Consider the following 57,671-nt stretch of genomic DNA (forward strand, 5'->3'; position numbering starts at 1 on the left):
CTAAGATTACGTTGTTTAACCCTTCCTTTTGCTTAATAATTCTTATTTTTTCCTCTAACATTTTAATACCATCTATGGTATTATTAATCTTGAAAGGGCTAATCAAATCAATTCCACGATAATCAGTCATCCTAACCCAATGATTTCTTTTAGCAACATCAATACCGACAATTAGAGTGTCTTGAGAAATTCTTGAAACTTTTGGATTAACATACTTTTGTTCCATGGTATCGCCTCCTGATTTTAGTGTGATGGGGTAATTATATATTATCAGGAGGCGATACTTTTTTCAAAATCTATTTTTCCTTACAGGAATGCTTATTTAGATTGTTTTTCTAAAGCTTCTTGGTAATTCTCAGTCAAGTACCTTGCAGCGTCTTCAGGCGGTACTGGGTTGATATAAAATCCAGAACCCCATTCGAAACCTGCTACACGTGTTAAGCGTGGAATGATCTCAACATGCCAGTGATAGTAAGTCTTGCCTTCCTCAAAAACTGGTGCTGTATGTATTAAGAAATTGTATGGCGGATTGTTGAGAACAACATAAATTCTGTGAAGAACGTCCTTCATTATCCTTGCAAAAGATCTTACCTCATCTTCAGTTATGCTGCCAAAATCATGTGAATGCCTCTTTGGAAGAACCCACGTTTCAAATGGAAACCGAGCTGCGTAAGGTTCAAAAGCTATGAAGTGTTCGTTTTCTTCGATCAATCTTCTGTTTTCTATCTTTTCTTGGTTTATCATATCGCAGAAGACACATCTCTCTTTGTACGAATAGTAATCCTTGGCACCGTCAAGTTCCTCTTGGACAGTCTTTGGAACAACCGGCGTTGCAATAATTTGGCTGTGCGGGTGTGCCAAAGATGCCCCGCCTTCCTTTCCGTGATTTCTGAAGACGAGAATATATTTGACTCGTTCATCTTTTGCCATCGTTCTGAACCTTGTTACGTATGCCCAGACTACTTCCTCAGCTTGCTTGTAATCATACAGAGCAAATGTTGATTCATGATCTGGAGTTTCAACGATAACTTCGTGGTATCCAAAACCGGTCATAGCATCGTACATTCCATGACCGTACCTATCTACTGGTAACTCTGGATCAACAGCTGGAAATTTGTTTGACACAACTCGTACCCACCAGCCTGGCGTGTTTGGTTGGGTATCAGCTGGCCTGAAAGCCAAAATTTCTGGCGGTGTTGTATGCTCATTACCGTAGTCGAAAGGACAGAACGCAACTTTAACTTCTTCTGGCTGCACCTGAAAATCATGCGGTCTTTTAGCTCGTTCCGTTGAGATGATGACCCATCTTTTTACCACGGGATCTTTTCGGTATTCTGGCATATGAATTCCTCCCAAGTTTTCATTTCTTGCATTCTATTGGTTTTACTGAACTTTAGATTTCGCACGTTGGTAGAGTTTTACATATTCCTTTGCCGAACTGTCCCAGGTTAAATCTGTAGACATTGCGTTCCTTATCAGAGTACCCCAGTGTTCCTTATCGTTGTAGAAGTATACGGCCTTCGCTATGGCTTCAAACAGATGAGCTGGATCAAAGCCTTCAAAGCCAAATCCAGTTCCTTCTTTCGTAATCGGATCATATTCTTTCACTGTATCTGCAAGTCCACCAGTGTACCTAACGATAGGTATTGTGCCGTATCTCAGGCTGTACATCTGCCCTAAACCGCAAGGCTCATATCTCGATGGCATTAAGAACATGTCACTACCTGCGTATATCTTTTGCGCAAGAACCACATCGAATTTCAAGTTTATCGAATACTTATCAGGATATTTTTCACCAAGTTTCTTAAACATTTCTTCGTATTCTTCATCTCCTGTACCGAGAAGAACAAACTGAATGTCAAGCAAAGACACGTAGTCCATTATTTCAGCCATAATGTCCAAACCCTTCTGAACTACAAGTCTGTTTATCATACCTATGACAGGTACATCTCTTTCAGGAAGACCGAGCTCTTTTTGAAGCATCCTTTTATTTTCCTTTTTCTTTTCTATGGTATTTAAATCATAATTGACGTAAATTCGCTTGTCTGTTGCTGGGTTGTACTCTTCGTAATCTATACCATTTAAAATACCATATAAGTCTGAGGATCTCATTCGCAGCACGCCATCCAATTTTTCACCGTACTCCTTAGTTTGTATTTCCCTGGCGTAAGTTGGGCTTACAGTGTTGATAATGTCTGAAAATATTATGCCGCCCTTAAGGAAGTTCATTTTTCCATAAAATTCAAGACCGTCTATGTTGAAGAGATAATCAGGTAGCCCAGCAAATCTCATGTACGATGGTTCATAAATTCCTTGGTATCCTAAATTGTGAATCGTAATCATGGAAGCTGCTCTGGATATTAAATCATCGTTTCTGTAAACAGTTTTCATGTACACTGGGATCAAAGCGGTCTGCCAATCATTAACATGAACCACATCGTAAGTGAAATTCAGCTTTTTTACCGCTTCAAGAACAGCGTTAGAGAAAAATATCGCTTGCTCTGCCAAATCAGGTCCAGCGTATACCTCATCTGCACTGAAATAATATTCGTTCGCTATAAGAAAGACATTGACATCTTTCGTTCCTGGCAATTTTGTTTTGTATATATCAAATTTCTCAGTTGTTGATAGTACTGGAAGTTCAATTCCTTCAGAGAGTTTCTCGATGGTATAACCAAATTTCGCAGCATTTTCGTCTACCTTTTTGTGATATGGCATGTAGATATCAACCGTAACGCCTTGTCTTTCAAGATATTTCGGAAGCGCTCCAACTACGTCAGCTAAACCACCAACTTTTGCAAACAGATAAACTTCATACGACACCATTGCTATCCTCATTTCTTTCACCTCCTAAAATAATCACTTGCTCTAATAAATTCATCATGAGTAAATACTATGTAGTCACACTTCGAGCCTATTTTGTTTATGAAGCGTGCACAGTCATCTTTTCTTAACCACCTTATTATATCATAAAACTCTACTTTATTCATTACGATATCTCCCGTGTAAAGCACACGGCCCATATTGTAAGTTTCAATAACAAAAGACAGATGTTCCTTTGCATGCCAAGGGGTGTGAAAGACAGTTACCTTACCATCGAAAAGTTTACTTCCAGCATCTATTTCAATTACGCGCTTCCATGAATTAATTATTTCCAAATACAATTTGCTTTTAATTATTCCAAATTTACTGTAAGGCTTATTCTTATAAGCTGGGTGGATATAAACTGTAGCATTTGAAAAAAGACGTGTAGCGTATGCGTGGTCTAAGTGCAAATGAGTAAGTAATATATCGGTTATATCCTCGAGCTTGATGCTTCTTTTTTCAAATTCTTCTTCCAAGAAATGAAAAGACACATAGTCTCCCGGGTCGATAAGCACCTTACGTTCGTTGTATTCTAATAGTACAGGTGTGGAGTAAGCAACTTCTACTGTTTTAGGCACCCTTATGCTACCACCGTAGGATAGTATGTGTATTCTCATGCGTTCATTCCTCCTTGTACATCGTGTATTCAACCCATATTCTATATGATACCACACCACTTTGTAGATTCTCAAGAAACTTGTTGAAAATGTCTAAAAGTATATGATATAATAAATGTACCTTAGTACCTAATGGAGGTGGAAATATGAAGTACAGATGCACTGTTTGCGGTTACATTTATGATCCTGAAGTTGGAGATCCAGATTCCGGCATCAATCCAGGCACACCGTTTGAAAATCTTCCAGACGATTGGACATGCCCAGTTTGCGGAGTAAGTAAGGATATGTTCGAACCTCTTGAATAATTTCAAACCTATTCAAGATTTAATTTCAGAAAGACAAAGTCAATTCGGGGGGCATGCCCCCCGATTTATCCATAAATAATATTATTGAAATATTTGAGAAGGAGTTGATTATATTATGGTAAGAGTTAGGTTTGCTCCAAGCCCAACAGGTTATTTACACGTAGGTGGGGCAAGAACGGCTTTATTCAATTACTTGTTTGCAAGAAAGATGGGCGGAAAGTTTATACTGAGGATAGAAGATACGGACATCGAAAGATCCGAAAAAGTCTTCGAGGAACAACTGATAAGTGCGTTGAAATGGTTGGGACTCGATTGGGACGAAGGACCAGACATCGGTGGTGATTATGGGCCATACAGACAGAGTGAGCGCACAGAACTTTATCATAAATATGCACAAGAGCTTGTCAAGCAGGGAAAAGCTTACGAAGTCTATGCATACCCTGAAGAAATAGAGGCCATGAGAGAGCAGCTTTTGGCAGAGGGTAAGCCACCTCACTATACAAGAGAGATGCTTGAACCTTATAACACAGAAGAAAGAAAAAGAGAGTACGAAGAAAAAGGATTAAGACCTGCAATTTACTTCTCAATGCCGAGAAAGGATTACATAATAAACGATGTTGTAAAAGGTGAGGTCGTTTTTAAAGCTGGTAGCGTTGGTGACTTCGCACTCCTTAGAAGCAATGGCATGCCAACATACAATTACGCTTGTGTTATCGATGATGGACTGATGAAGATAACTCATGTTTTGCGTGGTGATGACCACCTTTCAAATACAGTTAAGCAAGTTGCACTCTACGAAGCATTCGGTTGGGATACACCTGTTTTTGGACATGTCTCAATGATACTCGGTCCTGATGGAAGTAAACTGAGTAAGAGGCATGGTGCAACTTCTGTAGAAGAATTTAAGTCGAGAGGCTACTTACCAGAATCATTGGTGAACTTCTTAGCATTGCTTGGATGGTCACACCCAGAAGGAAAGGAAATCTTGACAAAGCAAGAATTAGTAGAAAGTTTCTCATTGGAAAGATTAGTAAAGAATCCGGCAATTTTCAACCCAGAGAAATTGCGCTGGATGAATTCAGAACACATAAGGATGAAACCGGTTAGGGAAATCGTGTTGTTAGCGAAAGAATTCATGAGTAAAGATATTGATGAAAGCTACTTGGAAAAGATAATCCCAGCAGTTAAGGACAGAATAGAAGAACTTTCGCAATTGCCAGAACTGACAGAGTTCTTCTTCAAAAGACCAGAAAATTTGCCAGAGAAAACACCAGAAGCGCATGAAACGTACGAAAACTTGTTAAACGAATTGAAGAACATAGAAAATTGGAACAAGGAAAGTATATATGCAGCGTTTAAAAATGTGATGAAAGGTGCAAAGCTTAAAGGTAAAGATTTCTACATGACGCTAAGACTTGTACTCACTGGAAAACACGAAGGTCCTGAGCTAATTGATATATTGGAGATACTCGGCAAAGAAGAAGTGCTTGCAAGGATAGAGCAATTCCTAAGTAAGTGATAAAGAAATAACATTTGGAGCGTGAGTGGAATGAGCCATAAGGTACATATAACGGACACGCTAACAAAGAATAAAGTACCGCTTGAAACAATCGAGCCAGGAATAGTTAAGATGTACGTCTGTGGACCTACCGTGTACAACTACATACACATTGGAAATGCCCGTCCAATGGTTGTTTTTGATGCATTTAGGAGGTTTCTCGAATTTGTTGGTTATAAGGTGATAATGGTTCAGAATTTTACAGACATCGACGACAAGATAATTAACGAGGCTAATGAATGGGGAGTTGACTGGAAAACAGTTGCAGATACATTTATTGCAGAATATTTCCACGATGCGCATTTACTTGGTGTAAGGGCGGCAAACTATCATCCCAGGACAACCGATTTTGTTGAAGATATAGTAGAGGCTGTTAAGAGAATTATTGAAAATGGATACGCATATCCTGTTGAGAATGGTGATGTATATTTTAGCGTTAGGAAATTGCCAGGCTACGGTAAATTATCAGGGAAAAATCCGGACGATTTACGTGCCGGGGCACGTGTGGATATAAGCGATGCAAAGAAAGACCCTCTTGATTTCGTTTTGTGGAAATCGGCCAAGCCCGGCGAGCCAAAGTGGGAAAGTCCATGGTGTGCAGGAAGACCAGGATGGCACATTGAATGTTCAGTAATGTCTCAAAAGCTCCTCGGTGATATGTTCGATATCCATGGTGGCGGTGAGGACTTAATCTTTCCGCACCACGAAGATGAGATAGCACAGGGTGAGGCTTTGACCGGTAAGCCACCTGCAAAATACTGGATGCACAACGGAATGATCATCGTGCGTGGGGACAAGATGAGCAAATCTCTGGGAAATACATTCATGGTTAGAGAAGCCGTTAGAAAATACGGTAAAGATGGCGTCAAAATTTTCCTTCTGTCCAAACACTACAGGTCACCTATGGAATTCTCAGATGAAATCTTGAGCGATAACATGAAAGCCGCAACGAGAGTTCATAATACTTTGAAGAGGTTTACAGAAAAATACAAGTACCCGTTGGTTCCAAAAGAAGATACTGAAATGAAAGAATACATAGACAAGTTTGTTGAAGCCCTCTCTGACGACTTTAATACACCAATAGCACTTTCGATAATCTTCGACGTGTCAAAAGAATTGAACAAAGCTATGGACAGTGGAGATGATCAGAGGGCCCTTAAAATGTATCACTTGATTAAGCGTGTTTTCGGACCTGTATTGGGGATATTTGACGCAGAAATTGTCACAACTGAGATTTCATCAGACATAGTCGACAATGTAATTCAAAAGGTTATAGATCTGAGAACTGAATTCAGAAAACAAAAGCAATACGATTTAGCCGACAAGGTGAGAAATACACTGTTAGAAGCAGGTGTGAAGTTACTCGACACACCAGAAGGAACGAAATATGAGATAGTGGAGGGAGAAAAATGAGATATACGCAGTTTTACGCGCCAACTTTGAAAGAAGCCCCGGCAGATTCCGAAGTTCCAAGCCAAGAATTACTCATCAGAGCTGGGTTCATAAGAAAAATAGCCGCAGGTGTTTACACTTACCTACCACTGGGTAGAAGAGTTCTTTTAAAGATTGAAAACATAGTTAGGGAAGAAATGAACAAAATAGGTGCAAATGAGATTTTGATGCCAATAATTCAACCTGCTGAACTGTGGAAACAATCGGGCAGGTGGGAAGATTACGGTCCTGAGATGATGAAGTTGAAAGACCGCCATGGACGAGATTTTACATTGGGACCAACTCACGAAGAACTCGTCACTTTCCTCGTTCAAAACGAATTGAATAGCTATAGACAGCTTCCAATAACACTTTACCAGATGGCAAATAAATACAGAGATGAAATCCGTCCAAGGTTCGGAGTCCTGCGCGCAAGGGAATTTATAATGAAAGATGGCTACAGTTTCCACGACAGCTGGGAGTCTTTGGATGAGACTTATCAAGCTCATAGAAGAGCTTATTCAAACATCATGGAGCGCATAGGTCTGAAATATGCCGTTGTTGAAGCGTCGTCCGGTGCGATAGGCGGTAGCGAAAGTCACGAATTCGTGGCTTTTGCCGACACAGGGGAAAGCAATATACTCTATTGTGAGTGCGGTTACGCCGGTAATGACGAGAGAGTACCATATGTTGGTGATATCGTGTACGACAATGAAGATGAAAAGACCATTGAAAAAGTCTACACTCCAAACGTAAAAACAGCACAAGATGTTGCTGATTTTCTTGGTGTTCCGGTAAGAAAAATCGTTAAAACGTTAATCTACAAAGGGCGAAATGGCTATTTCATGGCATTAGTACCTGGCGATAGGGAACTAAACGAAGAAAAACTTAAAGCTTTCATTAATGACCAATCATTAACATTTGCAACACCTGACGATATATATAGAGATTTTGGAGTTCCTATCGGATTTTTAGGACCCGTTGGAGTCAAGGGTATAAAGATAATAGCGGATAATCAAGTAAAAGGCATGAAAAACTTTGTTGTTGGTGGAATGGAGAAAGATTACCACTTCGTGAATGTAAACGTTGGGCGAGATTTTGTGCCAAGTGAATGGACAGACTTGGTTGTCACGACAGCAGGTGACCCGTGCCCACATTGTGGAAAGCCCATGAACATGAAAAAGGGTATCGAGCTTGGGCATATATTCAAGCTTGGCACAAAGTATTCAGAAGCTATGGGAACAAAATACATGGATAGAGATGGGCAGCTCAAACCATTCATCATGGGTTGCTATGGTTGGGGTATATCACGAACGATGGGTGCGATCGTTGAACAACTTTACGACGAAAAAGGTATCATATGGCCGCTATCTGTTGCACCGTTTACCGTTGTAATTACACCAGTGAGCAGTAACGAGAATTTGATGAGTTTTGCAGAAAAAGTGTACAAATTCTTGTCAGAAAAAGGCGAAGAGGTTCTCTTCGATGACAGAAATGTCTCTCCTGGCGTAAAATTCAGCGATGCTGATCTAATAGGTATACCATTCAGAATGACTATAGGTAAGGCATTAAATGAGGGCTTCGTAGAAATTAAACGGAGAACTGGGAAACAATTGAGAGTCGAAGCCGACTTGGAGAAAATATACGAGGTCTTACAGAAATCAAAAGAAGAATACAGTCCGCACGAAAGGTATTAGTTTTGAGAGCTCACCACCCTTAGCGTTTCAAGGCTTAGGGTGGTTTTTTTAATGCACCAGAAAGGAGGTGTTTTTTATGGCACTTTCGAATATTGAAAAGGAAAGTAAATACATCTACCGAATTAGAAAAACGGGAAGCATGAAGGTGGATGCTGTTGTTCTTTCTGACTATGAGACGATAGATGAAGACGCTGTAGAACAAATTAAGAACGTTGCCACTTTACCAGGGATTGTTCATTACGCCTTAGCGATGCCAGATATACATTGGGGATACGGTTTCCCAATAGGTGGAGTAGCTGCCTTTGATATAGAAGACGGTGTTATAAGTCCTGGTGGAGTCGGATTTGATATAAATTGCGGTGTCAGAATGCTTGTAGTTGAAGGACATAGTAATCTGGTAAAAGATAATTTAGAAGTGATTATTCAACGGTTGTATGAAGCAATTCCTGTGGGGGTTGGAGAGAGAAGCGAGAAGAAATTTTCAAGAAAGGAATTTAAGGAAATTGTCGAAAAAGGTGCTAAGAAGGTTATCGAATTAGGTTACGGCTACCAAGATGATTTGGAAAGAATTGAGGACTTTGGCTGTATAAGAGAGTGCGACTTTTCAAACGTCAGCGAAGAAGCTTTTGAAAGGGGTAAAGACGAGCTCGGAACACTTGGAGCCGGGAATCATTTCTTAGAGGTTCAGGAAGTTGCGGAAGTTTACGATGAAGAGGTAGCAAAGATATTAGGAGTAGAAAAGGGAATGATAACTGTACTGATCCACACAGGGAGCAGAGGATTTGGACATCAAATAGCAACGGACTACATAAAGCTGATGAGGGACAACTTAAAAGAACACAACAAAAATCTCCCTGATAAGCAATTAATAAACGCACCATTTAAAAGTGATTGGGGACAGAAATACTACAGTGCGATGAATTGTGCAGCGAATTACGCTTTTGCAAATAGGCAGATAATAACACATCTTATCAGGAAGGTTTTCAAAACTGTCTTAGGAGTAAATGTAAGGGTTATATATGACATAGCACACAACATCGCTAAAGTTGAAGAGCATGTTGTAGATGGAAAAAAGAGAAAACTGGTTGTACATAGAAAAGGAGCGACGAGAGCTTTTGGACCTGGCAATGACGTACTCCCGGAAATCTTCAAAAGAACTGGCCAGCCAGTCATAATACCTGGAAGTATGGGGACAGCTTCATACTTGCTTGTCGGTACAAAAAAGGCCGAAGAGATGACATTTGGGTCAACAGCACATGGTGCGGGTAGAGCCCTTGGAAGGAGAGAAGCAACAAGGGAACTTTCAACCGAGAGAGTCCTTAACGAGCTCAAATCCAAAGGCATAAAAATAATGGCAAAATCTAAAAAAGGTATCGTTGAGGAAGCTCCCGAAGCTTACAAAGACGTCGATAAAGTTGTTCAGATAGTCGATGAACTTGGAATATCACTCAAAGTGGCAAAATGCATCCCACTCGGAGTGATGAAGGGATGAGAAATTTTCTGAGATTTCACAAAGACAAGAATGAGTTTTACTTAACAGTTGAAGGGGTATTTTCGACTCCTTATATAGTCTTAACGCAGACAGCTATATTTACAGCAATTGCAATATACTTCGGTCTGAATGAAGTATCACTTGGATTAGCAGCCTCATTCCCGATGGCGTTTCAGATATTCCAAATTTTTGCACCATCAATAATAGAAAGGATTCCAAGCAAGAAAATCCTTCTTGGTTTTTTTAACTCGGGTAGATTTCTCTGGCTCATACTGATACCCTATCTTTTCGCAGAGCATAAGCCCCCGGAAATATTCATAACCGTTTTCGCGATAAGTCAGATATTCGCCGCTCTTGCTGGTAACGTCTGGATAAGCATTGTTTACGATACAATAAGTCCCGAGAGAAGAGGTAAGTACCTTGGTTTGAGAAATTTCTTTGTCTCATTTATGACTTTACTAACGTTTTACTCTTTCTCTTTAATAAACGACTCAGTAAAGAAACCTTACAGTTTCTTGTTAATAATACTAGCGACAGAAATAACTACCATTATATCTCTGATGGCGATAGCACCTATCGAAGAAAAGAGGTCAAAACGGGCAGGTACATTCAACGATCTAAAGATAGTGCTTTCAGACAAGAACTTTATCAAGCTCTCAAAGGCATACTTTTTTTGGAATTTTGTTGTACTCATGGCAGCACCATTTTTTCCATACCACCAATTAAATAATTTAAAATTACCAATGACATATATAAGCTACACATCTATAACGGCTTCCCTGCTCTCTATGTTATTTTATACGCTATGGGGCAAACTTGCAGATGAGTTCGGGCACAAAAGTGTGCTTATAACTGGTTTGGCAATAGTATCCATGACACCAGCGATTTGGATTTTGATGAATGAACGTGATTGGATATTGGCTCTTACGCTCGATGCTATACTGTCTGGGGTTGGATGGGCTGCTGTTAACCTTTCAATTATCACTTTACCGATGGAAACAGCTTCGACTAGCTCACCGATGTACTTTGCTGTTTTCTCGGCACTTGGTGGATTAGGTGGTATGCTTGGGTCAATGATTGGTGGGCCTATTGCGAGAATGTTCAACCATTTTGATTTTTACATTGGAGAGTTTCATATTTTCGGACTACAGATATTCTTTATCATTGAAAGTATACTCAGATATCTAACTATACCACTCTTTGCAAAGATAACGACTAAAAAGTATGTCACACCTTCAACTTTGTTCATGAACGCTATATCGATTCTCTCAGGACGCCAAGCAATAAGGATACATGAAGGAACAAGATCAGAGGTTGTTATTGGAAGGAAAAGGGTCAACAGATGGTGGTGAATGGACAAAACAAAAGCTGGGATTGATCCCAGCTTTTTTGATATTTCTTATTACTGTTTTTATTCCTTTTCAACCTTCACTGATTCAGCATATTGTTCCACTTCTGAGATTACTCCATTCTCAAAAACTATCTTTGGTGAAGGAATACCGTTGAAGTTTGTGGCATATTCTGAAGTGTATGCGCCTGTCGCATGGAAGTAAACAAGATCATCTATTGTGGTGCTTTTCGGCAACTGAGCGTCATAGTACATAACATCAACACTATCACATGTCGGACCTGCTAAAACAAATGTTTCCAATTCCTCGTCTTCTTTGCCATCAACTGTTATTCTGTATCTGATGTTTTGAATAGTTTCTGTCAAGCCATGGAATACACCTGCGTCAAGATAAAGCCATTTTTCCTCACTTTTTTGGCTTCTGAGTATAACTCTTGTAATCATTATACCCGCATTTCCAACCATCGATCTTCCAGGCTCAACTATTACTGTTATATTATCTCCAAGATACTCTTCAACTGCCTCGTTTATAACCTTTGCAATATCTTTCACCGCCGGAATACTTCTTACGTACTTGACTGGCATTCCACCACCAGTATTTATCATTGTCATCTTCACACCAAACTCTTTTGCTTCCTCAAAAACGATCGCCGCTTCCCTAATAGCCGTGCGCCAGTTTTCTGGGTTGTAGTTTTGCGAACCAACGTGGAAACTCAAACCGATAGGATTTAAGCCATTTTCCTTTGCATATTTAACAAGTTCAATGGCATGGCTTACGCTTGTACCAAATTTCCTTGTTAATGGCCAATCGGCGTCGTCTTCCATTCCATTTGTGCTGATTCTCACGTAAATATTCGATCCCGGTGCAACAGCTGCAATTTTCTCTATCTCCATTTCGGCATCTACAGCGAACATCCTAATTCCATTTTCATAAGCGAACTTTATATCTTCTGTTTTCTTTATTGTATTTCCAAAGCTCATTCTATAGGGTTCAACTCCAAGTGATAGAAGTTTTTCAATCTCGCCTCTTGATGCAACGTCGAAATAACTACCTAAATCCCTTAGAAGTTTCAGAATCTCAACGTGAGAATTCGCTTTTACTGCGTAATATACTTTACAGTTCTTAATATTCTCCACTAAGTTTAAGTAGTTCTGTCTAACTACTTCTAAATCCATTACTAAGACTGGTGTTCCGTAATTGCTTGCTATTGTTCTGAGTTTTTCCATCTCTTTTGTCCCTCCTTGTATAAATTATCGAACTTATGATAGAATATATATGCCAAAATATACATAAACATGAGTTTAAAATATTGTGGTATTATGTTACAATTCATATAACGTAACATTGGGGGGAAGGATGTGTCTAAAAAAGAACTCTTTTTTGTTATTTCGTTATTTCTTATAGGAGGTTTGTTCTTTTTTCTTTCGAGACCTTTGATTGTAAGCTATGATTTAAGACTTTTGATACTCGGTTTCTTAATAATGGTTTTTGCCCAGTATGTGCAGATACCGATTGCCGGTGTGATATTTAATATGAAGGCATTCGCTGCGCTTTTTTTGCTTCTGTTTTTATCACCTGAAACCACAGCCCTTTTATCTATTGGTTCAATTCTTGTACAAAGGAAAATCAATTTAAAAAGTTTTGTACTGAGAAGCTCTTTTGAATTAGCGCAATATGGTTTAGCTACATTCCTTTTTAAGTTATCATCGACGGATTATTATAGGATACCGTTATTTTCAATATCTTATTTTTCTTTAAACTCGATTCTTACAGTAATTTATGTAAAGTCATTTGCAAAGGTCTCTGTGAAAAAGTTTTTTCGGGTTACAGCCGTTGTGTTCTTACTTGGCATTTATAGTTCGGCAATACTTACAACCGCGTACCTCTTTTTAGAATCAAAATTCACAAATTTATCTTTCACATTGCTGCTCTATGCTGGTTTTTTGATCCAGCTGTATTACACTGTGAACGCTCAGGTGTGGTATCAGGAATTACAATATGAGAAGGAACAGATATCAAGGGAAACAGAAAATCTACTTAAGATGCCCAAGATACTTGAGAGCTTTGGAACAGAGGATGTAGATACTATATTGTCAAAGCTGTTAGAAGTAACTTGCAAAATGACAGGATTTTCCGTCTCTTTAATGAGTCTTTTCGACAATAGGACTGGAAAGGTAGTAAGAATATCTAAGTATGGTATTACAGACGAGGATTTTGCTATTATAAAGCAAAAGCAACCAGACATAAAAGACACAATTCTCTTAATGCAGAGCCGGTTTGATATAGGAGGTGCTTTCTTCATACCTAAGGGAAGCTTAGCGCTTGATGAAGAATATACATTTAAACCTTTAGATTATGCCAAACTCGATGCAGAAAACGCATGGGATCCCGACGATTTATTTTTAGTTCCTATAGTATACAGTAACAGGATCATAGGTTATATAAGCTTTGATAAACCTTCCAACAAACTTAGACCAACAAAAAGAGAAGTTGAATTGGCAAAATTTTTTGCCTGGCAGATATTGCAGATACTGAAAGATAGCCATTACAGTATTCTTTTTACAAGCCCTTACGGTAAAGAGATAAGTTTATCTTCTTTGATGGAGGAAATATCAAAGGCTATAATGTCAAATAGATCATTTACTTTGGTTTACCTTGATATCGATAGTTTCGAAAAAATCAATCTGGAAAAGGGTTTTAGATTTGGAGATGAACTCATCAGACATGTACAACATACATTAGAGCAAGAGGTGAAAACATTCGGCGTTTATTCTCATCTTGGTGACGAATTTATGGTACTCCTTTGGACGAAAAGCAAGTCAGACGGAATGCTCGTTGCAGAAAAGGTTGTCGAAAGTGTTAAGGAAAGATACCCCGGTATAACGTTCACGGGAGCCATTGTAAAGTACCCAGCTGATGCAACTGACTTAAATGGTATATTGTCCAAAATCAGGACCGCACTAATTGCTGGAAAAAAATCTGGTGGAGGAAGGATAGTAAATATATGAAACGCGTTGCGATAGAATTTTCGTACGATGGGACAGATTTCTTTGGCTATCAAAGACAAAACGATGTGAGAACAGTTCAGGGCGAATTGGAAAAGGCACTCGAACGTGTTTTCAAGACTTCAATTCAAACATATGCAGCCGGTAGAACTGACACAGGGGTACATGCAAGCGGTCAAGTAGCATCGTTCGATATCCCTTCAGAAAGACTTAGTGAACTAGATATTAGAAACGCCATCAATGCAAACTTACCAAGAGATATCTATGTGAAGAAAGCTTGGTTTGTACATGAGAATTTTAACCCAAGGTACGAAGCGAAAAAGAGGATATACCACTATTTCATTTTGAATTCCAAAAGTAACGACATATTTTTAAGACGATATACTTGGTGGTTTCCATATAAATTGAATGTAGAGGCTATGCGTGAAGCTGCTACTTACTTAGTTGGAGAGCATGATTTTACAGCGTTCAGCAAGAGGGGAGAAGATGATACAAATCCTATCCGAACCATCAGTGCTTTGCGTATACTACGTTTAAAAAAAGATCTTATACTGATAAGAGTCGAAGGAATCTCGTATTTAAGAGGCATGGTTAGAAGTTTAGTGGCTAATTTAATAAAAGTAGGAACAAATCAATGGAAACCAGAACATATTCTGGAGGTGTTAGAATCGAAAGATCGATCAAAATCCGCTGGATTGGCACCTGCGCATGGATTGTTCTTATACAAAGTGTTATTTTAGCTTTCAATTTTCTCGGCATATATTTGCCAGACAGAATTTTAAATGAACAATCCAAAGAAATGATTGAAAAGTGGTACTCGCTTCCACGTGTAGGTATTAAATCAAGGAATATTTCAGTTCAAATTAGAACCTTAGTATCTACAAATCTCGTAAAATTTGGTATAGCACCGGATTATTCAATAAATTTTGAAAGTACAACTACTGAATACTTATTTGAGCAAGAAGATGCAAGTTCTACTAATGTAAAATACCTTGGGGTGCTTGAGGTAACCGAGAACGTTGATGAGATAGCACTAAATTTTGGTGAAAAATCTTACGTGCTTCCAAAAGAAATTTTTGTAGAGAATGCAAGTGCGATACTGAAATCCATTTTTAATGTTGATATTCATCGAGAGAAAGCAGAAGACTTGAAAACAATTGTTTTTATACCTAATTCTGAGATATTATATGTGTCGTCGTACGGAAAGATCCCAATAATAGTGGTTGAAGACAAGCTGAATTTTTACGAACACTATATAACTATTGATGGTAGCACTTACCGAAGTGGTGTTCTGACAACTACAAACAGCAGGCAAATTCAGGTGGAAGAAATCCCGATTCTATTATCAACTAATTTTTTGATGACAAAGTCTTATACAATATCATTGGGAACTAAAAAGTATAGTTATAATCAATCCGTTCCTGTCTTTGGCTGGAATAAAATAATCTTGTATTCAGACGGAAGCATTACCGACACGACATTGAGTTGGAGACTAAAAGTATCGAACACTCCGTTGGATTTCTTACTCAATGAAGACAGATTTTATGTACTCGATATTTCTGGAAATGTTTATTCAGTGAACTTAAAAACCAGAAAAGTCAACCATCTGGGTGGTGTTGAAGGAGCTTTCAAGTTTTCTAAACACGGAAGCGACGTATTTCTATGTAGTCAAAACTTATGCTATCATGTAAGAGAAACCTCTTTGGAGAAGGTAGATCAACACCATATCGAAGAAAGTGAAGCACATTTCTTTTATCCGAGCATAAGTAGCTTACAAAATACTGGTTTCGGCGTATTTCTTGGAAAGACTTTCTTAGGCAATGAACTAATCTTCATTTATGTTTTGAACGACAAACTAAGAATTCTTACGGATGTGGGAACATGGGAAGTATTTCTGAAAGAGTGAGACTCGATATAGCATTACTGCACAAAGGCTTCGCAGAGAGCAGGACAAAAGCACGTCAGATCATCGAGACGGGCAATGTTGTAGTAAACGGTAAAGTATGTACCGACCCGTCAAAATTAATAAAAAAAGACGACTCAATCTATCTATTGAAAGAGCTTAAATATGTTAGTCGAGCTGGATATAAACTTGAAGGATTATTTAACGAATATAACATAGAATTAAAAGACAGGATCGCGTGTGACATAGGTAGTTCAACGGGCGGATTTGTTGACTTTTTGCTCCAACATGGTGTCAAGAAAGTATATGCTGTGGATGTTAACACAAAACAATTACATCCAAAAGTAGCCACGGATCCAAGAGTATGCAAGATCGAAAAAAATGCGAGAGAACTGCACTTTGAAGATATTGGGGAAAAGGTGGACGTAGTAACTGTAGATGTGTCTTTCATCTCTGTAACCAAGTTACTTAAACCAATTAAAAGTCTTTTAAATTCGAACGGGCATGCTATAATTTTAATAAAACCACAGTTTGAAGTTGGGCACAAGCACTCTGGAGTGGTAAGGAAGAGAGAACTCCATGTAACGATCTTGGAAAATCTTCTCGATGAATTTATTCATGAAGAATTTATCCCAGATTATTTAACGTATTCAAAGATTCTTGGAGGAGATGGGAATATAGAATTCTTCCTTGTAGTCAGATATTATGGAGAAGCGTATTCTGAACCTGAAACGATTAAACAGAATATAATGAAGGTTGTTAACAACGCCTGGGAGGAACACCACAAATGATCACAGCATACGCCAGAAGAATCATAATACTTTTGATTACATTTTCATTCATTACATTATCGTTCGCCGATAACGACATATTGGACTTAGTACACAAAGATTATGACTTTGTGTTAAGAATATCTCAAGCAGGTTCCTGGTACGATGAGATCAAAAAAGTCCCTTTCTTCTCGTTTATATTTGGAAGAAAGGGTCTCGGATTTGAAGATGCATTCATGAGGATTTTGGAAGACATGCGGTACAAGACAGGTGTGTTACCATCGGTAGTGCAAGACGCTATCTCTAAAGATATTATCTTTGCTTCCAAGGGTGCAGAAATAAACTTTACCGAGATAATATCGTTCGACTTGAATTTTTACTTTGATTTCGTTAAGTCAATTGCTACAAATAGTTTCTTAGCTTTCCAAACAAACAGTCCAGCGCAATTTGTAAAGGCTTTGTCGTTCTTACTATCTGTTAGCTACAAGACTCTTGGAAATAATCAATACATACTTGGAGACTCTTTATATTGTGGATTTACTGGAAAATATTTCATAATAGCTGGAAGTAAAACCACTTTGGAGCTTGCTTTGAAGACCTCAAAAACCCAGGAAATGCAGTTATCAAAGATAACGAAAGTATTTGACCGATTAAGGTCAGGAACATTCTTTATAAGTGGATATGCAAAACCGAATGTAATCAAGTTGAATTTACCAGGTGTATCCCAGATAGATGCTGAAGATTCGGAGTATATTCTTTTCTATTCTACAGTATCCGCAGGTAGTTTTTACGCGACTTTTGAACAAAAAAACAAGAAAGAGGCAGTTAGCAAAAAGGTAACCGAAAATCTTGGGAACATTCCATTTGCTTGGAACTACTACTTGTCAACACCAGCTGGTAATACAGACGAAGTAATCAATTCTATCAACCAATGGTTTCAAGGTACATCAAGTGATATGAACAGATTTCTATATTTTGCATCGACTCTTTCAAAATCTTCAACGAACGTGCACACTGTTGGGCGCATAGATACTGGAGATTTCCTGTTTATCTTTGATAATTACACAGGCAAAAACCTTGAAACAAGTGTATCAAAAATAGGAGGTATCTATGACAGCCAAAAACAAGAATGGATCCTGAACCTTCAGGGTAATATAAAGCTTTATATTTACAGTATTTCGAACAGAGTTTTTATTGGAACTTTGGAAAGATCTAAGTACGAGCTGTACGACAAAACTCGCACGAGATTTAAAGATGTTCCGACTTATTTTGATTTTTCTAAAATTTCAGCATACGAATTTAAACTTTTTATCGATATTAGTGATATAATTAAGTCGACAATAGGGTTTAATGTACCATCCAAGTTGCTTATGTGGAAATATAACTCAGGGTATTTTAGTTATTATAAGATAGTAATATCCTAAAGCCCGAAAAAGGAGGGATACTCATATGGGTGAATACAATGAATATCTGAGTGTTTTTATCGATGAATCAAAAGAATATATTCAGCTTCTAAATGACTCGCTTCTCGAGTTAGAAAAAAATCCATCAGACATGGAACAAATCAATAGAGCTTTTCGGGCACTTCACACACTAAAGGGCATGGCCGGAACCATGGGATTTGAGAAACTTGCCAAACTGTGTCACAGAATGGAAAACTATCTTGAGGCTGTGCGTGGAGGAAAGGTAGAAATATCAAGCAATGAGCTTGATTTCTTATTCGCTGGTCTTGATATGATTGAAAAGATGATTGCAGAAATTATGAGCAGTGGCACAGACAATATAAGCGAAGATATCAACGGACTTGTTGAAATCTTCGAAAGGATAGCCAAAGGCGAAACAGTTTCTAAGGAAGTTCAAAAGGCAGAAAAGAATGTGCGTGAAGAAGAAAAAGTTATGGAGTCAAAAGATGTAGCAGATACATTCGCGCAAGAAGTAGTGAAGGACGTACTTGAAGAAGCAGCGAAGAAAAATATACCTGCATATCATATTGTTGTTACGCTTCAAGAAGGGACCCAGCTAAAATCTGCCAGAATGTACATGGTTTTCCACTCGCTGGAAGAACTTGGCGTAGAAATAATCCACTCAATTCCTTCTGTGGAGGATATAGAAAATGAGAAGTTTGACCTATCTGTTGAACTGATTGGTGTTGGTAATGTACCGCAAGAAAAAATCTATGAAAAGCTTATGAACGTCTCCGAAGTCAAGAATGTAGTTGTTAAGCCACTTAAGCAGGTGGCAGCGAAGTCTGAGCAAACTGGTAAAAAAGATGAGAGAGTAACCGAAGAACAAACAAAAGAGCAGAAAAAAGTCAAAGTAACACAGACTGTGAGGGTAGATACTGAAAAACTTGATACTCTCATGAACTTAATGGGAGAACTTGTGATAGCGCGAAGTCGAATTGCAGATATACTCAAGAAATACAATATCAAAGAAGTCGATGAATCCTTGGCACAGCTTAGCAGGATTACTTTGGACTTGCAAAACGTCGTTATGAAGGTCAGAATGGTTCCTATCGAATTTGTGTTTAACAGATTCCCAAGAATGGTAAGAGATCTGTCAAGATCGTTGAACAAAGAGATAAATTTTGTCATGGAAGGTGAAGAGACAGAACTCGACAGAACTTTCGTGGAAGTTATAGGTGATCCATTAGTACATCTCATAAGAAACGCTATAGACCATGGAATCGAAACGAAAGAAGAAAGAATAGCCCTTGGAAAACCACCGATCGGCACGGTAAAACTATCTGCTCGCCATGAAGGAAACAACGTAGTTATAGAAGTTGAAGACGATGGAAGAGGAATGAGTAGAGAAAAGATACTTAAAAAAGCTGTTGAAAGAGGATTAATAACTGAAGAAAAGGCCGCAGGAATGCCTGATGAGAAGATATTTGACTTTATATTCCTACCCGGATTCTCAACCAAGGAACAAGTGAGTGAACTTTCTGGCCGAGGAGTAGGGATGGATGTTGTAAAAAACACTGTGGATTCGCTAAATGGCTCGATCTCAATTGAGAGTAAAATAGGAAAAGGTACGAAGGTAACTATAAGATTACCTTTAACACTTGCTATCATCCAGGCGTTGCTTGTCAAAGTAAATGAATACGTCTATGCCATTCCTATATCGATAATTGACAGCACGTTAATTATAAGTTCTGAAGACATAAAAGTGGTTCAAAACGAAGAAGTTATAGTCATACGCGGTGAGGTTATACCTTTGATTAAACTGTGGCACGTGTTTGAAATGAAACACGAAGAAACACCCAAGGAAATGAACGTTGTTGTCGTAAAGTCAGGTACGAGGAAGTACGGTCTTACAGTTGATACATTAATAGGACAAGAGGATATAGTTATTAAATCACTTGGAAAGATATTCAGCGACGTCAGAATATTCAGTGGCGGTGCCACACTCGGTGATGGTAGTATCGCACTAATATTAGACGTAGCAAATATTGTTGAAAATATTTAGAAAAGAGAGGTGACAGAAATGAGCGATAAGATCATGGAATTCGAAGTGCTTGTTTTCAAAGCTCTCAATCAGGAAATGGCAATTGACGTTGAAATGGTGGAAATTGTAATAGAAAAAACAGAAATAACACCAGTACCAAGAGCAAGAAAAGTAATAGAAGGTGTGATTAACCTTAGAGGAAAGATAGTCCCGGTAATAAGCTTGCCATTGTTATTGTCGAGCAATGCAGAAAGTAACTATAAAAAGATCATAATCGTAAAAATTGAGGATGTTGAATTCGGACTAATGGTTGACGAGGTTATAGGCGTTCTTAGAACCAGTAGCAATGAACTTGAGACAAATTTAGGAAAAATGAATACATACGGCAAAAAAGCGAAAGGTCTTATAAAGAAAGATATGAGATTGATAGTTTATCTTAACCTGGAAGAAATATTAAAAGAGATTATAGGTTCGGAGGTGGCATAAGATGGCACGTGTTTTAGTTGTTGATGATGCAGCTTTCATGAGGATGATGCTCAAAGATATACTTACAAAATCAGGACATGAAGTTGTGGGAGAGGCTGCTAATGGCATCGAAGCGGTTGAGAAATACAAAGAACTAAAACCAGATGTAGTAACTATGGATATTACAATGCCCGAAATGAACGGAATCGATGCAATAAAAGAAATTAAGAAAATTGATCCGAACGCGACAGTGATAGTGTGTAGTGCTATGGGTCAACAAGCAATGGTTATAGAAGCAATACAAGCTGGTGCAAAAGATTTCATAGTTAAACCTTTCCAAGCAGCAAGGGTAATAGAAGCTGTTCAAAAAGTCTTGAAATAATATCTTTGAAATTTTGAATTCGAGGAGAGATAAGAAATCGAGAATTTAATAAGTTTCTTTATAGGACTTATTCTAATAATCTTGGTTTTGGTATTCACATATTGGTTCTTGAGAAGGAAGCTCCCCACAACTGTTGGGGGGCGTTTTGCTAAAGTACTAAGCAAAATCTACATAGACCGAACAACATACTTGGTTTTGGTAAGAATACTGAAAGAATATTACGTGATATTAGTCAGTCCAAACTACGCACAGGTACTGAAAAAACTAGACATGATAGATGAAGGAGAGATAGAAAAGTTAGAATCCGGAAAAAGTTTTGAGGATATTCTTAGTAAACTCGTTGGTGGTAAGAAATGAAAAAGTTCCTTACAATATTCTTCTTAATCCTTCTTTTTACATCGTCCTTTCCTCAGGATGAAGTTCCATTACCTGGAATAAGTATTCAAGTCAATCCCAATCAATCACCAAGAGACTTAGTCGCTACTTTGGAAATACTTTTGGTGCTAACTGTTCTTACGTTAGCACCCAGTATTTTGATGCTGTTTACTTCATTTACAAGGATAATAATTGTATTTTCTTTTGTCAGAAACGCACTCGGAACTCGTCAAGTTCCACCAAACCAGGTTCTTATTGGTTTAGCATTGATTTTAACATTTTTTATCATGCAACCTGTGTGGAACGATATAAACAATTCTGCGCTTCAACCTTATATGGACGGAAAGATAACATATCAAGAATTCTTCTCAAGGACTATGGGCATTGTAAGAACATTTATGATTAAAGAACTTGTCAACCATCACAACGAAGACAATGTTTTTGTACTTTCACGAGCTTTGAATCAAAACGTGGATAGAGTAGAGGATGCGTCTGATTCGCTATTGACTTCAGCATTCATTTTGGGTGAAATAGAAATCGGTTTCAAAATGGGAATTTTAATCTACATACCTTTCATAATCATAGACATGGTTGTAGCAAGTATTTTGCTTTCCTTAGGTATGATAATGATTCCACCGGTTTTAGTCTCTCTACCTTTCAAGATATTAGTATTTGTCCTTGCTAATGGGTGGGAATCTGTAATAGTTAGCTTGGTAAAGAGTTTTGCTGGTTAGAAAAGCGCTCGAATAAAAAGAAAAGGGGACGTATGTCCCCTTTTTGTTCTTCGTATCCACATCATCTACCTAAGACTTTCATCATAGGCATGTTAAGAGTAAAGAGTGGTTGAGGATTACTAATAACAGATATATCGTATATTATCAAGCCATTATCAGTTGATGCATAAAGGTACTTACCATCAGAACTAACACTAAAGGCATACGTCATGCCTGAAAACCTTACATCTGCGATGACGCTCTTTGAGAAAACGTCGATTATCTTGTAACCGTAACTACCACATGCTACAAAAATCTTGTCGGCATACCAAGTGATATCTCTTGCTGGCGCACTTTCAAACAGCGGGGTTGATGTCAAATTATCTTCAGAGCCACCTATAAGATTTACGCCGTTTTTATCCAAAATCCATACCCCATTGTACTCACCATCTGCCACGAACAGCCTGTCGAAATATTTATCTGAAATTATTTTTAAATCATTCCCTGGGTTATACTTTTTCAAAGTATAACCCCCGCTTTGTGACTCTGTAACTAAGTAGTACCTTGTTAGTATTGTTTTTTGTTCACTCAGGTCGGCTGATAGCCTCATACTTCCCGCGCTTCCGAGAGCAACTAAGACAGAAATAACATCTTTGCTCTTTGAAAGAGTGTCTATTACAAGTTCTATTGAATATGGTTCAACAAATTCCGTAATTCCAGAAAAGTATGGTATATCCTGATCTATTGTATTTGGAAGAGTTATAGTTTTGTCCAATGATGGTGAAATACCATGCATATACCGTGCAACTATATTGTTCGTCCCATTATTTGCAAGAACATACACATTATTGTTGGCATCTACCACAAAATCATATACTTTTGCATATGAACTTAGATCAAGAGACGTAAGAGTGGAAAAATTGAGCGTACTCATACTAAATGAATAAAGAGTTATTGTTTTATTACTTAGAACGCCTACAGTTGGATTCGATACATATGGATTAATTTTCAGTTTTGAAAAATTACCAATTATCTTATCGCGAACAACTGGATTTTTTGGTTCTCTAACATCAACGACATATAGCCCTTCACTATCAATACCATCATGAACAAATCCATCACCAATTAAAAAGATGAATTTATTATGGTACTGATGGATAACTGAACGGTAAACCTTATTCGGTTCATGAAGCTTGTAACTTCCTCCTTCTAATCTGAATGTCCACAGTCCCTTTGATTCATCAAATACAAAACAATAACCCTGTGAAAAGTAAAAATCCCTGAGGTTGCTGCTTGGCATATACTTAATCAAACGTACAGTAGAACCATCCCATACGTAGAATTTGTCCATTGTTAAAATGTACATCTTCTCATCATGAATTTTAACCTTCCTGACAGGTGTATCAAAATCAAAATTCACAGGAGTTACAACCGAGGAAGATAATATTGGAATATTTACTATTCCAACCGTATATCCTGAGCCATATGCCAAAGTATACTTTCCGTCAAAAATACCTATATCCAAAGTACTATAGTCACCAGGTATAACATTCTTGATGTCTCTGATTGTCAAATTTGGAATTGAACTCAAATCCAACTCGAATATTCCACCTAAATCTGCAGCTATGTATGCCTTGTCTGCGAACAAGACTATATCGTTTATCCTTCCTTGAGTTATGTCAATAGAGTTCTTCATCTTTAAGCTGTTAGTTGATTCTATTTGCGTTTTCAGAATGGGTAGCTTGTATGAAAATATTTTTTCGCCAAATTTATAACTGTCATATGTTGGTGAGGAGGGAACCGTTAGATTAAGAACTTCAATCTTATCATAACCAACCCCCACTACTGCATAATTCTTGTAAACCCTAATAACGGAAAGATTAGAATCAAAAGAAATTTCATTGCTATTGACTGGTTCTGATTTATCACGAGCATTAACAACAATTAATTTCTTTCCACTGATAGCATAAATGTAATCTTCAACAACATCAAAATCAGTTATCTCAGAATCATAAACAAAACTTCCAACGGTATTTAAGGAATCTAAAGTCGTTGCTTTCAAAATTGCTATCATTCCCTTTCCCGAAAAATCCCTACCCAGTGAGTATAGATATCTTTCTCTTAAGTTTGTCGTAAAAATAACCCAGTCAGTTGCTGAAGCTCTCGCAGTATCGTAAGCCGTTACAGTAGCAACGTATGTTGTACTATTTTTCAAGTTTGGAACGATAATTTCTGTTGATTTTGTGTTCTGTAGTTTAAGAATTTCTTCAGAGCTTCCGTATTCCGCAACAGCAACATCGTAAGTTAAAACATCTCCAGCATTTTCGTCCTTACCCTGGAATCTCAATATAAGGCTTGATGGTGTTATCTCATTCATGAATGGCTGTAAAATTGTAATTTTAGGAGGTGTGTTTTCTTCTTGGATGCCACCACTTCCCTGAATCTCAAATGAATATTCCGTTTGAGAAACTTCGTCAAATTCATCAGTAGCTTGCGCCACTATTCTATACACACCCTGCGTAAATCCGGTAACGCTTATTATTCCCTCGGCAACATTACCGACTTCTTTGCCATCTTTGTACAACTTCACATTTTTGAATTTAATTTGGTCACCATCTGGTTCAACAATAGATATAGAAATCTCTGTATCACTTTTTTTCTTTATTTCAATTACAGGCTTTTGATTTTGAATTTTTATTGGAACTTCCAGTGTAGCACTTCTTCCTGACGCAGCCACAGTCATTGTCAAAACATGTTGATTAATGAAAAATTCCTTTGTAAGGTTCAACTTAGCGTTGTAATTCTTAAGTGTTATAAAATTAGTTGTTGTAGCACTTTCAAGAGAAATCCCGTCAAGTTTATATGAGTACGCATAAGTTCCTTGCGTTTTCATATTTACTGTTATTTGTTTTGAACGAACTACCTCGATTGGAGTCGTAAACTCAGTATACGTTCTACCATCATAACTAATACTGGCAAATTCTGGTTTTGGTGAATACGTACAGGATGCTAATAATAAGACAAATAGAAAGAGAAGAATTTTCAAAAGCTTAGAATCTCTCATAGATATCCCCCCGATTTTACAGTGTTTGAAAAATTATATTGTTTTGTTATAATTTAATCGTGTTGATCTAACTGTTTCAGCAAGGAGGTTATGCTATGACTTTAGAAGTCTTCTTAGATGTTGTCAAGCATGGTATACAACTCTTGTTAACTTTAATCACACCTCCATTGCTTATAAGCCTTATTGTTGGAATCCTTATAAGCATTTTTCAAGCTGCTACACAAATCCATGAACAGACATTAACCTTTGCTCCAAGGATACTTGTTGTGTTCTTAACGTTGATGTTTCTCTTTGGTTGGATGATCGAGAGTATGCTTGATTTTTTCAGAGACATAATAGAAAAGTATATGTCAATGATTTAAACTCTTGGTTCTCAGTTCAAAATGCTCTACGATTCTCCTATGGATTTCGTTAATATCATCATTACCATCTATTATAACAAAATTCTTATTGTTTTTTGCTAACTTCAAGTATGTTTCTCTGACGATTTCGAAAAACTTTGCCCCTTCTTTTTCAATGCGGTCCTTTTGGTTTTTTTCAAGTCTTTGAATAGCAATTTCAACAGGAATATCGATGAAGAAGATTAAATTTGGATATACGTTGTCTGTTGCAAAGTCGTTGAGCCGCTGGACAATTTCAACACCAAGCCCTCTTGCTCCGCCTTGGTAAGCCACACTTGAGTCAGCAAATCTATCTGCTATGACTATTTCTCCTCTCTTCAGAGCTGGTTTTATAACTTCTTCAACAAGCTGTGCTCTTGAAGCTAAGAAGAGTAAAAGCTCGCTCCTTGAATTCATGTCTTCATTTATAAGAATTTCCCGTATTTTTTCACCTAACTTTGTGCCACCCGGTTCTCGAACAGTAGTATACTTAAATCCCCTCTTCTTAATATACTCGGCAAAAAGTTGTATTTGTGTGCTCTTTCCACAAGCATCAATGCCTTCGAAAGCAATAAACATTGGCATTCCTCCTTCTGTTAAGCAAGTTTCAAAAATATTCTATCATATGGTAGAATTAAATTGAATGATTATCAAACATGTTGGGGGTAGAAATATGAGAATAGGAATTGTCGGTGCGGGCGTTGTCGGAAGCCTTATAGCAAGGGAATTATGCCGGTACGATGTTGAGGTTATCATTTTCGAAAAAGCTTCTGATGTAGGAATGGGAGTCACGAAAGCTAATTCAGCCATTGTGCATGCCGGTTATGATGATGAGCCAGGTACTGTTCGCTCCAAGTTCTGTGTTCCAGGAAATGCGATCTATTCGGAACTTTCTAAAGAATTACAATTTGACCTCAAAAGAATAGGTTCCTTGGTGCTTGCTTTCAAAGACGAAGAGCTTAAGACGCTTGAAGAGCTATACAAGCGTGGCGAGCAAAATAATGTACCTGGAATAGAGATTTGGGATAGAGATAAGATACTGGCATATGAACCAAACGTAAATCCGGAAGTTATAGCAGCACTCTGGGCACCTACAGCTGGTATTACCGAACCATGGATGGTTGCAATGGCAGCGGTAGAAAATGCCATTCAGAATGGTGCAAAGCTTTATTTGAATACAGAAATACTTGACATATCTACTGTAGACGGAAAAATAAAGAAAGTGATTACAAACATTGGAGAATTTGAAGTAGACGCTTTGGTCAATGCAGCCGGTATGTATGCGGATGAAATTGCGAAAAAAGCGGGCGCAGAATACGTGCCACTTCATCCACGTAAAGGAGAATACATTCTCTTAGACAAGCAAGAATTCGGAGGTTTTGTAAAAAGTGTACTCTTCCCGACGCCTTCAATTCTCGGAAAAGGTACACTCGTGACCCCAACCGTTGATGGTGGAATATTAGTTGGCCCAACTGCCGTGGATTTGCCACCTGAAAAAGAGTTTAGGGAAGATACCTCAACAACCTTCGAAGGCTTCGAAGCCCTAATGTCAAAAGCTTTGAGAATGACCCCTCTCATCGATTTCAGAGCCTCGATAAAAACGTTTGCTGGTTTAAGGCCAGAAAGTCCGCAAAAGGACTTTTTCATTGGTAGAACGAGCGTTTTCGGATTTTTCAACGTCATGGCTATGCGTTCTCCGGGCTTGACTGCAGCACCAGCTATAGCCAAGTACATTGTTGAGGAAATCCAAGAAGCTATGGGAGAAAATTTCACAACTAAGAAAGACTTTAACCCTTTAAGGGAAAGAATTAAGAAATACGCAGAACTTCCACCTGCTTTGTGGGACGAGGAAATACGGAAAGATCCTCTTGCTGGAAAGATGATATGTTTTTGCAATAAAGTGACTGAAAAAGAAATTCTTGAAGCTATAAAGAAAGGTGCCAAAACAATCGATGGAATAAAGTTCCGTACAAGAGCCATGTTTGGAAGTTGCCAAGGCGGATTTTGCATGCACAGAATAATGAAGATATTAGCGCGTGAATTGAATATAGATATATCAGAAATAAAACTGAGAAGTGAAAAAAGTCAAATTCTCAACGGGCGGGTGAGGGAAATATGACCGAGAAAAATATAGATGTTTTAGTCATCGGTGCAGGTGCAGCAGGTCTTGGCGCTGCGATTGGCGCAGCCCGGGAAGGAGTTAACAATGTTGTTATAGTAGAACGAGATGATAGAAGTGGTGGAATTTTAAATCAATGTATCCATAACGGGTTCGGATTGCACTATTTTAGGGAAGAGTTGACAGGACCTGAATATGCCGAGCGCATAAAAAGTATAGTCGCACAGTATCCAAATATCGATGTAAAAGTCGAACAATATGTCCATCAGATCGATCACAGAAGGAAAGAAGTCATCGTGGCTTCAACCGAAGGTATAACAATTTACAGGCCAAAGTCTTTGGTAGTTGCCACTGGTGCAAGAGAAAGACCTATGGGCGGCGTTTTGGTGCCAGGTACAAGACCTGCCGGTGTATTCACAGCTGGTGTTGCGCAAAGGTTCGTAAACTTAGAAAACAGGTTACCAGGTAAACGAGCTCTTATAGTAGGTTCTGGAGATATAGGACTGATTATGGCAAGAAGGTTGACTTTGGAAGGTGTTGAGGTTGTTGCGGTAGTAGAACGTATGCCATATCCTGGCGGTCTGGAAAGAAACATACGACAGTGCCTGAAAGATTTTGATATCCCACTTTACCTTAGCCATACAGTCGTTGGTATTTACGGCAAAGAGAGGTTAGAGGAAGTTGTGATAGCACAGTTAGACGAAAGTTTTAAGCCTATACCGGGAACTGAGAAAAAGTTTAAAGTTGATACATTAGTTCTCTCGGTTGGTCTCATTCCACAATCGACACTTTTCAAAGATTTCTTAAAAATAGACTCCTGGACTAAGGGTATAGTTACATCGAGTAGTGGAAGGTCATCTTTGAATTGGGTATTTGCAGCAGGTAATTGTACTGTCATATATGATTTAGTTGACTGGGTCACAGATGAGGGAACAATCGCTGGAAAATTTGCTGCTATGTATGCTAAGAACAATTGGGAACCAGCAAGATTTTTTGTTGAGAAAGGTACAAACGTTGGGATATTATTCCCTTCATGGTATGAAGAAGGAACGAACCTTAACCTGTATCTGAGAGTTAAAAAGCCGATTGCAGAGGGAACAATAAGAGTTAAGCAAAGAAACAACTTGCTTTACAGTAAGAAACATCTCAACCTACTCCCGAGTGAGATGGTGAGTATAAAGATTCCGGAATCCAAACTTGGTAGCGGTGACATACTCGTGGAGGTGTTAGAATGATAACTGAAGAAATGGTGTGCATAATGTGTCCACTTGGCTGTAGACTAATTGTGACAAAAGAAGACACTGGAGAAATTAAAGTAACGGGTAATAAATGTCCAAGAGGTGTTGAATACGGAAAGCAAGAAATGACAGAACCGTTGCGAATTCTAACCTCAAGTGTACTTGTTATAAACGGCGAGATTCCATTAGTTTCAGTAAAAACAACCAAACCTGTTCCAAGAAGACTGATAAATGATATTATGAAAATACTTAAACAAACGAAAGTCCAAGCACCTATCAAAGCTGGTGAAGTAATTATAGAAAACATACTTAACACGGGAGTTGATATAGTTGCAACAAGAAATGTCGAAAGAATTTGAAGAATCAGAAAGGAGTTTCCTGGATTTTCTTCCAAAACCTAATGTAAATCCAATAGAGCTCTCAACAGATACACTCGCCTACCTTGGTGATGCAATTTTTAATCTATTCATAAAAATATATACATTAAAAGACTGGAAAGTTAGAGAATTACACAAAGCAGCGAGTAAATACGTTTCAAGAGAAGGACAGAGCAGATTTCTTAAAACACTCTTGCCTTTGCTTACTGAAGAAGAACTCGATATAGTAAGAAGGGGCGTGAACAGTAAGGGAGCAAGAAAGCATGGTAATGACCGCTTTTATATGGAAAGCACAGGATTTGAAGCTCTAATTGGTTATCTTTATTTAGTTGACCAAAAGAGACTAGCCTTTCTTTTGAAGGAGGGAATAAGATGGGTAGAAGTGTGATTATCGACGGTTCAATCGTATATACGGATTCTAGTGAAATACTTAGTAACCCAGGTTTTGAAGCACTTCTGAGAGAGTATATAGACGTTTTAAAAGAAAGGAATTCTCCGCTATTAAGAACTTTAGAAGCCTTTCGAATTGGCGAAGATTATGACATTAGGCATATAGTTGAATACCTTCATTTACTCACCTTACGGAATATCCGCGAGATAACTACTATTATAAATTACGTTAATCCTGAGGATTTAGCAAAATTCGTTGAGTCTTTTTACTCTTTTTGGAGAAATAAACACAGATTTATGATGAAAAGAGAAAGCTATACGTTAGATAGTGCAAGAAAAACGAGCATTGTGTTTACTGCAGCAATGGTTGCTGAAGAATTTAAGAATTTAGTCAGAAATCTCTACAGGACAATAATGAAAAATATAATTTCAGATAATACAAATATAATACGTCAGTTGCCGAGCGGCGCACAGGTTACTTTCCTTGTAGACACATTCGAGTGCACCCAAGAAAAATTGAGACACTTTGATAACGTTCCTGTCATCTGGGGTGCTATTTTTGATCCGCCTGTTATATTCTATACTAAATCAAACAAGAGAAAAGGAACACTTCCTGTCGTTGAGAATAGAGTATTAGATAGGATAAAGTTGCCAAATAAAGAACGTGATTGGTACTTGGTGCCAATTTTAGCTGCAGAATTATTAATCTATATTTATGTCCACAAGGAATTCTTGTCACATGCCGCAGGTCTTGGAAATCTCTTTCAGTTTGCAGAGCTTATAGACATGAAGAGCAAGCAAGTTTCAGGTGTTCTAATATTCGGGTTACAACCAGAATTGATACCAGACTATAAACCAGAATGGAAAAACGGTGTGATATTCAAGGAAGAAAACACATACATTGGTGTGATTCCAGCCCTTGATGAGAATGATTATTTTGGATACATGAAAAAAACAATACTTACGCTTCACAATTTGATAAGGGTTGATCAAGGAAAACTTCCAATCCATGGTTCAATGGCGAGGATAGTTTTGAAAAATGGCAAGAGTGCAGTCGCGATGTTCGTAGGTGACAGCGGAGCTGGTAAGAGTGAAACATTAGATGCATTGAACAGATTAGAAGAAGTGGCTTATGTTGACGTTATAATCGATGACATGGGCTCTTTAGACATCGTAAATGGTAGAGTTGTAGCCTACGGAACGGAAACTGGAGCGTTCGTAAGGCTTGATGATTTACCGCCAGGATACGCTTACTACACAATGGACAGAAGTATATTTATGAATCCAGATAAGATAAATGCACGAGTTATAGTACCATTCAACAATTATAAAGAAGTGATAACGCCAACGCCAATTGATTTTTTCTTCTATGCGAACAATTACACAGAAACCGATAACGATGAGGATAGGATCGTCTTCTTTGACGATGTAGAAAAGGCACTTGAAGTATTCTCGGCTGGGCGTCGTATGTCGAAAGGTACAACTTCAGAGGAAGGAATGACAGAAAGTTACTTTGCTAATCCATTTGGCGCCGTACAAAGAAAAGAGGCACACCACAAAATTGCACAGGTATTCATGAAAAAGATGTTCGAAACCGGGGTGAAGGTTGGAGAGATTAGAACGATGCTTGGCGTTGAGGGATACGAAAAAGAAGGAACCTATCTGGCGGCTAAGAGATTGTATAAGATAATCGAGCAGATGTAGAAAGAAGACGGCGGTGAGTGACCTCACCGCCGATTTTTCAATTATCATTGTTCATTATTAGTGTTTTGATTAAAGTAATGTAGCTATCATTATCGCTTTAATTGTGTGCTTTCTGTTCTCTGCTTCATCCCAAACTCTTGATTGTTTGCCTTCTATAACTTCAAATGTTACTTCTTCGCCTTTAACAGCTGGTAAGCAGTGCATAAATATCGTTTCAGGCTTTCCTGTTTTCTTCATAAGTTCTTCGTTAACTTGATATGGCTGGAGCAATTTTCTTCTTTCTGCAGCTTTGTCTTCTTCACCCATTGAGGCCCAGACGTCCGTATAAATGACATCCGCACCTTTGACAGCCTCTTCCGGATTATCTGTAAATTCTATCTTTGCCCCACTCTCTTGAGCAAATTTCAAACATTCGTCAACCAACCACTTTTCCGGTCTGAGTGATTCCGGTGAGCAGATAACGTAGTGCATCCCCATTTTTGCTGCCCCAACCATCAAGGAATTGGCCATATTATTTCTACCATCACCCATAAAGACCATCTTGATACCCTTCAGCCTTCCGAATTCTTCCTCTACCGTCTGTAAGTCAGCTAAGACCTGTGTTGGGTGGAAAAGATCAGTCAAACCATTGTAAACCGGAACACCGGAATACTTTGCAAGAATCTCAACAGTTTCTTGTTTGAATCCTCTGAATTCAATAGCATCAACCATTCTTCCAAGGACCCTTGCTGTATCTTCAACAGACTCTTTTGCACCAAGTTGAATGTCTTGAATGGAAAGGAATATTGGATGTCCGCCTTCCTCAGCGAAAGCAGTCTCAAAAGCTAATCTTGTTCTTGTTGACCTTTTTTCAAAAATCAGAGCAAGCGTTTTTCCAACAAATCTCTGGTGTCTTATACCTGCACGGCTCTCTGCTTTGACCTGTTTGGCAATATCAAGCAAGTACCTTATTTCCTCAGGCGTGTTGTCCATTAAGGAAAGAATAGACTTGCCCTTCATATTTACTGCCATAAAATATACCTCCTTCAATTAGAAATGTTTACACCATAGGTTATGATATTATAAAAAGACATTTTTTCAACCTCAATATAACCTCGCATACTAAAGTAAAACTGTGCATAAAGAAATATAAAAAACTATCAAATTTACCTTTCAAACTAAAATGTATAACCTATTGAAAATTCAACTCCTTCAAGCTTTGTACTATCTATTAAGTACAATGAGTAAATTCCTGAATTGATAATTATGTTTCCTATGTAATATTTCGCTCCAACCCTGACGATGCTCGTGATTTTCTCAAAACCGAATTCAAAAATTGGAAATAACATACCTCCAAAACCGTATAAAGAAATCCTACCAATTTCAAGGTTAATGTCATACTTTGCCTGCCCACCTATTGCTCCAAAGTGCTTCTCGGCCACATCTGTTATATACATCAAACTGAATCCACTTGTTGTGCTCGGACCATTAACGAGATTACTAAGAGTATTAAATTCCAGCGCATAGAGCAATTGACCGGAAAAGGAGTACAATACTCCACTGTTCAGCTCAAATGCAAAACTTGTTGCAAACAAAAGGAACACGATAGCTAAAAAAACAAACTTCTTCATAACTTTACCTCCTTATTGAAAGAGATTCTCATTTTTTCAGTTCTTCCAAAAATCCAGATAATTTTCCCTCATCCAAATATGTTCTATAATAAATCTTTTCGTCGACAGTAATCTTAAGCGGCTTCTGTGTTAGAAGCGGTAGTGCGTGTTTTCTGATATTAAACTTCCCAAGTGAACTGTACAGTTTTGCCAAACTCGCATCGGTGATTATAGACTCAGGTCTTAGAATCGAAACTTGTCCCTTCAGAGAAAAATAATCAAAGATCTGCAACCCTCTCTTGCCATATGTATTAATCATTTCATCAATATTCGAAACACCTATCTTCCTTAAATAATCAGATTTTAAAGTTACCGTGTATACGTAATCAGATTTTATTTGAAGCAATCCTAAGACAGCCACCGCAAAATCTTTTGGATTTGTATTCAAAGCATCTATTTTCGATGAGTTTACGAAAAGAGTTGCCGGTATGTCTATGATATCAACGACCCTTTTGTTGCCATCGACTATGACCAAACTATTGTTTGCTTCGACGATCTTGGATATGTCAGTTGACAAATCTGGTAAATAAAAATAGTACGCTGAAATCTTCGTTAAATCGAATTCAGGTGAGTTCCGAATGGCTGCAATTTTTACTCCAAAATAGAGTCCAATAATAACAAGCAGTATCCCAAAAACAATGATAGTAGGTTTTACCCAGTTTACCTCACGTTCTTTCCTTCTTCCAATGTAGGTCTTTTTGCCACCAGTTCTCATGAGTTTCCTCCTTCCACCAAGTTATTCCATGTCTCTAAGGTATATGGTAGCACGTAAAGGTTGTAGTTAACAGCATAGACAATCTTATTGCGGATTACTTCTTTGTAGGCGATTTCCATATCATAAAATGCAAGTTCTCTTAACTGATTCACTTTGTCGTACACTCTTGTAAATTCAAGCGAGTCAGCCAGTGCGAGCATTTTAGAATACGTTCCAAAATTCGGATGCCCTGAGGTGTGGTATGCTACTCCTAAGAGTACATCTTCATCGGTAATTCCATACTTGCTCTTGATAAATTCCGCGGCTACAAGACCGTGTAACAAAATTGGTTTCTTCTGATGTAACTCAGTTATTTGAATATTGTAAGCTCTTGCCATTCTCATGAGCGTTGTGGCTTCAACATCTCTAAAAACATCATGTGCAAGTGCCATTATCTCAAGAATCTTTGAGTCTACGTTGTACCTTTTAGATAGCCTACGACAAAAATCTACAACTCCGTCCACATGTGGCTTGCGTTCCGGAAGAACGAGTTTACTCACCAAATTTCCTAAGTCTTTAATTACTAACTCCAAATCCATATCATACCTCCACAAGCCTAAGGAATCACTATACTTAAAAATGGTGAAAATCATATGAAAAATCCTCTATCGTATGGATACTTTCAATGAAATACTCTATATTGTCAAACTTCGATTCTGCGTCTTTTTCGTAGAGAGTGGCAAAGGCAATACCAATCATAATATAATCTTTTGAATCCTGCCTTCCAGCTTCAATTGCCGAAACTTCAAATCTCTTCTTCAATTCGTTCACGATACCACGCACTATGCTTCTTTTCTCTTTTAGAGAATTGACCCCAAACAGCCTTATGAGTATTGTGCCATATCCAACTACCATATCGAATGCCCCTATGAATATTCTCTTACTCCAGTTCTTCTATTACGATATTTTCGTTTGTGTAAATACATATTTCTCCTGCAACTTTCATCGATTCTTCGACAATTTTGCGAGCATCAAAGTCAGTGTTGCGAATCAAAACGCGAGCCGCTGCAAGTGCGTAGGGTCCTCCAGAACCTATAGCAGCTATATCTTCATCAGGTTGGATTACTTCACCTGTTCCGGATATTACTAAAAGATGTTCCTTGTCTGCAACAATTAACAGTGCTTCCAACCTTCTGAGCGCCCTATCCATTCTCCAATCCTTCGCCAGTTCTATCGCAGCTTTGAGTAAATTTCCATTCCACTCTCTATATTTCGTTTCGAATCTTTCCAATAAAGTCATGGCATCGGCAACTGCACCTGCAAATCCAGCCAAAACCTTTCCATCACCAATTTTTCTAACCTTTCTGGCACTCGCCTTCATAACTGTATTTCCGTATGTCACCTGGCCATCCGAAGCCATAACTACCTTTCCATTTCTCCTAACCGCAAGTACGGTGGTTGATCTCCACAATTTCTCATTCTTCTCGAATTTTTCTCTATCCATCCTATGCTATTCCTCCCTCCACAACCGTCAGGTTCATTTAGTTTATTTCTTTATCGCCGCTTTTTTGATGCGATTCATTATAGAAAAGAATAAACCCTCTTCTGGGAACTTCTCTATAACAGCATCGGAATAAGGACTCTTGTCTATAAACCTCAGACTTTTATATAAATTTTGCGCAATCGTATATGGCTTTTTAAACTGACCTATAATATAAACATTTTCAGCATCCTTAAGTAGCGAATCCTTAGTTTCTTCTGTACACAATATCAGTGTGTTTGTATTAATGAAATCCTTTAGCGCGTTACTTTCTAAGATTCTTAGCGGCTTATCTGGAGCGTAGTGCCTGTATTTCATTCCAGGAGCAAGTGGTTTGTTGATTTCCATATTTGTTTTGTGATATTCAACTCCACCAAATTCTTTGAATATCTCGTTCAGTTCTTCAAGTGTTATAGGACCCGGACGGAGTACAACAGGCTTTTCACGAGTGAGGTCAACAATCGTTGACTCTATTCCAAACGCACTTGGTCCTGCGTCGATGATACATTCTATTAAACCTTTCAAATCTTCAATGACACTCTGAGCATCTGTTGGACTCGGTCTTCCTGATAAATTAGCACTCGGTGCAGCGATTGGTCCAGAACAATCTATCAATCTCTGCGCAACAGGATGTGCTGGAATTCGTATCCCAACTGTATCAAGTCCAGCAGTAACTTCAGCCGGAATGACATCTTTTTTTCTCAAGACGAATGTTATAGGTCCAGGTGAAAGTTTCTTAATTACTGGTACAAATTTCTCATCTAAATATGCAAAATTGGTGATCTGTTCGATTGAAGAGAGATGGACTATCAAGGGATTATCTTGAGGTCTGCCTTTAACTTCAAATATTTTCTTCACCGCTTCAGGATTAGTCGCGACTGCACCTAATCCGTAAACGGTCTCCGTTGGAAATGCGACAAGCCCTCCGCTTCTCAGCACTTCACACGCCACATCTATAGAATCTGAGTACGGGTCTTTAACAACAACTATCTTTGTCTCCACTGTCGTTACCACCTTCCGTGAGCTTTCTCATTGTAGAGTTCTAAGAAAACAGTTTCGTAACGCTTTAATATATATTTGTTCTTTGTGCTCCACATCATCTCAACATTTCTGTGAAATCCACTTTCTGTATAATTTGTTGAGCCAGTAATAAGAAGAGAATCAACAATTATAAACTTATGATGCAACATTCGACTACTTACGATTACAGAATTGTGCGGCTTGTATTTTAACAAAGGACTTGATAAAAACCATTTATCCGTAACTAATCTAACATCTACCCCTGTACTTTCTTTGTATTTTAGTGAAGCAAGCAGATTTGAATCAGTAAACGCATAAGCACATATCCAGACCCTTTTCTTTGCATTTTGAATAGTTTTTAATACAAATTCTTCTGTCTTATCAACAGGAGATACTTGAAAGTCCTTGACTTTAACAATTGTACCATAATCCCAAGCTTTTAGGAAGAACTCTTTAAATCTCTCAACGTACTGAACTGAAAAGAATATCATGTCATTTAAGCCACTTTCTAAACCACTTTTGCTGAAATTTGCTGATCCGAAAACCACACCATTGTCGTTAACCATGAATTTTACATGGTGGAGTCCTTTTGAGATATCAATCTTCGAATTAATATTTGTAACTGGCTTCTCAGTGAGAACTCTCACGTCTATACCATTCTTTTGAAGACTTATCAACGCGTTTAGTATTTCAGGATGTGAAACATCGAGAGAAGAGACGTAAAGGAAGGAATTAGAACCGTACATAAATTGTAAAATCGTATCTGTTAACGGACCATACTCTGTAAAGCCCACTTTGTAGTCAGACTTTACAGACAGTATCTTGAAAAAGAATATGGTACATATTGGAGCTACTATGCTAAGAATTACTACGTAGGGTATGATTTTGTATCGTGCAAAATTACCTTTCATATACTTAATCTTCTTACACCCCTACAGATAGTCGTTTCCTGTTGAGTACAACAATTAGAGCAAAAAAGAAAATATAGAGAGTTGGAACAAGCAGATGATTTTGAAATGCTTCAAAGCCGTCTACCTTTCTCAGTGCATCAACAGTGTAAGTGATTGGTAAAAATTGAGCTATTGATCTGACTATATGGTTGGCTTGTTTGAGCGGGAAATAAAAGCCTCCAACAAACATCTGGACTTGAAAAAATATCTGCTCAAATATGAAAAGCCTTGAAGTATTCTTAGATACGGTCAAGATTGCCATTGCCATAGAAATCATGACGGCGGATGCCATAGAAACATGAATCAGCATCGTCGGGACGTATCTCATAACTTGCACACCTTTCAGTTGCGCAACAAAACTCAGGACTATCAAACCAATCACAAGGACAATCATACAAATTAGACCGATTAGTGTGTAAAGAGTTATAAGACTCGTCGGAGTTAAATATAACCTTTTAACAATTCCTCTGCGATGCGTATAAGTTAATATATCCAAGAAGCCAAACAAGAAAGCCGATAGAATCGCCATCCCTATAACGCCCGGATAGATAAAATAGTTGTAATTGAATTGTGTAGCATTCAGCTTATGGACGGCATACTCAATTCTTTCTGAACCTCCGATTGAACTGAATACTCCATTTAAAATGTCAGCCGCGATCTGCGATTCCTGCCTTACAGGTACGTAGTATATTTCTATATCCAATTTTCTCATCAATCTTGTGTTTCTCAACAGATTAGCTAACCCGAATCTTGAGTCAAAATCTTTTGGTAACACTACAAAAGCGTTTATCTTCCCATTCTTAAGTTCTTCCTTGAGAACTTCTATATTTGAATTTTCTACAAATTCAGCTTCGAATTGCTTTATAGACGTAAAAACATCTTTCAGTATTTCGCTTTTCCCAAGTATTTTAACCTTAAGACTTATATTTTCCCCGACATTTCCAAAAATCGAGGTCAGTATTAAGAATAATAGTGTTGGAAACAAGACCAACCAAAAAACACTCTCTTTTGACCTTATGAAAAGTTCCTTAAATAGTGCGCTAAAAATCTCAAAAATATGTGCCAAATTATACACATTATCAACCCGCTTTCTTGATTATTAAAAAGAACAAAATCAATGTCGTCAGTCAATCTTTCTACCCGTCAATTTCAAGAAGACATCCTCCAAGGTTGGTTGTCTCACAACGAAGTCATGAATATCGTATTCAAGCAGTTTTTCCAAAATTGGAACAATGTTTATTGCCGAAATATATACATATTCACCTGAGATTATTACATTTTCAAATTCCTCAAGCTTCAGGCCTTCCAAATTTTGTTTCCTAACTTCGACAACCGAATGGAGTCCAGAGGAGGTTATAAGCTCTTGTGGTGTCCCGTGTGCGATTATCTTTCCGTGGTCCATTATGTAGACCCTATCGGAAAGTTGATGTGCTTCTTCCATATAATGTGTTGTAAGTATTATAGTTTTACCTTTTTGCCTGTAGTGTCTTATTATGTCCCATAAGTGCCGACGTATGTGCGGGTCCAATCCAACAGTCGGTTCATCTAAAAAAACTATCTCCGGATCATTGACAAACGCGAGAGCAAGTGCCAATCGTTGCTTCTGACCCCCTGACAAATTCTTAACTCTTGACTTAAGTTTTTCGTTCAGTTCGAATATTTCAATGATTTCCCCAAGATCAACTTTCTTCTTGTACAAAGCTGAGTACATGCGGAGCGTTTCCAGAACCGTTAACTCCTCAAAGAAGAAGTTTTCTTGAAGACAAACCCCTATCAATTCTTTAAACTCCTTTGTGCCGCGGAAAGGTCTATTAAAATAAAATATCTCCCCCCCATCAGGTTTTCTCAAACCCTCGAGTATCTCAACTGTAGTTGTTTTCCCAGCGCCATTTGGTCCGAGGATCGATATTACTTCCCCTTTACGGAGCTCTATTGACACACCGTCGACCGCCCTAACTCCTGGATAATACTTTTTTAAATTCTTTGCACTTAATATAATTTCGCTCAAAGCGTATCACCACCATGGAATATTAATAATTCAGAACAGATTTACCTTTGTTTGAGGTGTAACTTAATGCTATAACTTCCAACGATAAATCCTAAGAGAGTGAAAGAGGTGACTAAAATAAAAAATGCTGTATTGCTAAGCACGTCTATGTCGTATACTTTTTGGAACAGCATGTGAACGTACCGAGGCGTTGTGATGTAAGATACTATTCGGTATGATTTTGGCATAAACTCGATCGGAAAGTAAACCCCAGAAAAGAATATGAAGAGAGTGTAAAGAAGCTGTGCTACGCCTTTTGCAGCCTTTCGAAATGATAAGCCAATCAAGGCTCCAAGGGCTAGATTGAGTAGAACTGACGAGATGACAACTAAGATGTAAATTGGAACTCTCGATGGTGGGATAACAATATCTGCTTTAAAGAGAATTTTGGATGTAAGAATCACAAGAAAAGAAGAGATCAGACCAGTGATAATGTTTGCACCAACCGAGCTGATAAGCAAGTTCGAAGCACTGATCGGAGTAGTTGCCAATCTCTTAAAAAGTCCATATCTGACATAGTCCGTATATATATTTACACCAGCATTCAGACCAACTGAAAGCAGAGAAATGGAAATCACACCTATCATTATGTACTCGAGATCCGAAAGATTCTTGCCGATCGTTATTTGATGAGCTTTCACATTAATAATAGACGTTCGATTGGCTGAAGCGTACTTGAGTTTGAAAGCTTCCAAATCATAACTGTTTTCAAATAGCGCAGACTTGATGTAGACATCTATCTTTCCTTCTCTTGCGACTACAATCGCATCGAATGAACTCTTCTCAATCTCATCGTTGTCCGGTATGTTTTCTAACTCCTGCCACCCAGCTGCTTCAAAAGAAAGCGGCCTGTCGGAAAAATACCCAACAGACTGACCGCTCTCTTGTTTGCCAAAAACTGCTCCAAATAGTATTATGAAAACAACAGGAAGAAGTATGTTCATAAAAAACAGAAATTTATTTCTAAAGTTTACAACGAGAAATGAGTAGAATACCATGATACACCTCATAAAACATTAGGTTTGTCTTATATAAACTTAGAAAACTTTAGTGAGTATGCAAAAACAGATACGCACCTAATCCCACAATGGCCAAACCTATTATTACAAGCCAAGTCCTAAGCGTTTCATTTTCCTTCCTGAGTTCTTCCAATTTATCTTCCATTTTCTTATTATTCTCGTTCAGCAGATTTAGTGTAGAATCTATCCTTTCACCCAATCCTTTTTCACTTTCGTTCAGTAATCCTTTAACAGTTTCTATTTTCTTCTCAAGTGCCCCAGTTAATTCATACAGTTTTGTTTCAGTGAGCATGATTTTTGTGGTAAGATCCTGTTCCAGCCACTTCATGTCTTCGTCATAATCTCTTTTGGTAGTGTTGATCTGCTCTAATTGTTTTTCTAAGTCTTCAATTCTCATAAGCATGGCTCCGTAGTTATTCTCAAGCTCCAAATTCTTGTTTTCGAGATTCTTAATTTCTGAGGCTAAAGCGTCTAACTTTCCACTTACATTTTTGTTTTCGTTCTCTATCTGAATATTCTTATCACCAAGCTCTTCAATTCTTCTGTTTTGTTCCCGCATCTGGTTTGAGATAGCTTCTAAATCACTGGTTAATCTATTTTGAGTTTCTTTAATAAGTGATAGATCAACACTCATGTCAATAAATTTCTTTTCAAGATTTTGAGTCCGATTTTCTATCTGAGATATCTTGCTTTCTATTTCTTCAACGTCATTTTGTATACCTTTTAGGTTATCTGCCAATTCAGAAACAGCAGCAGCGATATTGTTTACTGTGTCATTTAAAATCTCGTCACGGTTTTCGAGTGCACTGATCTTTTGTTCAATATTCTCAACGTAACTTGTGATCTCTTCAAGTTTATTCTGAATATTCCCTGAAACACCCTTTATGTAAGCTATGTCTTTTTCAAACATATCTCTCGTAACGTATTTTTCCAGCATCTCATCCAGTTGCTCAGTGGGAAGAACTGTCGGCTTTGTCTGTATCTGACTAGAAGAAATCTTTTCAATCTTTTCCATAAGACCGATGTAAATTTTATTAAGATTGTTGATTTCTTCCTCCAATGTTTTCATTTTTACTCTTAGTTCGCCCGTATCTGAATTCAAACCCTTTACCTGCCCGGTAAGGATTTTAACATCTTCTGTAATTTTTGCCTGATTTTGTTCAATTTTAGCAACCTCTTTTTCAATATTCTCCAATTCAGGTACTTTCTGTGCAGAAGCTTCGTCTCTTTTCTCAGTCGTTTCTGGTTTTATTTCAGACTGTGTTTTCTGGGCCTCTAAGGTTTCTACCCTTTTCGTCAAAACCTTTACCTCATCTTGCAGATTAAGAGTTAGTGAGAGTACCTTTTGGATATTTTGATTAACGGAATTGAGCTGCGTTGTGGTTACCCTTTTTTGGAGCTCATCGCTAAGTTTGCTTAGTTTATCTTTCAAATCAGCAATATCAGAAGCAAGAGATTGATAGTCTACGGAATTCGAAAGCTTCTCAACTTTCTCGGCTATGCTTGAAACATTCTTTGTGAGAGATGAATAGGAAATGGTCAATTCATCTACCTTTACAGAGAGATTATCAATCATCTGGTTTTTCTGTTGAATCTGTTTGGAAATCTGTGCAATTTGTTCGCTATCTAAAGAACTCGCATTTAACTCTCCCAAAAGCTCTTTGAGCGTTTTAACTTCAGCTTTCAACAACTCGACCTCTGATCTCGTTACATAGTTGCCCATAGTTGATATGCTCTTCTCTATATCTGAAATCTTCAAACTTAAGGAATCAACCTTAGTTTCGAGCTCTACCAATTTCCTTGTCGATTTCATAAGTGCTGTTAGCTCCGCACTCTCAAGAATTTTCTGTTTAATTATCTCTACAGATTCTGCCAACATCGTTGTATCAGTGCCGTCAGAAATAAGACCATTCTTATCTACTGCTTCTGAAAGAGTTTGAATACTTGCTTTCAATTGTTCAACTTGTACTTTAACTTCTTGATCGTAAGTTTCCATCTGTGACAATTTAGCACCTAATTCATCAACTTTGGACAGCAGCATATTTAATTTATCCTTTGAGAGAGTTGCTTCAGTCTTCATAGAAGCTATTTCATTTAGCAACCCTTGGATAGTTCTGAGCATTTCCTCAATTTCCGTCTCATCAATCTTGGTTTTACTGTCAGCTTGGATAGTTTCTTTTTGTGCTTTAACCTCTGACAATGAGCTCTCAATTTCAGAAACCTTTTTGTTAAGATATTCTATCTCAGTCTTCAATTCCTGAACCATCGTTAGTTGCTTCTGAAGATATTCTATCTTCAATTTAAGCGCATCAATATCTTCACTTCTGTCCTTTTCAGAGACTGGCTGCAAATTCTTGTTTCCCGCTCCAGCAACACTTTGCTTCAAAGACTCTATTTCTTGATTTACTTTCAATTCTAATTCAGAAATCTTATCAGACAATTGAAATACGGTTTCTGAAACTTTCTTTGATGATGATTCTAGTTCTTTGAGTTTAAGGTCTAGAACGTTGTACTTAGAATTTAGTTCACTAAGTGCATTTCGCAAAGCTTCGTAATCTTGTTTAACGCTTGAAAATCTGCTATCTACTGAAGATTTTACATCTGTAATCTCTGACGATAATGAGGAAAGATTCTCGGTGAGCAGCTTCATATCTTTTGTAAGGAGGGCGAGCGAAGTCTTTATATCAGAAATTTCTTTGTTTATATCCGAGTTTGTCTTTTCTTGACTTTTCTGCACTTCAATAAGAACCTTTTGTTGAGACATTTGAGTTTCTGAAGATAATTTTTCTTGAATTGATGTTATTTTCTCATCGATGCTTTTAATGTTTGTCTCAAATGCAGTGTATAACCTATAAATCAGTACGACAACCTGAAATCTCGTAACAACTTCGTTCCCCCTAAAAGTTCCATCAGGAAAACCGGTGATAATTCCAAGGTCTGACATTTTTTCCACAGCTTCGTAAGCCCAGTGAGATTCTGGTACATCTTTGTATTGAGCAAACCCAGTCAGGCTTAGGAATATCAAGCACAGAAAAAGAAAAATCTTCTTTTTCATAACCCTTCCCCCCTTTGAATTTTTCCCTAACAATTATACCAGCTTTTTATTCGTTTTAATCCAAGAAATATTTTTTTAGAAACTCATATGAACTTTTGTCTAAAGTTGTAAAATCTTGCTCCTTGACACGCTGTGCATTCTTCTTACCAATTCCGGGAAGGCAGAGAAGCTCCTCCATTGTCAGTTCTGAAAAATTGACTTTTCTTACACCCGTCAAAGATCTTTGTCCGTAATCTACAACAACTATGTCTGTTGGAACACTAAATTGGGCAGGAACACCGACGAGGATCGGATAAGTTCCAAGCTGTCTACCAAATGTTATCCGACCTTCTTGAAATTCAGGAATCACCTCTTTAAGGATCGTACCTTGTGGAAAAACCCTCTTTAGCATATGATTATCAATGTCTCTTCGAATAATAAATTTATAGTGTTCAAAGAACTGCTTGTTAGGTTTCAGCGTCTTTCTTTTCGCTAAATGCCATATAGGAGTTCCTGGAAAGATCATTAACTGACGAAGATTTATCCTCCTAAGCAGATACCCTGAATTTAGGTAGTCCAACAGTTTTCTGTAATTTAACTCGTATGTCTTCTTAGTCTCTCCGAATAGTCCAAAAATAAGGTTAATGCCAGGAAGCAATTTTGGAACGCCAGTGGCATCTCTTACTGCACCGATTTCGTTAACAACTCTGACAGCTGTATCAATATCTTGTACATCTCCGTCTATGTTATTCTTTTTCCTGACTATCGGATCAAAACTTTCAACGCCAAAAGATAAGATATCTCCTGAGGTATTGTACTTCACTATAATTTCAAGGATATCAGCTGACTTGGGCAAATTCTTAGATATGTAAGCTGGATTGGCATTATCGGTATGTAAAACCTTCAAATCGGGGCATTTTTCTCTTATGCCTTTGTAAAGTTCTTCAACGGCCAAGGGGTTTATGTTATTATCGTTAAAGTCGCTACCATAGGCTATTATATTCGCACTTCTGCCAAGCCGGAAAGCTCTCACTCCAGACTTGTAAAGGCTTTCTATTTCATCAATTATATCTTTAACAGGACGTGAGAAGAACTTAGGATGTAACAAGGGTTCTGTGCAAAATGTGCAGTAAGTTCTTCTCTCACAACCCAAAGATACTTCGATTTCAGCTATTATATTTGGGAACCTCGGGTGTTTCTGCACAATTTCTGAACCACTTATTGAGGTAGAGCGTATAGCATCAATATAAGGCTTCTCTAAATACTCTGAAATCCATCTTCCTATATCATCCACTGTCTCTTCAACTTCTATGTTGTTGGAAATATCCTTTGCTAGACTTCCACCTCTGTTTGAGAAAGCTTTGGCCAATGCTCCCATTAAGATTCGGTAAGAGTTCTTGCAGTTGCTAAATATTTTTTGAACTTCAAACGGATTTATAGGTGTTCCACCCACATACTTTCCCGGAACAGTTAGACCACCGACTATAACAACAACATCATAAACAGAAAAAACGTGCCATAGGCTTTTGGCACGTATTTCATCAATTGTGTAATAATCAACCTCATAACCTTTTAGAATGAAAGCTCCTGAAACGTATCTTACATAAGTGCTTACGTAAGGCGGTACTCCAAGAACAGCAGGTTCGTCAACATAACCGTCAATTACCACGCAACGCATTCTTAATCTCCTTCTGCGTTTTTTCAGTTGCTTTTAATATTTTCAAATAGTATGATCCTATTTTGAAATCACCACTTGTTTTGTTTATTTCCATTTCGAGGGGTTTTCCTTCTTTATCATAGCCGGAAATCCTTATATATCCTTTACCTTCTGACACGGAAGCCCATAAAAAGATATTATTCAAGTTATATACTTCCTCTGGTAAATTAGGGTTTTCAACAAGTGTAAATTTTGATAAAATACTTTTCATATCAAACTGCTTTGGGAGTTTGTTTATATACATCGTTGTTGAAACGTCTCCAACTTTCCTAAAAATACGAATTATCTCTCCTGAAACGACGAAAATTTCTAAAGAAAAGGTATCTTCCGAAAATTTATATACGCCATCAACAGAGATATCTAATTTCTTAGACCTGACATACTCGTATGCTATATCCGCGAGATCTCTTATCTGAAAAGTCCGTGTTAAATTGTTGGTGTTTCCTATATAGTATTTGTCTTTCACCCTTACCCATGTAAAACTTTCGGGACTCGTCACGAAAACAACCTTTATATCCCCGCTTTCATAAACCTCTTCACTTCTAAACATAGTGCCGGATTTGGTCGTCTCATAAACCATTCTGACATAATAGCCTTCTGAGAAATTGAAACTCGGCACAAGCAATAAAATTATAAATATAGCGAATACAAAGAATCTTCTTGTATGTCTTATCATCTTTCTGCCTCGCTTTTTGGAATTTCTACCTTTTTACCACCCACCGTCGCTTGCAATTGCAGTATATCTGATTATTTTGAAAACATCATTTTCTTCGTTCTCAACATTAGAGTGCTCTAAGGAAGCATCTTCCGAAGCTGGTATAACGCTTGGATTATCATTTTCCGTAAATAATTTAAAGGTCTCTGCTGCTTTGTGAAACATCAGTGTAAAACTGTTAGTATAGCTTCCAGGCTTAATGTATTCGAAACCAGCGAAAAGTATTGAAATAATTATCAAAATAGCAATACCGTATCTATAAATTAGGCTTCTGACTTTTCTTCGCTTTATCTTCAAAATGATTTTCTCTTCCATAATCGGCCCAGGTTTGTAAGAATACTCGCTTAACACCAATTTCAAATACTTTCTTTCCCCGGAGAATTCTTTTGGATCACTCATTATACTCATTTAAAGACTCCTCCTTAAGTGCCGTCCTTAACTCTTTTTTTATGTAGTGAAGTCTGCTTTTCACGGTTCCTTCAGGTTTATCAATTATTTTTCCTATTTCAGAATATGTTAACCCATCAACCTCTTTCATGTAGAGAATCATTCTATCAGTTGGTGAAAGCCTCTCAATTGCTTTTCTAAGCTTTTCGTAAGAAAATTCATTAGCCACGTTTTCCTGAATATCTTCGTCGGTGCTGTACTGAGTTTGATATTCGTCGCTATCGTTGGTCTCAGACAAATCAATCAAAACATCTCTACCCTTGTACTTTTTATAGTGATCTCTACAAACGTTAATAGCAATTTTGTATATCCAAGTTGAAAGCCTTGACTCGCCCCTGAATTTTTTGATGTTTTTATAAATCTTCAAAAATACCTCTTGAATCACATCGTCTACATCGTCTGACCCCATAAAACTTTTAGCTAAGGCTCCTATCTTTGAAGCATACGTTTTATAGAGGAACCTGTATGCATTTTCATCGCCTTTCCTAAGAGCCTTGATTAATCTATCTTCCGAACACCAATTATTTTGACTAACGTTTTCATCAAATCGTTCATTTTGCGAATTAATATCCATTCTTGAAGAGTTGTTAGAAGATTCCAATCTTTTCACCCCCTACCTGCTCTCTAAAAGAACGAGCATTCCTTAGAGCTTGTCCTCTGTAACAATTGTTGAAAAACACAAGGGCTTTCTTTACATTTGGTAAAAGTATACTCTTTGAAATCTCATCAAGCTCGTCTTCTGTATAGTAATAATCATATCTTGTTTTTTCATCAGCAGTGAACCAACTTTTCTTACGTCCGTGAAGCCTAACGTATATTTCTTCGTCCTCACTGTTGTAATACGTATTAAATGGGTACAATCCTGAAATCTTCGGTAAGTCGACGATAACAATACTTACGTTTGGTGAATACTCTTTAATAAATTCAACTACATCCTCTTTATAAGACCAACTCAAATGTCGAAATTCTATAAACACCTTTGAGTCTTTAAAGCACTCAGCAATCCTTTTTAGAAAAGTAATATTTTCATCCGAATACTTAAATGTATAGGGAAACTGTGCAAGATAACCAGCAAGTTTGCCTTCATCGAATACTATATGGGTGTTTTTGAGGAAATTGGCAATATTCTCAAGATTGCCTTCATGTGTTATTGAGCCGTGTATCTTTAGCGCAAATTTAAAACCTGTAGGTGCCCTCCTTAAAAGAGAAACTATAGACTTATAAGACGGCATCTGATAGAAAGTATAATTTATCTCAACTGCGTTGAAACCATAGTGCTGACAATAATACGTAAACATCTCCGAACTCTTGATGCTTTCTGGATAAACCGTACCGATCCAATCAGAAAATGAAAAACCACTCGTTCCTATATACCATTTCAAAGTATTTCTTTCATTCACAAAATCCCTTCTTCTCAAACTTCCAAGTTTCAGTAGAATTATCTAACACGCCAAAATTCTGCAAGGTGTGGAGGGATATCTTTGACAAAATCTCTTTCTATCTTATCGTAACTGATATAATTTCCTCTTGATAGAACAGAATGAGTTATATACAGCACATCCTTCGCCCGAGTTATCGCAACATAAAAAAGTCTTTCCTCTTCATCCAGCGAATTATCTTTTAAAGCCAAGAAATGTGGAAAATCTCCCGGATTTACTCCAATAACGAATACCACTTTCCATTCAAGCCCCTTTGCTTGATGTACAGTCGTCAATGTAACTTTTCCACTATCTTCATCATTTTCAATTGTTATGCCCCGTGCATCTGAAACAATTAATTCACTGAGCAAAGCTTCTGTAGTTTCATAAAAACTCGCCATCTCGATGAGCCTTTCTATATCTTCTTCTCTATCTCTAAAGTCTTGGTAATGGACTTCTAAGACATATTTGTAAAAATTCTCGTAAAAAGTTCTAATCTGTTCTTTAGGTGACTTTCCAAGTGATTCGGTAAGTACATTCTTAAGTGATTTGATGTTTTCACTCTTAACATCTACATTTAAAAATGTACCTATTGGGTCTTCAGTTGATGTTATTTCGCTAATAATTTTCTCAGCTCTAACATTCCCAACATTATCCAACAGCTTTAGTATTCTCATCCACGAAATCGTCTCATACGGGTTCTCCAATATTTTCAGAAACGCAATAACATCCTTAGCATGTGCGGTTTCTGTGAACCTTAAACCAGAGAGAATTTTGAAAGGAATATTCTTCTTTGCAAGTTCTATCTGTAATTCTAAGGAATGGGAATGTGCTCTGTATATAACTGCTATGTCACTGTAACTTGCACCATTTTCGACATGCTCAATGATTCTTTGCGTAACAAAATGTGCCTCGTCAAAGTGGTCATAGGTATTCACAACAATAGGTTTTTGAACACTACTTCTGACTGCGCGCAAACGTTTCGGAACAGCTGAGCGCGGAATCATCGCGTTAACCAAATCAACAATCTTATCCGCACTTCTATAATTCGTCTGTATCTTGAAAATCCTCGCGTCTTTCATTAACTCACTAACGTTTTCAAACCTTGCTCCTCTAAAAGAATAAATACTCTGGGCATCGTCTGCCACCACAAAAAGGTTTCCGTGAACCTGACTGAGTAATTCAACGATCCTTAACTGAAGTATGTTAGTATCTTGAAATTCATCAACTAAAACCCATCTGAATTGTGAGGAAATCCGCTCTCGTATGTCTGGGTGTTCCTCAAGTAATCGTAACATTTTCAAGAGTAGGTCGTCGTAGTCAAGCACGTTCTGTTTCTCTTTCTCCAAGATATATTCCTGAAATATCTTTTCGATTATATCGACAACATTAATCCATCTTCTTGCCTTTTTGAGGAGGACCTCATACGGAGTCTGCATAGTGTTCACCATATAAGAGTACAATGAGTGCAGTTCGTTGTGTGTTGGTAAGGCTTTACCCATTTGCTTCGACGTGACAAAACGGCTTCTTGCTAATTTCATCAAATCCGTGGCATCTTCTTCATCAAGTATGGTGAAATTTGGTTTTATCCCCATAACCCACCCATACTTTCTCAACAAGGCGTTGCAAACGTGGTGAAATGTACCAGCCATCATGCCATCAAGATTTTTCCCAGCAACCTTTTGAGCGCGTTCTATCATTTCCTTAGCAGCCGCCCGCGTGAATGTAACAAGAAGTATCTCAGAAGGTTTAATCCCGTTCAAAAGCAAATGGGCTATCTTGTAAGTTATTACCTTGGTTTTGCCACTGCCCGGACCAGCTATTACTATCACCTTTCCAGAAGAATTTATTACTGCTTCTCTTTGCTCGGCATCTAATTCATTAATTATGTTGTCATGAATTGTTAGCTTTTCAGCTCTTTCAAGTCTGTATTCTTTAACATCCTTTTCTCTGTGCATGTTTATCTTACCCCTTATTATGGATTTCGGAAAATCAAAAGAGCTTAGATAAAAATTTTCCAACAGTCTTGAACGGTACATTCATTCCAAGCTTCACGTTAGGTCTGTTATCTCCGTGAAAATCACTACCTGCAGTTATTAACAAATCGTATTTCTTCGCTATGCTGAGAAGTTCCTCCGTCTGCTTCGGCAAATGAGTCGAATAGTACGCCTCTATGCCGTCTAAGCCTTTTGATATGAGGTAACGAATGAAGCTTTCGAGGTTTTCTACGCCGTCAGCTATAGGATAAGGTAGTCCATCCTTCAGAACTTGGTAGGGGTGTGCCAATATTGCAATACCACCTGCTTCCTTGATTAATTCTATAGCTTCTTGTGGTTTTAAACGTTTCTTTTCAACAAAAAGAGGTCCGCCATCTTTCAAATAGTTTCTAAAAGCCTCGTCAATAGTCTGCACGTACCCTTTTTCAACCATCAACCTTGCAAAATGCGGTCTTCCTATAGCTTTACCTTTCGCTATTTTCTTTATTTCTTCCATAGTTGCTTTAAACCCGAACTGATTCATTTTTTCCAAGATAATCTCATTTCTTTTGTTTCTATATTCAATAAGTTCGTTTAGCACGTGTGCTACTCTAAGTGAATCCTTAATATTGTACCCGAGTATGTGCAAACTGTCCGTAGGATAATCAGCACTTATTTCAACGCCTTTTATAACGGTTATGTCCGTTTCTTCTACTACAGAATCGAGTTCGTCAAAGCCAGAAATTGTATCATGATCAGTTATTGCCAACACTTCTAAACCTATCGTTTGTGCTTTTTGTATCAGTTCTTTCGGCTTGAGTGTACCATCAGAAGCTGTTGTATGAGTGTGAAGATCCAAAACCAATTGAATCACCTCCGATTTTTCGTGTTAATTATACCATATTTTGTGATATACTTAATATAAGTAACTGATAGCGAGAACGCACATGGAGGGATGCAAATTGAACAGAGAAGAAGCTTTAATACTCTTGAGAACGCACGTTTCAAACAAAAATCTTATAAATCATTGTCTTGCGTGCGAAGCTATCATGAGAAAATTGGCAAAGCACTTTGGTGAAGACGAAGAGGTATGGGGACTTGCGGGCTTACTCCACGATCTTGATTACGACTATACAAAAGACAAACCAGAAGAGCATGGGCTCAAAAGTGTAGAGATTCTTAATGGGAAGGTTTGCGATGAAATAAAAAACGCTATACTAGCTCACTGCGAGAAGAAAACGCCCGAGACAACTATGGAAAAGGCACTTTATGCGGTGGATCCAACAAGTGGATTCATAGTAGCCGCGGCTTTAATAAGACCTGAAAAAAAGCTCGAGGTTGTAGATGTTCCTTTCTTACTTAATAGGTTTAAAGAGAAGGGATTTGCAAAAGGTGCAAACAGAGAGCAGATGAAATCTTGCGAAAACATAGGGCTTAGCTTAGAGGAATTTTACACATTAGCACTCGAAGCGATGAAAGAAATATCAGATAAGATAGGTCTGTAAAAAGAGGTGTAACATGAATTTTGTACCTTGGATTATCTCTTTTTCAGCTGTTTTTGTTGATAACGTTTTTAGAGATTATTTTAGTATAACTCCCTTGTATTTCTTGTTTGAGTCAGTTGTGGAGGAAAAGCCAACTTTGAAAATTGCAAGGCTGTTGATATTCTCTGTTTCATATCAAAGTTTTGCAGCGATGAATTTAAGTTTAATATGGGTTGCTATTACGTTTTTTATAATTATGATAGAATTGTACAGAGATAATTTTTATTATCCTTGGAGCGCATCATTGTTACAAGCTGTGATATTTTTGCTACCTTACTATTATCTCTATCCGTTTTCATATGTTTATGGTTATATTGTTAATGTAATTTTATTCGTTTATGCATATAGAAAATTAGAGCTCGGAGGTGCAAGATAATGGAAATAAAGTTACCGGATGGAAGTGTAAGAAGATACGAAGGAAGTGTGACGCCAGGACAAATTGCTAAGGACATTTCAGAAGGTCTGTGGAGAAATTCTGCCGGTGCGTTGGTAAATGGACAACTTTGGGACTTAGAAAGACCTATTGATTACGACTGTGAATTAAAGATTGTTAAATTAGACGACCCAGAAGCGGTAGAGATTTATAGACACACGATGTCTCACATTATGGCTCAGGCAGTAATGCGCATCTATGGCGAAGAGAATGTCAAGCTTGGCATCGGTCCAACAATCGAAAATGGTTTTTACTACGATTTCGATATTGCTAATGCAAAGATCGCTGAAGAAGACTTGGAAAAAATCGAAGAAGAAATGAAGAAGATAATAAAAGAGGACTTAAAAATTGAGCGTTTTGAGTTGCCAAAGGACGAAGCGATAGAGCTGATGAAGAAAAAGAACCAACCATACAAAGTAGAGCTTATAGAGGAGATACCGGATGAGAAGGTAAGTTTTTACAGACAAGGAGAATTCGTTGATTTGTGTCGTGGTCCTCATCTACCGAGCACAGGTAAGGTTAAGCATTTCAAATTATTATCTGTTTCTGGTGCTTACTGGAGAGGCAACGAAAAGAATCCAATGCTTCAAAGAATATACGGAACAGCATTTTCAAAGAAAGATGAACTCGAAAGTTATTTAAAAATGCTTGAAGAGGCTAAGAAAAGGGACCACAGGAAACTCGGCCCTCAACTAGAACTTTTCTTCATAAATACAGATGTTGCAGCCGGAATGCCGATATTCCTTCCATATGGAATGACAATTCTGAAAGAGTTGATGGAGTTATCGAGAAAGCTCCATAAAAAGTACGGTTACAAAGAAGTTGGCACACCACTTATAATGCACGAGAAACTGTGGAGGCAGAGCGGACACTGGGATCACTATAAAAACAACATGTATTTCACCGAAAAAGAGGAAGTAACTTACGCTGTAAAGCCTATGAACTGTCCGGGGCACATTCTTATCTATAAGAATAGACCAATCTCTTACAAAGATCTTCCGATCAGATTGTTTGAATTCGGTAGAGTCCACAGATACGAACGCGGTGGCGTTTTGCATGGTTTACTGAGAGTCAGAACGTTTACGCAAGATGACGCTCACATATTCTGTCGTGAAGATCAAATTGTCGAAGAAGTAACGAATGTTGTGAGATTCATAAACGAATTATACAGCGTGTTCGGCTTCACATACAGGGCAACACTCAGCACTATGCCTGAAGATCATATGGGCGACGAAGCAACTTGGGAAAAAGCAACCGTAGCTCTAAGAAATGCCCTTGAAGAAACGGGTGTACCATTTGTGGTTGCTGAAGGTGAAGGAGCATTCTACGGACCGAAGATCGATTTTCACGTACGCGATGTCATCGGAAGGGAATGGCAGTGTGCAACGATACAGCTCGACTTCCAAATGCCAGAAAGATTCAATATCACGTATAAAGACGCTGACGGTATGGAAAAAAGACCTGTCATGATCCACAGAGCGCTGTATGGTTCAATCGAAAGATTTTTCGGTATACTCATAGAACACTTCGCGGGCGCGTTCCCAACGTGGCTTGCTCCGGTTCAAGTAGTTGTATTACCTGTTTCCGAAAAGTACGTGGAGTATGCACGTAATTTATATCAAGAATTAGATAAAAACGGTATCAGAGTTGAATTGGATGATAGAAACGAAACACTTGGTTACAGGATACGTGAAAATCAGTTGAAGAAAGTACCATACATGATAATAGTTGGTGAGAAAGAAAAGGAGACGGGGAAAATATCGCTCAGAACAAGGGAAGGAAAAGATCTCCACGACATAGAGTTGAAAGATTTTGTTGAAAGAGTGAAGCATGAGATATTTGTGAAAAGCTCAACACTGAGTTTTTAACCCTTAATGTTCAACAATCCGAACGCAAAAAGTGAGGTGGTAATTTGTTACCAGAGAAGCTTTTGAAAGAGTTCAGATCTGCATTTGGAATGGATCCAATCTGTCATGACACAGAAAAAGGTACGTGCATATTCGAACAGAATGGATATATAGTCATCAAGACAAATGGTGTACTAATCGCGCAGTTTAAGGATGATGAATCAAGTTACGGAGACATATTGTCATTCTATGCAAAAAAGGCAGGGTTGCTGTCCCCTGCAGAACGTGATATAGAGAAGATATTACGCTCAATGTTTGTCAACCTTATAGTTTTAACAGAAGTTGAAGACAGATATGGTTTTTCACATTCCCAAAGGGTTGCAAAGATAGCGGAAGGCTTTGCAATGTACCTTAACATGAAACCGGAAGAAGTAGAGGATTTAAAAAACCACGCCTTGCTCCATGATGTTGGAAAGATAGCAATTGAACAGCTGATGCTTTACTCTCCAACAAGGTTAAGAACGTTCGAAACGCACTACGAAGACCATCCAACAATGGGAACTATATACCTATCAATACATGAAAGCCTCTGGAGATACATACCAACAGTTAGGAACCATCATGAAAAATGGGACGGTACAGGTTTTCCGGACAAACTGAAAGGAACAGACATACCGTACTTTGCGAGAATCATAGCTATTCTCGACTACTATGATGAAGTGACAAATTTCGTCTCTGCAGACTGGGACAGTGAGATAAAGACACCGAAACAGGCGATAAACGAAATTAAGAGAATGGCTGGAACATTCTTTGATCCGGATTTGGTTAACAAATTTGTAGAATTCATGCAGACGGTGCACAAAATCGAAGTATGAATCAACGTTTCTTAGCACTGGCAACATTCAAGTAGAGGGGGGATTGAAATGTTATCACCTGTTGCTTTTTGGATCGTATTTGGGGTCGTGCTAATGGTAATAGAGATATTCACACCCACATTTTTCATCTTTTGGTTTGGAATCGGTAGTCTTGCTGCTGCTGTTGTTGCGTATTTTTACGAAAACACACTTATCGAACTTCTCACTTTCATAGTGGTGTCTGGAGTATTGGTTTTGTTGACAAGAAAATTGGCAAAGAAATTAACAGGTGAAGAAGTTAGAAGCATTAATGTAGATGAAATAATTGGTAAAGAGGCAATAGTAATTGAGCGTATCGATAACATCAAAGGAAAAGGCGTTGTAAAGGTCAACGGCGATATGTGGAGAGCTGTTTCGATTGAGGATCATATAATAATCAACGAAGGTGCAAAGGTAATTATAGAAAAAGTGGAAGGAGCACATGTAGTTGTGCGACCATCAAGTTCGGCGGAATCTAAGGAATCTGATTAATGGCACTGAAATTATTTGAAAAGGAGGGGTCGTGATGTACATAGTTCTTCTTGCTATAGCGTTTTTGTTGTTAATAATTGCTGCTACTGGTATCAGAATTGTAAGACCGTACGAACGCGGATTGATAGAAAGGCTTGGAAAGTTTAAAAAAGAAGTGCGTTCAGGTTTACACTTCATAATCCCATTCTTTGATCGCATGATAAAGGTTGATATGCGCGAACATGTTATCGATGTACCACCTCAAGAGGTCATTACAAAAGATAACGTGGTTGTAGTGGTCGATGCTGTTATCTATTACGAAGTAACAGATGCATTCAAATCAGTGTACAATGTCAACAACTTTGAATTTGCAACTATAAAACTTGCGCAAACAAACTTGAGAAATGTCATAGGTGAACTGGAGCTTGACCAGACCCTTACGTCGAGAGAGAGTATTAATGCAAAGTTAAGAACAGTATTAGACGAAGCGACTGATAAATGGGGAATTAGGATTACGAGAGTCGAGATCAAGAAGATAGATCCACCAAAAGATATAATGGAAGCAATGAGTAAACAGATGAAGGCTGAAAGAACAAAAAGGGCAGCAATCCTTGAGGCAGAAGGTATTCGACAGTCTGAAATATTGAAAGCTGAAGGTGAAAAGCAGGCTGCGATATTAAAGGCTGAAGGTGAAGCGGAAGCAATAAAGAGAGTCGCAGAGGCTAATAAATACAAGCTGATAGCAGAGGCAGAAGGTCAAGCATTAGCTATTGTGAACGTTTTCAAAGCGATCCACGACGGTAATCCAACAAACGACCTAATAGCTATAAAGTACCTTGAAACTCTTAAAGAAGTTGCTAATGGACAAGCAACGAAGATATTCTTACCTCTTGAAGCCTCATCCGTTTTATCATCTGTGGGTGCTATGGCAGAATTGTTTAAAGATAGAAAAGTGGAGGACAAAAAGCAACAATGATAACGCCTTTTCTAAACATATTGTTCGGTAGTGGCATCAGTACACTTGTTGGAAGTATAGTTGGGCTCTTAGTTTCTTACAATATAATATCTAAAAGAGCTCGTGTTAGATACCAGCCGCTGTTTCTTTTTAACGACGTGATGATGCTAAGCATCATGACGCTTGTTTGGTATTACGTCGATAATCTATATCTTGCTTATCTATTCTTTATTATTATGTCTTCCGTCTTCCTGGTCTATAAATTGCTTGTTGCTGTGTACTCAATGGACAAGAGATTCAGATTACTTGTACTCTCACTTGGCGCAGATCACTCAGAGTATTCAAGATTTATATTAGAAAAGAATCTGGGAAGATTTTTCGCTAATATTTTGAAATTCTACGTGCTTTGTATAATAAGTTTTTTAACTTCACTGACCATTTGCGCTTCTGACATAGGTTTTTTCGGACTCATAGTTGGACTGGTATTTTCACTCGTTCAGACTGATTGAGTTTAAACTAACGAAAGGAGTTTTAGTGATGAAAAAAAAGCTTTTTGTGAACTATTCTCAGGCTATACTTAAGATTGGGGTAAACTTGCAAAATCAACAAAAGTTAATCGTGAACGCTTCTGTGGATCACAAAGACTTCGTAAGGATTTTCGTCGAACAGGCTTACGATTTAGGTGCAAAAGAAGTACTTGTCGTATGGAACGATACTTACATCTCCAGGCAAAAATTACTAAAAGCACCCGAAGAGGTAATTACTAACATATACAACTGGGAGATAGAAATGGCAAAAAGCTTTCTCGAAGACGGTGCTGCTACCGTCTCATTGGTTGGTTCGTATGCGGATCTGCTTGCCGACGTACCAGCCCAGAGAATAGGTGCAGCCACGAAAGCAAGACAAATAGCTTTCAAAGAGATTATGGAACGAACGATGATGAATAAAAACAGGTGGTGCGTCGCTGGCGTACCAAATCCTGAATGGGCACGAAAAGTTTACGGCACAGAAGACATTACACAACTTTGGAACGATATCCTATATATGGCAAGAATAGATGAAAATGGATATGATGCGTTACTCAAGCATCTGGAAAATCTTAAAAATAGAAAGGACTACCTTAATGAGATGAAATTTGAGGCATTGAGATACGAAGGACCTGGTACAGAATTAGTTGTTGAATTGCCACGCGCTCATCTTTGGCTAAGCGGTGTAGAACACGATGTTAATGGTGTACCTTTCTTACCAAACATCCCAACTGAAGAAGTGTTTACAGCCCCGTATAAATATGGGGTTAATGGAAAAGTCTCAAGTAGCATGCCGTTGGTATACCAAGGAAATATTATAGATGAGTTCTGGCTCGAATTCAAAGATGGAAAGGTTATAAACTTTGATGCAAAGAAAGGAAAAGAGGTCTTACAGCAACTTATAGCTACTGATGAAGGAGCATCATATCTTGGTGAGGTTGCACTTGTCGATGTGACATCACCAATATATAAACTTGGAAAAGTTTTCTACAACACACTGTACGATGAAAATGCGGCTTCGCATTTTGCATTGGGACGAGCATACCCAACTTGTGTTGAGAGCTTTGGTGGAGATCCAGAGAACGCTGGTATAAACATGAGCATTACACATGTAGACTTCATGGTTGGC

General features: G+C 38.0%; 55 protein-coding genes and 1 pseudogene (1 of these 56 running past the window's edge). 30 read left to right on the plus strand and 26 right to left on the minus strand.

Annotated elements, in window-relative coordinates; all coding sequences use genetic code 11:
• From BUA11_RS07565 to BUA11_RS07580, 4 genes and pseudogenes are all read right to left on the minus strand, one after another.
• Positions 1-226: pseudogene (locus BUA11_RS07565) on the minus strand (IS110 family transposase); the annotation flags it as partial.
• A 92-nt stretch (positions 227-318) separates the two neighbouring features.
• The gene (gene galT, locus BUA11_RS07570; RefSeq protein WP_072760133.1) at positions 319-1,341 is read right to left on the minus strand and encodes a galactose-1-phosphate uridylyltransferase; all 1,023 of its coding nucleotides are present in this window, start codon (positions 1,339-1,341) and stop codon (positions 319-321) included.
• Positions 1,342-1,383: 42 nt separating this feature from the next.
• A complete protein-coding gene (locus BUA11_RS07575) occupies positions 1,384-2,838 on the minus strand; it encodes a glycogen synthase (protein WP_072760135.1) in 1,455 nt (484 codons plus the stop codon).
• A 5-nt stretch (positions 2,839-2,843) separates the two neighbouring features.
• Positions 2,844-3,482 carry an MBL fold metallo-hydrolase gene (locus tag BUA11_RS07580; protein ID WP_072760137.1) on the minus strand — a complete coding sequence of 213 codons (639 nt, stop codon included), beginning with the start codon at positions 3,480-3,482 and terminating at the stop codon, positions 2,844-2,846.
• A gap of 146 nt (positions 3,483-3,628) precedes the next feature.
• Here BUA11_RS07580 and rd point away from each other — a divergent pair, with 146 nt between their 5' ends.
• From rd to BUA11_RS07610, 6 genes are all read left to right on the plus strand, one after another.
• Positions 3,629-3,787 (plus strand): rubredoxin, encoded by a 159-nt coding sequence (rd, locus tag BUA11_RS07585; RefSeq protein WP_072760139.1) that lies wholly within the window; start codon positions 3,629-3,631, stop codon positions 3,785-3,787.
• A 115-nt stretch (positions 3,788-3,902) separates the two neighbouring features.
• Complete coding sequence (gene gltX / locus BUA11_RS07590; RefSeq protein ID WP_072760141.1) at positions 3,903-5,306, plus strand: glutamate--tRNA ligase; 1,404 nt, start codon at positions 3,903-3,905, stop codon at positions 5,304-5,306.
• Between the two features lie 30 nt (positions 5,307-5,336).
• On the plus strand, positions 5,337-6,758 hold the full coding sequence (gene cysS / locus BUA11_RS07595; RefSeq protein ID WP_072760143.1) for a cysteine--tRNA ligase: 1,422 nt from the start codon (positions 5,337-5,339) through the stop codon (positions 6,756-6,758).
• Positions 6,755-8,473: a proline--tRNA ligase gene (locus tag BUA11_RS07600; RefSeq protein ID WP_072760145.1), complete on the plus strand. Its 1,719-nt coding sequence runs from the start codon at positions 6,755-6,757 to the stop codon at positions 8,471-8,473. The genes cysS and BUA11_RS07600 overlap by 4 nt, the downstream gene beginning before the upstream one ends.
• 76 nt (positions 8,474-8,549) lie before the next feature.
• Positions 8,550-9,965, plus strand: coding sequence for an RtcB family protein (locus BUA11_RS07605; protein WP_072760147.1), 1,416 nt, complete (start codon positions 8,550-8,552; stop codon positions 9,963-9,965).
• Positions 9,962-11,317, plus strand: coding sequence for an MFS transporter (locus BUA11_RS07610; RefSeq protein WP_072760149.1), 1,356 nt, complete (start codon positions 9,962-9,964; stop codon positions 11,315-11,317). Before BUA11_RS07605 ends, BUA11_RS07610 begins: the two co-directional genes overlap by 4 nt.
• A gap of 59 nt (positions 11,318-11,376) precedes the next feature.
• Here the strand turns inward: BUA11_RS07610 and BUA11_RS07615 are convergent, their stop codons facing one another.
• The gene (locus BUA11_RS07615) at positions 11,377-12,540 is read right to left on the minus strand and encodes a type III PLP-dependent enzyme (RefSeq protein WP_072760151.1); all 1,164 of its coding nucleotides are present in this window, start codon (positions 12,538-12,540) and stop codon (positions 11,377-11,379) included.
• A gap of 132 nt (positions 12,541-12,672) precedes the next feature.
• On the opposite strand from BUA11_RS07615, the gene BUA11_RS07620 reads away from it, so the two are divergent.
• The 10 genes from BUA11_RS07620 to fliP all read left to right on the plus strand — a co-directional run bounded on the left by BUA11_RS07620 (position 12,673) and on the right by fliP (position 22,395).
• A complete protein-coding gene (locus BUA11_RS07620) occupies positions 12,673-14,322 on the plus strand; it encodes a sensor domain-containing diguanylate cyclase (RefSeq protein ID WP_072760153.1) in 1,650 nt (549 codons plus the stop codon).
• Complete coding sequence (gene truA / locus BUA11_RS07625) at positions 14,319-15,059, plus strand: tRNA pseudouridine(38-40) synthase TruA (protein ID WP_072760155.1); 741 nt, start codon at positions 14,319-14,321, stop codon at positions 15,057-15,059. The genes BUA11_RS07620 and truA overlap by 4 nt, the downstream gene beginning before the upstream one ends.
• Complete coding sequence (locus BUA11_RS07630; RefSeq protein ID WP_143145306.1) at positions 14,954-16,225, plus strand: hypothetical protein; 1,272 nt, start codon at positions 14,954-14,956, stop codon at positions 16,223-16,225. Before truA ends, BUA11_RS07630 begins: the two co-directional genes overlap by 106 nt.
• Positions 16,201-17,013 carry a TlyA family RNA methyltransferase gene (locus tag BUA11_RS07635; protein WP_084634410.1) on the plus strand — a complete coding sequence of 271 codons (813 nt, stop codon included), beginning with the start codon at positions 16,201-16,203 and terminating at the stop codon, positions 17,011-17,013. Before BUA11_RS07630 ends, BUA11_RS07635 begins: the two co-directional genes overlap by 25 nt.
• A complete protein-coding gene (locus tag BUA11_RS07640; protein WP_072760158.1) occupies positions 17,010-18,416 on the plus strand; it encodes a hypothetical protein in 1,407 nt (468 codons plus the stop codon). Before BUA11_RS07635 ends, BUA11_RS07640 begins: the two co-directional genes overlap by 4 nt.
• A gap of 25 nt (positions 18,417-18,441) precedes the next feature.
• Entirely contained in the window at positions 18,442-20,460 is a 2,019-nt protein-coding gene (locus tag BUA11_RS07645) for a chemotaxis protein CheA (RefSeq protein ID WP_072760160.1), read from the plus strand.
• An 18-nt stretch (positions 20,461-20,478) separates the two neighbouring features.
• Complete coding sequence (locus BUA11_RS07650; protein WP_072760162.1) at positions 20,479-20,925, plus strand: chemotaxis protein CheW; 447 nt, start codon at positions 20,479-20,481, stop codon at positions 20,923-20,925.
• A 1-nt stretch (position 20,926) separates the two neighbouring features.
• Entirely contained in the window at positions 20,927-21,286 is a 360-nt protein-coding gene (cheY, locus tag BUA11_RS07655) for a chemotaxis protein CheY (RefSeq protein ID WP_072760164.1), read from the plus strand.
• A gap of 108 nt (positions 21,287-21,394) precedes the next feature.
• Complete coding sequence (locus BUA11_RS07660; protein WP_245789629.1) at positions 21,395-21,643, plus strand: flagellar biosynthetic protein FliO; 249 nt, start codon at positions 21,395-21,397, stop codon at positions 21,641-21,643.
• Entirely contained in the window at positions 21,640-22,395 is a 756-nt protein-coding gene (gene fliP, locus BUA11_RS07665; RefSeq protein WP_072760166.1) for a flagellar type III secretion system pore protein FliP, read from the plus strand. The genes BUA11_RS07660 and fliP overlap by 4 nt, the downstream gene beginning before the upstream one ends.
• Positions 22,396-22,456: 61 nt before the next feature.
• On the opposite strand, the gene BUA11_RS07670 is transcribed toward fliP, so the two are convergent.
• Positions 22,457-25,438, minus strand: a complete 2,982-nt coding sequence (locus tag BUA11_RS07670) for a fibronectin type III domain-containing protein (RefSeq protein ID WP_072760168.1) — start codon at positions 25,436-25,438, stop codon at positions 22,457-22,459.
• A gap of 95 nt (positions 25,439-25,533) precedes the next feature.
• Between BUA11_RS07670 and fliQ the strand changes: the two genes are divergently transcribed.
• A complete protein-coding gene (gene fliQ / locus BUA11_RS07675; protein WP_072760170.1) occupies positions 25,534-25,800 on the plus strand; it encodes a flagellar biosynthesis protein FliQ in 267 nt (88 codons plus the stop codon).
• On the opposite strand, the gene tmk is transcribed toward fliQ, so the two are convergent.
• Positions 25,789-26,397 (minus strand): dTMP kinase, encoded by a 609-nt coding sequence (tmk, locus tag BUA11_RS07680; protein ID WP_072760172.1) that lies wholly within the window; start codon positions 26,395-26,397, stop codon positions 25,789-25,791. The genes fliQ and tmk overlap by 12 nt on opposite strands.
• A 94-nt stretch (positions 26,398-26,491) precedes the next feature.
• Between tmk and BUA11_RS07685 the strand changes: the two genes are divergently transcribed.
• The 5 genes from BUA11_RS07685 to BUA11_RS07705 are packed head-to-tail and all read left to right on the plus strand — an operon-like array spanning position 26,492 to position 31,646.
• A complete protein-coding gene (locus BUA11_RS07685) occupies positions 26,492-27,937 on the plus strand; it encodes an NAD(P)/FAD-dependent oxidoreductase (RefSeq protein ID WP_072760174.1) in 1,446 nt (481 codons plus the stop codon).
• Positions 27,934-29,172 (plus strand): NAD(P)/FAD-dependent oxidoreductase, encoded by a 1,239-nt coding sequence (locus BUA11_RS07690; protein ID WP_072760176.1) that lies wholly within the window; start codon positions 27,934-27,936, stop codon positions 29,170-29,172. Before BUA11_RS07685 ends, BUA11_RS07690 begins: the two co-directional genes overlap by 4 nt.
• The gene (locus BUA11_RS07695) at positions 29,169-29,534 is read left to right on the plus strand and encodes a DUF1667 domain-containing protein (protein ID WP_072760178.1); all 366 of its coding nucleotides are present in this window, start codon (positions 29,169-29,171) and stop codon (positions 29,532-29,534) included. Before BUA11_RS07690 ends, BUA11_RS07695 begins: the two co-directional genes overlap by 4 nt.
• Positions 29,506-29,940 (plus strand): ribonuclease III domain-containing protein, encoded by a 435-nt coding sequence (locus BUA11_RS07700; RefSeq protein WP_245789631.1) that lies wholly within the window; start codon positions 29,506-29,508, stop codon positions 29,938-29,940. The genes BUA11_RS07695 and BUA11_RS07700 overlap by 29 nt, the downstream gene beginning before the upstream one ends.
• A complete protein-coding gene (locus BUA11_RS07705) occupies positions 29,925-31,646 on the plus strand; it encodes a hypothetical protein (protein WP_072760180.1) in 1,722 nt (573 codons plus the stop codon). Before BUA11_RS07700 ends, BUA11_RS07705 begins: the two co-directional genes overlap by 16 nt.
• Before the next feature lie 69 nt (positions 31,647-31,715).
• On the opposite strand, the gene argF is transcribed toward BUA11_RS07705, so the two are convergent.
• The 19 genes from argF to BUA11_RS07800 all read right to left on the minus strand — a co-directional run bounded on the left by argF (position 31,716) and on the right by BUA11_RS07800 (position 50,737).
• Positions 31,716-32,657: an ornithine carbamoyltransferase gene (gene argF / locus BUA11_RS07710; protein WP_072760182.1), complete on the minus strand. Its 942-nt coding sequence runs from the start codon at positions 32,655-32,657 to the stop codon at positions 31,716-31,718.
• 146 nt (positions 32,658-32,803) lie between these two features.
• A complete protein-coding gene (locus tag BUA11_RS07715) occupies positions 32,804-33,256 on the minus strand; it encodes a hypothetical protein (protein ID WP_072760184.1) in 453 nt (150 codons plus the stop codon).
• 28 nt (positions 33,257-33,284) lie between these two features.
• On the minus strand, positions 33,285-34,010 hold the full coding sequence (locus BUA11_RS07720; RefSeq protein WP_072760186.1) for a hypothetical protein: 726 nt from the start codon (positions 34,008-34,010) through the stop codon (positions 33,285-33,287).
• A complete protein-coding gene (gene yqeK / locus BUA11_RS07725; RefSeq protein WP_084634411.1) occupies positions 34,007-34,588 on the minus strand; it encodes a bis(5'-nucleosyl)-tetraphosphatase (symmetrical) YqeK in 582 nt (193 codons plus the stop codon). Before yqeK ends, BUA11_RS07720 begins: the two co-directional genes overlap by 4 nt.
• 34 nt (positions 34,589-34,622) lie before the next feature.
• Positions 34,623-34,904 carry a DUF503 domain-containing protein gene (locus tag BUA11_RS07730; protein ID WP_072760188.1) on the minus strand — a complete coding sequence of 94 codons (282 nt, stop codon included), beginning with the start codon at positions 34,902-34,904 and terminating at the stop codon, positions 34,623-34,625.
• 25 nt (positions 34,905-34,929) lie between these two features.
• Positions 34,930-35,493 (minus strand): ATP-dependent protease subunit HslV, encoded by a 564-nt coding sequence (hslV, locus tag BUA11_RS07735; protein ID WP_072760190.1) that lies wholly within the window; start codon positions 35,491-35,493, stop codon positions 34,930-34,932.
• Between the two features lie 42 nt (positions 35,494-35,535).
• Positions 35,536-36,531, minus strand: coding sequence for an L-threonylcarbamoyladenylate synthase (locus BUA11_RS07740; protein ID WP_072760192.1), 996 nt, complete (start codon positions 36,529-36,531; stop codon positions 35,536-35,538).
• A 5-nt stretch (positions 36,532-36,536) separates the two neighbouring features.
• Positions 36,537-37,460, minus strand: a complete 924-nt coding sequence (locus BUA11_RS07745; RefSeq protein ID WP_084634412.1) for a phospholipase D-like domain-containing protein — start codon at positions 37,458-37,460, stop codon at positions 36,537-36,539.
• Positions 37,461-37,473: 13 nt separating this feature from the next.
• Positions 37,474-38,574 carry an ABC transporter permease gene (locus tag BUA11_RS07750; protein WP_072760194.1) on the minus strand — a complete coding sequence of 367 codons (1,101 nt, stop codon included), beginning with the start codon at positions 38,572-38,574 and terminating at the stop codon, positions 37,474-37,476.
• A gap of 48 nt (positions 38,575-38,622) precedes the next feature.
• Positions 38,623-39,507 carry an ABC transporter ATP-binding protein gene (locus BUA11_RS07755; protein WP_072760196.1) on the minus strand — a complete coding sequence of 295 codons (885 nt, stop codon included), beginning with the start codon at positions 39,505-39,507 and terminating at the stop codon, positions 38,623-38,625.
• A 41-nt stretch (positions 39,508-39,548) separates the two neighbouring features.
• On the minus strand, positions 39,549-40,544 hold the full coding sequence (locus BUA11_RS07760) for an ABC transporter permease (protein WP_072760198.1): 996 nt from the start codon (positions 40,542-40,544) through the stop codon (positions 39,549-39,551).
• A gap of 49 nt (positions 40,545-40,593) precedes the next feature.
• Positions 40,594-43,620 carry an S-layer homology domain-containing protein gene (locus tag BUA11_RS07765; RefSeq protein WP_072760200.1) on the minus strand — a complete coding sequence of 1,009 codons (3,027 nt, stop codon included), beginning with the start codon at positions 43,618-43,620 and terminating at the stop codon, positions 40,594-40,596.
• 55 nt (positions 43,621-43,675) lie between these two features.
• Positions 43,676-45,277 (minus strand): radical SAM protein, encoded by a 1,602-nt coding sequence (locus tag BUA11_RS07770; RefSeq protein ID WP_072760213.1) that lies wholly within the window; start codon positions 45,275-45,277, stop codon positions 43,676-43,678.
• Entirely contained in the window at positions 45,258-45,992 is a 735-nt protein-coding gene (locus BUA11_RS07775; RefSeq protein ID WP_143145308.1) for a hypothetical protein, read from the minus strand. Before BUA11_RS07775 ends, BUA11_RS07770 begins: the two co-directional genes overlap by 20 nt.
• A 33-nt stretch (positions 45,993-46,025) precedes the next feature.
• Complete coding sequence (locus BUA11_RS07780) at positions 46,026-46,439, minus strand: hypothetical protein (protein ID WP_072760215.1); 414 nt, start codon at positions 46,437-46,439, stop codon at positions 46,026-46,028.
• Complete coding sequence (locus BUA11_RS07785) at positions 46,423-47,088, minus strand: RNA polymerase sigma factor (RefSeq protein ID WP_372589809.1); 666 nt, start codon at positions 47,086-47,088, stop codon at positions 46,423-46,425. Before BUA11_RS07785 ends, BUA11_RS07780 begins: the two co-directional genes overlap by 17 nt.
• Positions 47,066-47,878, minus strand: a complete 813-nt coding sequence (locus tag BUA11_RS07790) for a DUF72 domain-containing protein (protein ID WP_245789635.1) — start codon at positions 47,876-47,878, stop codon at positions 47,066-47,068. The genes BUA11_RS07785 and BUA11_RS07790 overlap by 23 nt, the downstream gene beginning before the upstream one ends.
• A 38-nt stretch (positions 47,879-47,916) precedes the next feature.
• Positions 47,917-49,854, minus strand: coding sequence for an ATP-dependent helicase (locus tag BUA11_RS07795; protein ID WP_072760217.1), 1,938 nt, complete (start codon positions 49,852-49,854; stop codon positions 47,917-47,919).
• Positions 49,855-49,888: 34 nt separating this feature from the next.
• Positions 49,889-50,737, minus strand: a complete 849-nt coding sequence (locus BUA11_RS07800; protein ID WP_072760219.1) for a PHP domain-containing protein — start codon at positions 50,735-50,737, stop codon at positions 49,889-49,891.
• 82 nt (positions 50,738-50,819) lie between these two features.
• On the opposite strand from BUA11_RS07800, the gene BUA11_RS07805 reads away from it, so the two are divergent.
• The 8 genes in view from BUA11_RS07805 to BUA11_RS07840 are tightly spaced (at most 48 nt apart) and all read left to right on the plus strand, a layout consistent with a single transcriptional unit that may run on beyond the window.
• The gene (locus BUA11_RS07805) at positions 50,820-51,377 is read left to right on the plus strand and encodes an HD domain-containing protein (RefSeq protein WP_072760221.1); all 558 of its coding nucleotides are present in this window, start codon (positions 50,820-50,822) and stop codon (positions 51,375-51,377) included.
• 13 nt (positions 51,378-51,390) lie between these two features.
• A complete protein-coding gene (locus tag BUA11_RS07810) occupies positions 51,391-51,792 on the plus strand; it encodes a hypothetical protein (protein ID WP_072760223.1) in 402 nt (133 codons plus the stop codon).
• Positions 51,792-53,717, plus strand: coding sequence for a threonine--tRNA ligase (gene thrS / locus BUA11_RS07815; protein WP_072760225.1), 1,926 nt, complete (start codon positions 51,792-51,794; stop codon positions 53,715-53,717). Before BUA11_RS07810 ends, thrS begins: the two co-directional genes overlap by 1 nt.
• A gap of 44 nt (positions 53,718-53,761) precedes the next feature.
• A complete protein-coding gene (locus BUA11_RS07820; RefSeq protein WP_072760227.1) occupies positions 53,762-54,571 on the plus strand; it encodes an HD-GYP domain-containing protein in 810 nt (269 codons plus the stop codon).
• 48 nt (positions 54,572-54,619) lie between these two features.
• Positions 54,620-55,081, plus strand: coding sequence for an NfeD family protein (locus tag BUA11_RS07825; RefSeq protein WP_072760229.1), 462 nt, complete (start codon positions 54,620-54,622; stop codon positions 55,079-55,081).
• A gap of 34 nt (positions 55,082-55,115) precedes the next feature.
• On the plus strand, positions 55,116-56,036 hold the full coding sequence (locus tag BUA11_RS07830) for an SPFH domain-containing protein (protein ID WP_072760231.1): 921 nt from the start codon (positions 55,116-55,118) through the stop codon (positions 56,034-56,036).
• Positions 56,033-56,524, plus strand: a complete 492-nt coding sequence (locus BUA11_RS07835; RefSeq protein WP_072760233.1) for a hypothetical protein — start codon at positions 56,033-56,035, stop codon at positions 56,522-56,524. The genes BUA11_RS07830 and BUA11_RS07835 overlap by 4 nt, the downstream gene beginning before the upstream one ends.
• A 28-nt stretch (positions 56,525-56,552) precedes the next feature.
• Positions 56,553-57,671, plus strand: partial view of an aminopeptidase gene (locus tag BUA11_RS07840; protein ID WP_072760235.1) — the 5' portion only. The gene runs 78 nt beyond the window's last position; the window shows 1,119 of its 1,197 coding nt (coding positions 1-1,119); the start codon lies at positions 56,553-56,555; the stop codon falls past the right edge of the window.

Source organism: Fervidobacterium gondwanense DSM 13020, assembly GCF_900143265.1.
Classification (GTDB): Bacteria; Thermotogota; Thermotogae; order Thermotogales; family Fervidobacteriaceae; genus Fervidobacterium; species Fervidobacterium gondwanense.

Coding starts and splice junctions, on each gene's coding strand:
- galT (WP_072760133.1), bottom strand. CDS start 1,341: ATGCCAGAATACCGAAAAGATCCCGTGGTAAAAAGATGGGTCATCATC.
- BUA11_RS07575 (WP_072760135.1), bottom strand. CDS start 2,838: ATGAGGATAGCAATGGTGTCGTATGAAGTTTATCTGTTTGCAAAAGTT.
- BUA11_RS07580 (WP_072760137.1), bottom strand. CDS start 3,482: ATGAGAATACACATACTATCCTACGGTGGTAGCATAAGGGTGCCTAAA.
- rd (WP_072760139.1), top strand. CDS start 3,629: ATGAAGTACAGATGCACTGTTTGCGGTTACATTTATGATCCTGAAGTT.
- gltX (WP_072760141.1), top strand. CDS start 3,903: ATGGTAAGAGTTAGGTTTGCTCCAAGCCCAACAGGTTATTTACACGTA.
- cysS (WP_072760143.1), top strand. CDS start 5,337: ATGAGCCATAAGGTACATATAACGGACACGCTAACAAAGAATAAAGTA.
- BUA11_RS07600 (WP_072760145.1), top strand. CDS start 6,755: ATGAGATATACGCAGTTTTACGCGCCAACTTTGAAAGAAGCCCCGGCA.
- BUA11_RS07605 (WP_072760147.1), top strand. CDS start 8,550: ATGGCACTTTCGAATATTGAAAAGGAAAGTAAATACATCTACCGAATT.
- BUA11_RS07610 (WP_072760149.1), top strand. CDS start 9,962: ATGAGAAATTTTCTGAGATTTCACAAAGACAAGAATGAGTTTTACTTA.
- BUA11_RS07615 (WP_072760151.1), bottom strand. CDS start 12,540: ATGGAAAAACTCAGAACAATAGCAAGCAATTACGGAACACCAGTCTTA.
- truA (WP_072760155.1), top strand. CDS start 14,319: ATGAAACGCGTTGCGATAGAATTTTCGTACGATGGGACAGATTTCTTT.
- BUA11_RS07630 (WP_143145306.1), top strand. CDS start 14,954: ATGGAAACCAGAACATATTCTGGAGGTGTTAGAATCGAAAGATCGATC.
- BUA11_RS07635 (WP_084634410.1), top strand. CDS start 16,201: ATGGGAAGTATTTCTGAAAGAGTGAGACTCGATATAGCATTACTGCAC.
- BUA11_RS07640 (WP_072760158.1), top strand. CDS start 17,010: ATGATCACAGCATACGCCAGAAGAATCATAATACTTTTGATTACATTT.
- BUA11_RS07645 (WP_072760160.1), top strand. CDS start 18,442: ATGGGTGAATACAATGAATATCTGAGTGTTTTTATCGATGAATCAAAA.
- BUA11_RS07650 (WP_072760162.1), top strand. CDS start 20,479: ATGAGCGATAAGATCATGGAATTCGAAGTGCTTGTTTTCAAAGCTCTC.
- cheY (WP_072760164.1), top strand. CDS start 20,927: ATGGCACGTGTTTTAGTTGTTGATGATGCAGCTTTCATGAGGATGATG.
- fliP (WP_072760166.1), top strand. CDS start 21,640: ATGAAAAAGTTCCTTACAATATTCTTCTTAATCCTTCTTTTTACATCG.
- BUA11_RS07670 (WP_072760168.1), bottom strand. CDS start 25,438: ATGAGAGATTCTAAGCTTTTGAAAATTCTTCTCTTTCTATTTGTCTTA.
- fliQ (WP_072760170.1), top strand. CDS start 25,534: ATGACTTTAGAAGTCTTCTTAGATGTTGTCAAGCATGGTATACAACTC.
- tmk (WP_072760172.1), bottom strand. CDS start 26,397: ATGTTTATTGCTTTCGAAGGCATTGATGCTTGTGGAAAGAGCACACAA.
- BUA11_RS07685 (WP_072760174.1), top strand. CDS start 26,492: ATGAGAATAGGAATTGTCGGTGCGGGCGTTGTCGGAAGCCTTATAGCA.
- BUA11_RS07690 (WP_072760176.1), top strand. CDS start 27,934: ATGACCGAGAAAAATATAGATGTTTTAGTCATCGGTGCAGGTGCAGCA.
- BUA11_RS07695 (WP_072760178.1), top strand. CDS start 29,169: ATGATAACTGAAGAAATGGTGTGCATAATGTGTCCACTTGGCTGTAGA.
- BUA11_RS07705 (WP_072760180.1), top strand. CDS start 29,925: ATGGGTAGAAGTGTGATTATCGACGGTTCAATCGTATATACGGATTCT.
- argF (WP_072760182.1), bottom strand. CDS start 32,657: ATGGCAGTAAATATGAAGGGCAAGTCTATTCTTTCCTTAATGGACAAC.
- BUA11_RS07715 (WP_072760184.1), bottom strand. CDS start 33,256: ATGAAGAAGTTTGTTTTTTTAGCTATCGTGTTCCTTTTGTTTGCAACA.
- BUA11_RS07720 (WP_072760186.1), bottom strand. CDS start 34,010: ATGAGAACTGGTGGCAAAAAGACCTACATTGGAAGAAGGAAAGAACGT.
- yqeK (WP_084634411.1), bottom strand. CDS start 34,588: ATGGATTTGGAGTTAGTAATTAAAGACTTAGGAAATTTGGTGAGTAAA.
- BUA11_RS07730 (WP_072760188.1), bottom strand. CDS start 34,904: ATGGTAGTTGGATATGGCACAATACTCATAAGGCTGTTTGGGGTCAAT.
- hslV (WP_072760190.1), bottom strand. CDS start 35,493: ATGGATAGAGAAAAATTCGAGAAGAATGAGAAATTGTGGAGATCAACC.
- BUA11_RS07745 (WP_084634412.1), bottom strand. CDS start 37,460: ATGAAAGGTAATTTTGCACGATACAAAATCATACCCTACGTAGTAATT.
- BUA11_RS07760 (WP_072760198.1), bottom strand. CDS start 40,544: ATGGTATTCTACTCATTTCTCGTTGTAAACTTTAGAAATAAATTTCTG.
- BUA11_RS07765 (WP_072760200.1), bottom strand. CDS start 43,620: ATGAAAAAGAAGATTTTTCTTTTTCTGTGCTTGATATTCCTAAGCCTG.
- BUA11_RS07770 (WP_072760213.1), bottom strand. CDS start 45,277: ATGCGTTGCGTGGTAATTGACGGTTATGTTGACGAACCTGCTGTTCTT.
- BUA11_RS07775 (WP_143145308.1), bottom strand. CDS start 45,992: ATGATAAGACATACAAGAAGATTCTTTGTATTCGCTATATTTATAATT.
- BUA11_RS07780 (WP_072760215.1), bottom strand. CDS start 46,439: ATGAGTATAATGAGTGATCCAAAAGAATTCTCCGGGGAAAGAAAGTAT.
- BUA11_RS07795 (WP_072760217.1), bottom strand. CDS start 49,854: ATGCACAGAGAAAAGGATGTTAAAGAATACAGACTTGAAAGAGCTGAA.
- BUA11_RS07805 (WP_072760221.1), top strand. CDS start 50,820: ATGGAGGGATGCAAATTGAACAGAGAAGAAGCTTTAATACTCTTGAGA.
- BUA11_RS07810 (WP_072760223.1), top strand. CDS start 51,391: ATGAATTTTGTACCTTGGATTATCTCTTTTTCAGCTGTTTTTGTTGAT.
- thrS (WP_072760225.1), top strand. CDS start 51,792: ATGGAAATAAAGTTACCGGATGGAAGTGTAAGAAGATACGAAGGAAGT.
- BUA11_RS07825 (WP_072760229.1), top strand. CDS start 54,620: ATGTTATCACCTGTTGCTTTTTGGATCGTATTTGGGGTCGTGCTAATG.
- BUA11_RS07830 (WP_072760231.1), top strand. CDS start 55,116: ATGTACATAGTTCTTCTTGCTATAGCGTTTTTGTTGTTAATAATTGCT.
- BUA11_RS07835 (WP_072760233.1), top strand. CDS start 56,033: ATGATAACGCCTTTTCTAAACATATTGTTCGGTAGTGGCATCAGTACA.